The organism is Proteus penneri (assembly GCF_003144535.1).
In the GTDB taxonomy this organism is placed as follows: Bacteria; Pseudomonadota; Gammaproteobacteria; order Enterobacterales; family Enterobacteriaceae; genus Proteus; species Proteus penneri.
Genome location: NZ_PHFJ01000011.1, coordinates 115,344 through 173,014, shown reverse-complemented (window position 1 = coordinate 173,014; position 57,671 = coordinate 115,344). Strand labels below are relative to the sequence as shown.

The 57,671-nt window shown below is 39.0% G+C and carries 52 protein-coding genes and 2 pseudogenes (2 of these 54 cut by a window edge); 31 read left to right on the top strand and 23 right to left on the bottom strand.

Features of this window, described 5'->3' with window-relative positions:
- From argH to argC, 4 genes are all read right to left on the bottom strand, one after another.
- Positions 1-1,017, bottom strand: the 5' portion of a protein-coding gene (gene argH, locus CUB63_RS13765; protein ID WP_109848279.1) for an argininosuccinate lyase. 366 nt of this gene lie to the left of the window's left edge; 1,017 of the gene's 1,383 nt are visible here — the first part of the coding sequence; the start codon lies at positions 1,015-1,017; its stop codon lies beyond the left edge, outside the window.
- A 77-nt stretch (positions 1,018-1,094) separates the two neighbouring features.
- Positions 1,095-2,303, bottom strand: a complete 1,209-nt coding sequence (locus CUB63_RS13760; RefSeq protein WP_072064637.1) for an argininosuccinate synthase — start codon at positions 2,301-2,303, stop codon at positions 1,095-1,097.
- 76 nt (positions 2,304-2,379) lie between these two features.
- Positions 2,380-3,153 carry an acetylglutamate kinase gene (gene argB / locus CUB63_RS13755; RefSeq protein WP_109848278.1) on the bottom strand — a complete coding sequence of 258 codons (774 nt, stop codon included), beginning with the start codon at positions 3,151-3,153 and terminating at the stop codon, positions 2,380-2,382.
- Between the two features lie 20 nt (positions 3,154-3,173).
- Positions 3,174-4,178: an N-acetyl-gamma-glutamyl-phosphate reductase gene (gene argC / locus CUB63_RS13750; protein ID WP_109848277.1), complete on the bottom strand. Its 1,005-nt coding sequence runs from the start codon at positions 4,176-4,178 to the stop codon at positions 3,174-3,176.
- Between the two features lie 100 nt (positions 4,179-4,278).
- Between argC and argE the strand changes: the two genes are divergently transcribed.
- Positions 4,279-5,442, top strand: coding sequence for an acetylornithine deacetylase (gene argE, locus CUB63_RS13745; RefSeq protein ID WP_109848276.1), 1,164 nt, complete (start codon positions 4,279-4,281; stop codon positions 5,440-5,442).
- A gap of 72 nt (positions 5,443-5,514) precedes the next feature.
- Here the strand turns inward: argE and poxB are convergent, their stop codons facing one another.
- A complete protein-coding gene (poxB, locus tag CUB63_RS13740; RefSeq protein ID WP_109848275.1) occupies positions 5,515-7,239 on the bottom strand; it encodes a ubiquinone-dependent pyruvate dehydrogenase in 1,725 nt (574 codons plus the stop codon).
- Between the two features lie 569 nt (positions 7,240-7,808).
- On the opposite strand from poxB, the gene CUB63_RS13735 reads away from it, so the two are divergent.
- The 3 genes from CUB63_RS13735 to CUB63_RS13725 are packed head-to-tail and all read left to right on the top strand — an operon-like array spanning position 7,809 to position 10,254.
- Positions 7,809-8,630: a DUF3100 domain-containing protein gene (locus CUB63_RS13735; protein WP_006534123.1), complete on the top strand. Its 822-nt coding sequence runs from the start codon at positions 7,809-7,811 to the stop codon at positions 8,628-8,630.
- On the top strand, positions 8,627-9,076 hold the full coding sequence (locus tag CUB63_RS13730; protein WP_006534124.1) for a hypothetical protein: 450 nt from the start codon (positions 8,627-8,629) through the stop codon (positions 9,074-9,076). Before CUB63_RS13735 ends, CUB63_RS13730 begins: the two co-directional genes overlap by 4 nt.
- Positions 9,076-10,254, top strand: a complete 1,179-nt coding sequence (locus CUB63_RS13725) for a M20 metallopeptidase family protein (protein WP_006534125.1) — start codon at positions 9,076-9,078, stop codon at positions 10,252-10,254. The genes CUB63_RS13730 and CUB63_RS13725 overlap by 1 nt, the downstream gene beginning before the upstream one ends.
- A gap of 67 nt (positions 10,255-10,321) precedes the next feature.
- On the opposite strand, the gene CUB63_RS13720 is transcribed toward CUB63_RS13725, so the two are convergent.
- Complete coding sequence (locus CUB63_RS13720) at positions 10,322-11,335, bottom strand: LysR substrate-binding domain-containing protein (protein ID WP_072064642.1); 1,014 nt, start codon at positions 11,333-11,335, stop codon at positions 10,322-10,324.
- A gap of 705 nt (positions 11,336-12,040) precedes the next feature.
- On the opposite strand from CUB63_RS13720, the gene proP reads away from it, so the two are divergent.
- Both proP and phrB read left to right on the top strand, forming a co-directional pair.
- Positions 12,041-13,543: a glycine betaine/L-proline transporter ProP gene (proP, locus tag CUB63_RS13715; RefSeq protein WP_006534128.1), complete on the top strand. Its 1,503-nt coding sequence runs from the start codon at positions 12,041-12,043 to the stop codon at positions 13,541-13,543.
- 10 nt (positions 13,544-13,553) lie between these two features.
- On the top strand, positions 13,554-14,981 hold the full coding sequence (gene phrB, locus CUB63_RS13710; RefSeq protein ID WP_109848274.1) for a deoxyribodipyrimidine photo-lyase: 1,428 nt from the start codon (positions 13,554-13,556) through the stop codon (positions 14,979-14,981).
- Positions 14,982-15,057: 76 nt separating this feature from the next.
- Here phrB and ppc read toward each other — a convergent pair whose 3' ends face one another.
- Positions 15,058-17,694, bottom strand: coding sequence for a phosphoenolpyruvate carboxylase (gene ppc / locus CUB63_RS13705; protein WP_109398895.1), 2,637 nt, complete (start codon positions 17,692-17,694; stop codon positions 15,058-15,060).
- Between the two features lie 639 nt (positions 17,695-18,333).
- Between ppc and CUB63_RS13700 the strand changes: the two genes are divergently transcribed.
- A complete protein-coding gene (locus CUB63_RS13700; protein WP_109398896.1) occupies positions 18,334-19,071 on the top strand; it encodes a cyclase family protein in 738 nt (245 codons plus the stop codon).
- Positions 19,072-19,129: 58 nt separating this feature from the next.
- Here the strand turns inward: CUB63_RS13700 and CUB63_RS13695 are convergent, their stop codons facing one another.
- From CUB63_RS13695 to metB, 4 genes are all read right to left on the bottom strand, one after another.
- On the bottom strand, positions 19,130-19,291 hold the full coding sequence (locus CUB63_RS13695; RefSeq protein WP_006534135.1) for a YtxH domain-containing protein: 162 nt from the start codon (positions 19,289-19,291) through the stop codon (positions 19,130-19,132).
- A 61-nt stretch (positions 19,292-19,352) separates the two neighbouring features.
- Complete coding sequence (locus CUB63_RS13690; RefSeq protein ID WP_109398897.1) at positions 19,353-19,889, bottom strand: TIGR00645 family protein; 537 nt, start codon at positions 19,887-19,889, stop codon at positions 19,353-19,355.
- Positions 19,890-20,010: 121 nt separating this feature from the next.
- The gene (locus CUB63_RS13685) at positions 20,011-22,449 is read right to left on the bottom strand and encodes a bifunctional aspartate kinase/homoserine dehydrogenase II (protein WP_109848273.1); all 2,439 of its coding nucleotides are present in this window, start codon (positions 22,447-22,449) and stop codon (positions 20,011-20,013) included.
- A 9-nt stretch (positions 22,450-22,458) separates the two neighbouring features.
- Positions 22,459-23,619, bottom strand: coding sequence for a cystathionine gamma-synthase (gene metB / locus CUB63_RS13680; RefSeq protein WP_006534138.1), 1,161 nt, complete (start codon positions 23,617-23,619; stop codon positions 22,459-22,461).
- 282 nt (positions 23,620-23,901) lie between these two features.
- Between metB and metJ the strand changes: the two genes are divergently transcribed.
- Positions 23,902-24,219, top strand: a complete 318-nt coding sequence (gene metJ, locus CUB63_RS13675; protein WP_006534139.1) for a met regulon transcriptional regulator MetJ — start codon at positions 23,902-23,904, stop codon at positions 24,217-24,219.
- 134 nt (positions 24,220-24,353) lie between these two features.
- On the opposite strand, the gene rpmE is transcribed toward metJ, so the two are convergent.
- Positions 24,354-24,566, bottom strand: a complete 213-nt coding sequence (gene rpmE, locus CUB63_RS13670) for a 50S ribosomal protein L31 (protein ID WP_006534140.1) — start codon at positions 24,564-24,566, stop codon at positions 24,354-24,356.
- 203 nt (positions 24,567-24,769) lie between these two features.
- Between rpmE and priA the strand changes: the two genes are divergently transcribed.
- The 7 genes from priA (at position 24,770) to rraA (ending at position 32,790) form a co-directional block, all read left to right on the top strand.
- Entirely contained in the window at positions 24,770-26,971 is a 2,202-nt protein-coding gene (gene priA, locus CUB63_RS13665) for a primosomal protein N' (RefSeq protein WP_109848272.1), read from the top strand.
- A 305-nt stretch (positions 26,972-27,276) separates the two neighbouring features.
- The gene (gene cytR, locus CUB63_RS13660; RefSeq protein WP_072064648.1) at positions 27,277-28,308 is read left to right on the top strand and encodes a DNA-binding transcriptional regulator CytR; all 1,032 of its coding nucleotides are present in this window, start codon (positions 27,277-27,279) and stop codon (positions 28,306-28,308) included.
- A gap of 70 nt (positions 28,309-28,378) precedes the next feature.
- On the top strand, positions 28,379-29,170 hold the full coding sequence (locus CUB63_RS13655) for an SPOR domain-containing protein (protein WP_072064649.1): 792 nt from the start codon (positions 28,379-28,381) through the stop codon (positions 29,168-29,170).
- A gap of 114 nt (positions 29,171-29,284) precedes the next feature.
- Positions 29,285-29,815, top strand: a complete 531-nt coding sequence (gene hslV, locus CUB63_RS13650; protein WP_006534149.1) for an ATP-dependent protease subunit HslV — start codon at positions 29,285-29,287, stop codon at positions 29,813-29,815.
- A gap of 12 nt (positions 29,816-29,827) precedes the next feature.
- Complete coding sequence (gene hslU, locus CUB63_RS13645; protein ID WP_006534150.1) at positions 29,828-31,162, top strand: HslU--HslV peptidase ATPase subunit; 1,335 nt, start codon at positions 29,828-29,830, stop codon at positions 31,160-31,162.
- A gap of 97 nt (positions 31,163-31,259) precedes the next feature.
- Positions 31,260-32,177, top strand: coding sequence for a 1,4-dihydroxy-2-naphthoate polyprenyltransferase (locus tag CUB63_RS13640; RefSeq protein ID WP_072064651.1), 918 nt, complete (start codon positions 31,260-31,262; stop codon positions 32,175-32,177).
- 109 nt (positions 32,178-32,286) lie between these two features.
- A complete protein-coding gene (gene rraA, locus CUB63_RS13635; RefSeq protein WP_006534154.1) occupies positions 32,287-32,790 on the top strand; it encodes a ribonuclease E activity regulator RraA in 504 nt (167 codons plus the stop codon).
- A 93-nt stretch (positions 32,791-32,883) separates the two neighbouring features.
- Here rraA and zapB read toward each other — a convergent pair whose 3' ends face one another.
- Positions 32,884-33,126 (bottom strand): septal ring assembly protein ZapB, encoded by a 243-nt coding sequence (zapB, locus tag CUB63_RS13630; RefSeq protein ID WP_072064652.1) that lies wholly within the window; start codon positions 33,124-33,126, stop codon positions 32,884-32,886.
- Positions 33,127-33,420: 294 nt separating this feature from the next.
- Between zapB and CUB63_RS13625 the strand changes: the two genes are divergently transcribed.
- A complete protein-coding gene (locus CUB63_RS13625) occupies positions 33,421-34,236 on the top strand; it encodes an MIP/aquaporin family protein (RefSeq protein ID WP_006534156.1) in 816 nt (271 codons plus the stop codon).
- Between the two features lie 42 nt (positions 34,237-34,278).
- Positions 34,279-35,811, top strand: a complete 1,533-nt coding sequence (gene glpK, locus CUB63_RS13620; RefSeq protein WP_109398903.1) for a glycerol kinase GlpK — start codon at positions 34,279-34,281, stop codon at positions 35,809-35,811.
- A gap of 101 nt (positions 35,812-35,912) precedes the next feature.
- Here the strand turns inward: glpK and emrD are convergent, their stop codons facing one another.
- Entirely contained in the window at positions 35,913-37,097 is a 1,185-nt protein-coding gene (gene emrD / locus CUB63_RS13615) for a multidrug efflux MFS transporter EmrD (protein WP_109848271.1), read from the bottom strand.
- Between the two features lie 332 nt (positions 37,098-37,429).
- Here emrD and fpr point away from each other — a divergent pair, with 332 nt between their 5' ends.
- Positions 37,430-38,176 (top strand): ferredoxin--NADP(+) reductase, encoded by a 747-nt coding sequence (gene fpr / locus CUB63_RS13610; RefSeq protein WP_109848270.1) that lies wholly within the window; start codon positions 37,430-37,432, stop codon positions 38,174-38,176.
- A 54-nt stretch (positions 38,177-38,230) separates the two neighbouring features.
- Here fpr and CUB63_RS13605 read toward each other — a convergent pair whose 3' ends face one another.
- Positions 38,231-38,662, bottom strand: coding sequence for a DUF805 domain-containing protein (locus CUB63_RS13605; RefSeq protein WP_072064656.1), 432 nt, complete (start codon positions 38,660-38,662; stop codon positions 38,231-38,233).
- Positions 38,663-38,759: 97 nt separating this feature from the next.
- Here CUB63_RS13605 and CUB63_RS13600 point away from each other — a divergent pair, with 97 nt between their 5' ends.
- Positions 38,760-39,395, top strand: a complete 636-nt coding sequence (locus CUB63_RS13600; protein WP_006534166.1) for a DUF1454 family protein — start codon at positions 38,760-38,762, stop codon at positions 39,393-39,395.
- A 106-nt stretch (positions 39,396-39,501) separates the two neighbouring features.
- Positions 39,502-40,272, top strand: coding sequence for a triose-phosphate isomerase (tpiA, locus tag CUB63_RS13595; RefSeq protein ID WP_072064658.1), 771 nt, complete (start codon positions 39,502-39,504; stop codon positions 40,270-40,272).
- Between the two features lie 104 nt (positions 40,273-40,376).
- On the opposite strand, the gene CUB63_RS13590 is transcribed toward tpiA, so the two are convergent.
- Both CUB63_RS13590 and pfkA read right to left on the bottom strand, forming a co-directional pair.
- A complete protein-coding gene (locus CUB63_RS13590; protein ID WP_109848269.1) occupies positions 40,377-41,378 on the bottom strand; it encodes a sulfate ABC transporter substrate-binding protein in 1,002 nt (333 codons plus the stop codon).
- A gap of 262 nt (positions 41,379-41,640) precedes the next feature.
- Positions 41,641-42,618: a 6-phosphofructokinase gene (gene pfkA, locus CUB63_RS13585; RefSeq protein ID WP_109398909.1), complete on the bottom strand. Its 978-nt coding sequence runs from the start codon at positions 42,616-42,618 to the stop codon at positions 41,641-41,643.
- Positions 42,619-43,151: 533 nt separating this feature from the next.
- On the opposite strand from pfkA, the gene fabG reads away from it, so the two are divergent.
- The 4 genes from fabG to CUB63_RS13570 all read left to right on the top strand — a co-directional run bounded on the left by fabG (position 43,152) and on the right by CUB63_RS13570 (position 46,136).
- Positions 43,152-43,907 carry a 3-oxoacyl-ACP reductase FabG gene (gene fabG, locus CUB63_RS13580; RefSeq protein ID WP_109848268.1) on the top strand — a complete coding sequence of 252 codons (756 nt, stop codon included), beginning with the start codon at positions 43,152-43,154 and terminating at the stop codon, positions 43,905-43,907.
- Between the two features lie 213 nt (positions 43,908-44,120).
- Positions 44,121-44,459, top strand: a complete 339-nt coding sequence (locus CUB63_RS17635; RefSeq protein WP_197939062.1) for a hypothetical protein — start codon at positions 44,121-44,123, stop codon at positions 44,457-44,459.
- A 30-nt stretch (positions 44,460-44,489) separates the two neighbouring features.
- Entirely contained in the window at positions 44,490-45,275 is a 786-nt protein-coding gene (locus CUB63_RS13575) for a glycosyltransferase family 4 protein (protein ID WP_197939063.1), read from the top strand.
- 135 nt (positions 45,276-45,410) lie between these two features.
- Complete coding sequence (locus tag CUB63_RS13570) at positions 45,411-46,136, top strand: glycosyltransferase family 25 protein (RefSeq protein WP_109848267.1); 726 nt, start codon at positions 45,411-45,413, stop codon at positions 46,134-46,136.
- Positions 46,137-46,289: 153 nt separating this feature from the next.
- On the opposite strand, the gene cpxP is transcribed toward CUB63_RS13570, so the two are convergent.
- The gene (gene cpxP / locus CUB63_RS13565) at positions 46,290-46,829 is read right to left on the bottom strand and encodes a cell-envelope stress modulator CpxP (protein ID WP_109848266.1); all 540 of its coding nucleotides are present in this window, start codon (positions 46,827-46,829) and stop codon (positions 46,290-46,292) included.
- 197 nt (positions 46,830-47,026) lie between these two features.
- Here cpxP and cpxR point away from each other — a divergent pair, with 197 nt between their 5' ends.
- From cpxR to trmL, 6 genes and pseudogenes are all read left to right on the top strand, one after another.
- Complete coding sequence (cpxR, locus tag CUB63_RS13560) at positions 47,027-47,725, top strand: envelope stress response regulator transcription factor CpxR (RefSeq protein ID WP_006534175.1); 699 nt, start codon at positions 47,027-47,029, stop codon at positions 47,723-47,725.
- A gap of 12 nt (positions 47,726-47,737) precedes the next feature.
- Positions 47,738-49,129, top strand: coding sequence for an envelope stress sensor histidine kinase CpxA (cpxA, locus tag CUB63_RS13555; RefSeq protein WP_072064663.1), 1,392 nt, complete (start codon positions 47,738-47,740; stop codon positions 49,127-49,129).
- A gap of 452 nt (positions 49,130-49,581) precedes the next feature.
- Positions 49,582-50,235, top strand: a pseudogene (gene rfbA, locus CUB63_RS13550) (glucose-1-phosphate thymidylyltransferase RfbA); the annotation flags it as partial.
- Positions 50,235-51,031, top strand: a pseudogene (locus CUB63_RS13545) (NAD-dependent epimerase/dehydratase family protein); the annotation flags it as partial. The pseudogenes rfbA and CUB63_RS13545, both read left to right, overlap by 1 nt.
- A 231-nt stretch (positions 51,032-51,262) precedes the next feature.
- Positions 51,263-52,429, top strand: coding sequence for a nucleotide sugar dehydrogenase (locus CUB63_RS13540; protein WP_109848265.1), 1,167 nt, complete (start codon positions 51,263-51,265; stop codon positions 52,427-52,429).
- A gap of 11 nt (positions 52,430-52,440) precedes the next feature.
- Complete coding sequence (trmL, locus tag CUB63_RS13535; protein WP_006534201.1) at positions 52,441-52,944, top strand: tRNA (uridine(34)/cytosine(34)/5-carboxymethylaminomethyluridine(34)-2'-O)-methyltransferase TrmL; 504 nt, start codon at positions 52,441-52,443, stop codon at positions 52,942-52,944.
- A 70-nt stretch (positions 52,945-53,014) separates the two neighbouring features.
- Here trmL and CUB63_RS13530 read toward each other — a convergent pair whose 3' ends face one another.
- The 5 genes from CUB63_RS13530 to CUB63_RS13510 all read right to left on the bottom strand — a co-directional run bounded on the left by CUB63_RS13530 (position 53,015) and on the right by CUB63_RS13510 (position 56,477).
- Positions 53,015-53,572, bottom strand: coding sequence for a serine acetyltransferase (locus CUB63_RS13530; protein WP_006534202.1), 558 nt, complete (start codon positions 53,570-53,572; stop codon positions 53,015-53,017).
- A complete protein-coding gene (cysE, locus tag CUB63_RS13525; protein ID WP_072064676.1) occupies positions 53,572-54,393 on the bottom strand; it encodes a serine O-acetyltransferase in 822 nt (273 codons plus the stop codon). Before cysE ends, CUB63_RS13530 begins: the two co-directional genes overlap by 1 nt.
- Before the next feature lie 90 nt (positions 54,394-54,483).
- A complete protein-coding gene (gpsA, locus tag CUB63_RS13520) occupies positions 54,484-55,500 on the bottom strand; it encodes an NAD(P)H-dependent glycerol-3-phosphate dehydrogenase (protein WP_006534204.1) in 1,017 nt (338 codons plus the stop codon).
- Positions 55,500-55,970: a protein-export chaperone SecB gene (gene secB / locus CUB63_RS13515; RefSeq protein WP_006534205.1), complete on the bottom strand. Its 471-nt coding sequence runs from the start codon at positions 55,968-55,970 to the stop codon at positions 55,500-55,502. Before secB ends, gpsA begins: the two co-directional genes overlap by 1 nt.
- 69 nt (positions 55,971-56,039) lie before the next feature.
- Positions 56,040-56,477 carry a rhodanese-like domain-containing protein gene (locus CUB63_RS13510; protein WP_023583406.1) on the bottom strand — a complete coding sequence of 146 codons (438 nt, stop codon included), beginning with the start codon at positions 56,475-56,477 and terminating at the stop codon, positions 56,040-56,042.
- 359 nt (positions 56,478-56,836) lie between these two features.
- On the opposite strand from CUB63_RS13510, the gene rimO reads away from it, so the two are divergent.
- Positions 56,837-57,671: the 5' portion of a 30S ribosomal protein S12 methylthiotransferase RimO gene (gene rimO, locus CUB63_RS13500; protein WP_109848264.1), read on the top strand. The gene runs 494 nt beyond the window's last position; 835 of the gene's 1,329 nt are visible here — the first part of the coding sequence; the start codon lies at positions 56,837-56,839; its stop codon lies beyond the right edge, outside the window.

The following is a 57,671-nucleotide window of genomic DNA, read 5'->3' as shown; positions in this document are numbered from 1 at the left end:
CAAGCAATCAGACCATGTATCAATAGCATCAAATAACCCTTCTTTATCTTCTTGCATATCTTTATTGTAAGCCAAAGGCAGACCTTTTAAGGTCATCATCATGCCCGTTAATGCACCTTGAACACGTCCACATTTCCCACGAATAAGTTCAAGTGCATCTGGATTTTTCTTTTGAGGCATTAATGATGAGCCAGAGGTCACTTTGTCTGATAATTCAATAAAGCCCGCTTCACCACTATTAAAGAAAATAAGATCTTCTGCAAAACGAGATAAATGTACCATCCCAATAGATGCGCAAGATAATAGCTCCAAGACATGATCACGGTCGGATACACTGTCTAAACTATTGTTAGTTGCACTCGCAAAACCTAACCATTCCGCTAATTGTTCACGATCGATACCGTAAGCTGTACCCGCTAATGCACCGCATCCTAGTGGACTGATATCCAAACGTTTCAAAGCATCGGCTAAACGGCTTTCATCTCTAGCTAACATTTCATTGTAGGCTAAACACCAGTGTGCGAATGTTACTGGTTGAGCACGTTGTAAATGGGTATAACCCGGCATCACCGCATTTTGATTTTTTTCTGCGGTAATAACTAACGCTTTTTGTAACTCAACAATCGCTTGGCGAAGATGAATAACTTCTTCTTTACACCATAATTTTAAATCTGTTGCGACCTGATCATTACGACTACGCCCCGTATGTAATTTTTTACCTAAATCACCCACTTTGGCAATGAGCTTACTTTCAACCCAACTATGGATATCTTCTGCATCACTTTGCAAAATAGACTGCGGGTTTGCCGTTACTTCTTCTGATAATTCATTTAAAGCTTGCTCAAGTTGAGCTTGTTCATCTTGTGATAACACACCAACGGTGACTAACGCTTTAGACCAAGCTACTGAGCCAAAGATATCCTGTTGTGCCAGTCGAAAATCAAACCGCAGTGAATCATTGAATTGTTTAAACCGTTGATCAGCTTCCTGACTAAAACGTCCACCCCAGAGTGCCATAATCGCTTCCTGTATCTATTCTGTGTAATAAAAAAGAGTGAGAGTGATGCTTGTTAGCACCACTCTATTGCCTTACGTTATTTTTTGCTCAGTGCACGAATACGTGATGGCAGAGAATATAAACGGATAAAACCTTCAGCATGACTGTGATCGTAAACTTCATCTTCACCAAAGGTTGCAAATTCCTCAGAGTACAGGCTATTTTCTGACTTTTTCTGAATGGCATTCACATGGCCTTTATAAAGCTCTAAAACCACTTCGCCATTCACATCTTGTGCCAGCGATTCTGCAGCCGCTTGTAGTGAAGCACGGATTGGCGTAAACCAACGACCGTCATAAGCCACATACGACATCTCTAAACCCAGTTGTTGACGCCATTTAAACGCATCTCTATCAAGAACAAGTTGCTCAACACCACGCAGAGCTGCCATCATGATAGTGCCCCCTGGAGTTTCATAGCAGCCACGAGATTTCATTCCCACTAAACGGTTTTCAACAATATCAATACGTCCAATACCGTGCTTAACACCTAATGTATTTAATGCATCTAAACACTCAAAAGGTGATTGTGTTTTACCGTTTACCGCGACAACTTCACCCGCTTTAACTGTAACAGTGACTAATTCTGGTGTTTCTGGCGCTTTCTTAGGATCAACAGTCCATGCCCAACAATCTTCATTTGATGCATTCCATGGGCTTTCTAATACACCACCTTCCGTTGAGATATGCCATGCATTTTCATCACGGCTATAAATTTTCTCAAGTGTCGCAGTAGTAGGAATATTACGGACTTTCAGATAATCCAGCAGTGCTTCACGAGAACGTAAATCCCACTCTCTCCAAGGCGCAACCACTTTCAGCTGTGGAGCAAGTGCCGCATAAGTGCTTTCAAAACGAACCTGATCGTTACCTTTACCTGTTGCACCATGAGCAACAGCATCAGCACCTAATTTTAATGCCAACTCTACTTGAGCTTTAGCAATAACAGGACGAGCCATTGAAGTACCTAATAAGTAGCTACCTTCATATAAAGCACCTGTTTTTAATACAGGGTAAACGTAATCTTTGATAAATTCTTCACGTAAATCGACGATATGACACTCGCAAGCACCTGATGCCAATGCTTTTTGTTCTACACCCACTAAATCATCACGGCTTTGACCGACATCCGCCACAAAAGCGACAACTTCACAGTTATCGTAATGCTCTTTTAACCAAGGAATGATCGCCGAAGTATCTAATCCGCCTGAGTACGCTAGTACGATTTTCTTAATACCTTTAGTCATAGTGATAACCTTCAATTCCCAATTTGTTTAAATTCTGCCAACTATCAAATAGCAATAAGATTTCTAGAGTGATTTTTTAAGCTAAAATACGGGTTCCGACTGCAACACCATTAAACAGTGTCGTCAGTTTTTCAGCATGGCGCCAACTTGCGATTTCAACAGGTCTACCAAGTGTTTTAGCCGCTTCTAACGCTGCGTTTACTTTCACTATCATGCCGTCAGTGATGATACCTTGGTCAATTAATGTCTGTGCTTTTTCGGCTGACATCTCTGCAATTTTCTGACCTTTGCCATCTAAAATGCCACTGACATCGGAAAGTAGGACTAAATCAGCGCCTAGTGTTTCAGCAATAGCGGTTGCGGCTTGATCAGCATTCACATTCATCAGCTCACCTTTTTCAGTCATACCGATAGAACTGATAATAGGTAGATAGCCCGCACCTAATAATAAATTGAGTAAATCAGGAGAGCCGGGAGTTGCATTTCCTACATGGCCTAACTCTTCATTGATTTGAGTGACTTTTGCTAATTGCCCATCACCCAAAGAAAGTCCCACCCCATTAAGCCCAAACTGAGTTGCCCACGATAACAAGGTCTTATTAGCACTTCCGGCCAGTGCTCCTGTGATGATATCTATCTGATCTGCAGGTGTGACACGCAGGCCTTGCTTTTTCACGACAGGTAATTGCAATTTACCCATCAATTCATCCACCAAACAGCCACCACCATGTACGATGACTAAAGGACGAGAATGCGTTGAGCGATATTGTTGTAATGCGGTGAAAAACCGTGTTAACGCTTCTTCGTTATCAAGAAGCACACCACCCAGTTTGATAATTAATGGTTCCATGAAACTTCCCTACTCATTATTTAAATAAGTGATTCGGTTTCAGCGAAACCAAACCGAATATTCATACATTGCACTGCTTGTGCAGCAGCCCCTTTCAATAAGTTATCTTCAACACCGACTACAATCAGATGTTCACCTTGTTGAGCAAACCCAATATCACAAAATGCAGTTCCTACCACGGCTTTTAATGCAGGTAATCCTTTGTCATAAACACGCACTAATGGCTTGTCTTGATAAGCATCATCAAAGACTTGTCTGACATTCTCTTGTGTCACGCCAGCTTTTAACTTACAGGTGATAGTGGCTAAGATCCCTCTGGCAAAATTGCCTAAGTGAGGGGTAAAAATCACATCAATACCCAGATGTGTTGCAATTTCGGGTTGATGACGATGAGTAAACACGCCATAAGGTTGCAAACTCACCTCACAAAAACTGCTGGTTAAAGAGGCTTTTCTACCTGCACCACTTACACCGCTGGTGGCATTAATGACTGGCCATTGCGCGGTATCTAACACCCCCGCTTCCACTAAGGGTTTTAATGACAACTGAGAAACTGTTGGATAACAGCCTGGCACAGCAATTAATTGCGCCTGACTGATAATGTCAGCATTCCATTCAGCTAATCCATAAACTGCCTGTGATAACCAATCAGTATTCTTATGTTCAAATCCATAGTATTGTTGATAAAAATGCTTGTTTTGTACTCGATAGGCACCCGATAAGTCGAACACCACACAACCTTGCTCTAAAAAAATCGGGGCAATGTCATGGCTGACTTCATGGGCTGTTGCTAAAAAAACGATATCAATATTTTCAGCCGCTTTCACAACATCAACCATTGGCTCTAAAGGGAGATCCACTAAGCCACGATATTGAGGATGAAGTTCAGAAAAGCACTTTCCTGCATCTGCACTTTGAGCTGATACCATCAGTCTGCTCAAATTCACATGAGGATGCTGCTGAAGATAGGCGGCTAATTCAGCGCCAGTGTAACCACTTGCTCCTACAATCAGAGTATTTAACATGTCATTCTTACCTTGTACTATGAACACAAACCGATTAATGTATTTTTATTCAAAAAAAGTGCATGAATATTGATACTATTATGAAGAAAGGCTGTCAACAGTGAATATTAAATTACCTACATTTATTGAGATTTATCGTCAATTAATTGCAACGCCCTCTATCAGTGCTACAGATGCTAAGAACGATCAAAGCAACGAATCACTGATTAATTTGCTTGCTAATTGGTTGGAAACATTAGGTTTTTCAATTGAAATTCAACCTGTACCTGAAACTCGAGGAAAATTTAACCTTTTAGCAACATTAGGAACAGGCAAAGGCGGGTTATTACTTTGTGGTCACACTGACACAGTGCCGTTTGATGAAGGTCGTTGGACACAAGATCCTTTTACACTGACAGAGAAAGAAAATAAGTTATACGGCTTAGGCACTGCGGATATGAAAGGCTTTTTTGCCTTTATTCTTGATGCATTGCGGGATGTCGATACTAAAACGTTAACTCATCCTCTTTATATTCTTGCTACCGCAGATGAAGAAACCTCTATGGCAGGGGCACGTTATTTTGCCGCTCATACCGCAATCCGCCCTGATTTTGCCATTATTGGCGAACCAACATCCCTAAAACCTATTCGTGCTCATAAAGGGCATTTATCGAATGCGATACGCATTACGGGACAATCAGGACATTCTAGCGATCCAGAAAAAGGTGTGAACGCGATTGAGCTAATGCATGAATCCATTACTCACCTGAGTACACTGCGCGATACGCTAAAAACGCGCTATAACAACCCTGCATTTGTAATCCCTTATCCCACCATGAACTTTGGTTATATTAATGGCGGTGATGCAGCAAATCGGATTTGTGCTTGCTGTGAATTACATATGGATATTCGCCCATTACCTGGACTTACATTGCAAGATTTAGATGATTTACTACACGAAACGTTAGCGCCCGTAAAAGCACGTTGGCCGGGGCGTTTAAGTGTTGAAGCGCTACATGATCCTATTCCCGGTTATGAGTGCCCCACCGATCATAAAATGGTCGCCGTGATCGAAAAATTATTAGGTGAGAAAGCGCAAACGGTGAATTACTGTACTGAAGCGCCGTTTATTCAAGATCTCTGCCCTACCTTAGTTTTGGGCCCAGGTTCTATTGAACAAGCCCACCAGCCTGATGAATTTATTGATATGGCATTTATTGAACCAACTCGTGAATTAATGGGGCAACTAATTGAAAACTTCTGTTTAACAGAGAAAGCGCAATAATAAAAAACCCTATCGGCTTATGTTGATAGGGTTTGATCTATTTATCTACAATTTATACTTTAAATAAAACGATTAACGTAACCAATTGGTTTTGGCTAGTTGAACGATTTCATCACCACGACCATTAATAATCGCTTTCATCATATACAAACTAAAGCCTTTAGCCTGTTCAAATTTAATTTCAGGAGGCATAGAAAGCTCTTGTTTTGCGGTTACCACATCCACAATTACAGGGCCATCATGTTCAAAGGCTTCTTTAAGTGCATGATCCAGATCTTCACCGTTTTCAACGCGAATACCCTTGATACCAGATGCATTAGCAATAGCAGCAAAATCTGGGTTATGCAAATCTGTGCCATCCGTTAAATAACCACCAGCTTTCATCTCCATCGCCACAAAACCTAATACGCTGTTATTAAAAATAATTACTTTCACTGGCAAATTCATTTGCGCTAACGAGATAAAATCCCCCATTAACATGGTAAATCCACCATCACCACACATTGCCACAACTTGACGTTTTCTATCTAACGATTGTGCACCAATGGCTTGAGCCATCGCATTTGCCATAGAGCCGTGATTAAAAGAGCCCAGTAAACGACGTTTTCCATTCATCCCAACATAACGGGCGGCCCATACTGTTGGTGTTCCGACATCACAGGTAAAAATGGCATCATCATTTGCCAGTTCACTTAATCGGCGTGCCAAGTATTGTGGGTGAATAAGCTCACGCTCACTAGGTTGTGCAAGTGCATCCAGATCTTGCCGTGCTTTGGCATAATGTTTTAAGGAAGCATCAAGATGAGCTGTGTCTGTTTTTTCTTTTAAACGAGGTTGTATCGCATTCAGAGTGGCTTTAATATCGCCAACCATCGCCATATCAACATGACAATGCGAACCAATACTACTTGGATTAATGTCGATTTGGATAATGTTGGCTTTTGATGGATAAAATGCACGATAAGGGAATTGCGTACCTAATAGCACTAACGTATCAGCATTTTCCATCGCATGATAACCCGATGAAAAACCAATTAATCCTGTCATGCCCACGCTATAGGGGTTATTCCACTCAATGTATTCTTTCCCTCGCAATGCATGTACAACAGGCGCTTTTAATGTTTGAGCCAGTTTAATCACTTCATCACGAGCTTGAGCACATCCAGCACCACACATTAAGGTGATATTTTTTCCATTATTCAATGCATCAGATAATTTTTCGATTTCGAAACGATTTGGCATGATGAGTGGAGACTGCAACGGATACCAGTTTTCATGCGCATCTTCTGGAGCTGGTTTTAGTGCAACATCTCCCGGTAAAACAACAACTGAGACCCCTTTTTTTAAAATAGCGGTTCGCATTGCAATAGCAAGCACTTGAGGGATCTGCTCTGGATTTGAGACTAATTCACAATAATGGCTACATTCGCGAAAAAGTTCTTGCGGATGTGTTTCTTGAAAATAATTACTACCAATTTCAGCAGAAGGAATATGTGCAGCAATGGCTAACACAGGAACATGATTACGATGGCAATCAAAAAGCCCATTGATAAGATGTAAATTTCCCGGCCCACAAGAGCCTGCGCAAACCGCTAATTGGCCATTAACTGCCGCCTCTGCTCCTGCAGCAAAAGCAGCAACTTCTTCATGGCGAGTTCCCATCCACTCAATCGTTCCCATCTTTCGCAAACTATCACTTAATCCATTGAGAGAATCTCCTGTCACGCCCCAAATACGTTTTACACCTGCATTATGGAGTACTTTAGCAATATAGGTTGCAACTGTTTGCTTACTCATGGTGATGTTTTTCCTCAGTTTTGGGTGAATTGTGCCTCTCTGCGAGCTACATTTATTTCCTTCCCATATTCTATCTCTCTTCCTCACCAGCTTGCAGAGAAAATAATCTTACTAACTCAAATATAAAGAATAACACCAATCGTTATAATGTCACTGTGAAGATAAGATCCGCCCTTAAAAATACAAAGAATAAAATATCACTTTCAAATACATTCATTAAATTTATAATAACCGCACCAAATAAGAATATATCTCATTAATAACGTATTATTATTTACTAAAGTGTAGACAAAATTTTATTATAGGATTATTTTAATAATTAAAATAATTTTTAATTATTATTTTTCTCATTACATCTTTATTAACAATTAAGCTGACTCATTTCAGCCTTACTCACTGTCTTTATTAAAAAATTTAACTTTCCTCTATTTGTTAATAAATTTATTACCATTGCATTATTTCATGCTCCATGAAAAAGAGGTATGAAATAAACATGACATTGGTCACGCTACCTTTTGCTTTTTGTCCTCTAGAATAAAGCCTGATTATTTTTCAACGGAGATTAACGGATGGACAAAAGTAGAAGTCCGATAAAGGTTTTCTTTATTAGTATTCTGGCAGTCCTTTTCTTAATTTTTATTTCACAATATGTCATTGGTAAAAAAGAAATTAAGATTGGCATTGCGGTAATACCTATTTTACCAATGTTATTTGCTGTAATTATTGGTATGTGTATATCTGCTGGATTTACCCGTAAAAAAATTAAAGTATGGGGTAAATTATTTACAGAAAAAGAAGAAGGCTTCTGCGGTAAAATGGTAGGTTTCAGCCTACTTATTTTAGGTACACAATATGCAGGAATGATTGTTCCTAATATTAAAATGATTTTAAGTGTCGGTATTCCTTTATTTGTTCAGGAACTCGGAAACTTATTACCTGTATTAATTGCAGTTCCATTAGCGATTAAATTTGGATTTGGTCGTCGTGCAATTGGTGCTTGTTCGTCTATTAGCCGTGAACCTTCTATTGCTGTAATTCAAGGTAAATTTGGTACAGGCTCACAAGAATATATTGGCGTATTAGCCATCTATTTATGTGGTTCTGTTATCGGTACTTTGTGGTTTAGCGTATTAGGTAGTATTGCGCCATTAACCGGATTACACCCACTTGCACTTGCTGCAGGCTCTGGCGTGGGTTCTGGTTCCATGTTAAGTGCTGCATCAGGTGCGTTAATTAATGGTCTTGATGAAACATTAGCACAGCAAGTATTAAGTGTTGCCGCTGCATCTAACTTATTATCATCAGCACTTGGCGCACTGTCATTAACCTATTTAGGTTTACCTCTTTCAGAAAAAATTTATAAAATTTTCACCAGAGGCAAAACTGCATGAAAAATATAATTATTGATATGAAATTTGTATTCGTTGCTATTTTACTGGCAATGTTTACTCAGACGTTAACATCAGGGATCGCTCTTTATGCAATGTGGGATAGCTTTATTGCTATGTCATTAGTGGTATTTATTTCACTCGTTGCAAAACATTATTTACCTTCATCTTTACCAACATTTGCTTATGCAACAATTATTGGGATACTTATTTGTTTACCCGAAACACCAGTAAGAGATTTCTTTATTAGTTCTATTGGTAAAGTCTCTTTCTTATCTTGTTGTGTGCCTTTATTAGCATTTGCTGGTTTATCTGTTGGTGGTCAATTAGAAGAACTTAAGAAAATGTCATGGAAAGTTATTCTTATTTTCATGATTGTTTCAACTTGTTGTTTCTTTGGAGCATCAATCGTCGCGCAAATTGGATTTACGATCCAGGGAGTTATCTAATGAATAATATTTATAATGTCAGTGAAAAACTCTTTCAATTAAATGACTTTAGTAAAAAAACACGACAAGACTTGCACAAAATACCTGAGTTATCAGGTGAAGAATATAAGACATCAAAGTATTGCCGTGAATTAATGGAAAGTTTTGGTTATCAAATTAAAACTTTTGATGGGTATACTGGTTTCACAGCAGACTTAATTGTTAATGCTGAATTTCCATTAATTGCTATCCGTGCTGATATGGACGGATTAGAAATGCCAGACTTAACGAATAATGAACATAGTTCAGTTCACCAAGGTTGTGCACATAACTGTGGTCACGATACTCATATGACCATGGCATTAACCAGTGCCAAGTATCTTGCCGAAAATAAAGAAGAGATGAGCGCGAACGTTCGCTTTATTTTCCAAATGGCTGAAGAAGATATGCGTGTACCTGGCGCTGAAAAAATGGTTGAACTCGGTTGCATGGAAGGCGTTGATGAAACTTATGCACTCCATAACGATGCCGCCATTGAAACGGGTTGTGTTCGCTTTAATGATGGTGTGATGTCATCTTATGGCTCTGCATGGACATTAGATGTTTATGGCGTTTCTGCACATGGTTCAACACCACACAAAGGCTTAGATGCCATTCGTGAAGCCACTCGCTTAATTGATTATATGGATTATGTTGTTGCGAAAAAGACAGATCCATTTAGCCCAGCAGTCTTTGGTTGTGGCATGATCAATGGGGGAACAATCCCTAATGCATTAGCTGATCACGTACAAGCTCGCGGTACGATCCGTTCTATGGATGAAAATACCGACCAAGTACTAAAAGCGAGTTTTGATGAAATTGTGGCTCGTAGTACAGCGGGTGGATTTAAAACCACATTAAGCTATAGCGGATACCCTGCAGTTGTCAATCATCCAACTGCACATCAGCATTTATTAGATGCAATGCGTAAATTCTTACCTGAAGAGAATATTGAATCAAACGGTAAGCCAATGACAGGCAGTGAAGACTTTAGCTATATGGTTAATGCCACAAAAGGTAAAGTCGGTGCCATGTTCTTCTTAGGAAGTGGTAATCAAGCGAAAGGTATTAATAATTACCTTCACGCAAATCCTTATTTTGTCGATGATGATTGTTTACTAGTCGGTGCTCAGATTTTTGTTAATATTCTGACTCGTTAAACGCTTATTATTCTGCCTTAAGCCCGTTATTGCCCCCGCAAAAAACGGGCTTTTTTTATTCTGACTTCTATTCTGCAACACTATTATTCACATTGACTGAACGTAAATCAGGTAATCCTTGGTAGACCTCTTTACTGTGCCATTGTGTTCCCCACTGTTCTGGCATCTGAATAATATTTTTATCAATGTGAGGAGCATAAAGAGAAATAAACTCATGCATATAATCTTTCATATGGGTATGTTTACTGACACAAATATGGGTGTAACTCGGTTGCACTAAATGATCGATATTAATACATTTTAATGCGTCACCATCTTCAGTCTCATCATAAGAGGCGGTGGCAATAACACCGATACCTAAATGTCGCTTAACATAGTATTTAATAATCTCTGTATCCGTCGCTGTTAATGCTACTTTGGGCTTAAGATTATTTTTATAAAATACCTTGTCTAATTTAGATCCTCTTGTAAAACCAAAAACATAGGTAATCAATGGATACTCTGCCATTTGTTCGATGGTAACCTGCTCATCATCTTTCAATAAGGCAAGAGGATGATCATAAGGAACTAATAAACTACGAGTCCAGCGGTAACAAGGCAGTGTAATCAGATCTTCATAAAGGTGCATAGACTCTGTTGCGATAGCAAAATCCACATCGCCGTTTTTAACCATTTCTGCTAATTGAGCTGGTGCGCCTTGATGAAAATGTAGTGAAATATTAGGGTAATAGTGACGAAAATGATCAATCACATTCGGCAATGAATAACGTATTTGAGTGTGTGTTGTCGCAATATGTAAATCGACTTTTTTATTACGATCTTCTTCAGCCACAATGCTTTTGATTCGATCAACTTGCCCAAGAATATCACAAGCAATTTTATGGACTTCTTTACCCATCGGACTTAATGCTAATAAATTATTATTTTTACGCACAAACAGTGACACACTGAGCTCATCTTCTAATATTTTTAGTTGCTTACTGATTGTCGGTTGAGAGGTGTATAGTTTTTCAGCCGCATTAGTAATGTTGAAATTATTTTTTACGACTTCAACAAAGCTTTTCAGTTGATTAATATTCATAGAGGCACCCGGGTTAATTTGCACAAATGCGCGGTTAATTATTAATTTTTATTCTAAATATGAGCACTAGATAAACTATCTTTGATATTTCTGTCGTGATATCTCGTCATACTATCTTGATTTAATCTTATAATAAGAATAGCGAGATCTATTCTATTATCCACACATTCACTTTAACTATTCGAAAGAATAATAAAGCAAAATAAGGTGTTATTATTTTCTACTTATCTATCAATCTTTGTATTATGCACAATGCTCATATAAATGCGTTAGCCTGAATCAAAAAAACAGAAAAAGGATATAACACACTGTTATTAAAACAAAAAACAAATTTGTTTTTTCATTTATTTTTGCGAAGCTTTCAATTGCCTTAACGCAAATAACCCGTCAATAACGCCATAAATTTTACAGAAAAGCAGAATTACGTTATGATATTGATCACGTTTTAATACTTAGAGGCTCTGTTTTGTTATATCAAAACAACAAAGAAAACATTCTAATATCTTATTCAATCTCATCTATACTTAATAAATATTCTCTTATCTATTAGCTTAATACCACTATTTAAATTTAAACTTAGTAGAAGTAAGCTGTTTTTTAGTGAATTTTTATTACTCATTCTTCTCGCTAACAAATAGTCACTTCATTTCTTTTAATTAATTGAACAACAAGAAATTACGAATACCTTAATAAAGGTCACTTAATATGAAAATGAAGAAAAAAAGAAACAAACCGCTAAGAATCAATGATATAACTATTATTGATGATAGTAAGCTTAAAAAAGCGATTACGGCGGCAGCATTAGGTAATGCCATGGAATGGTTTGACTTTGGTGTCTATGGCTTCCTTGCATATGTCTTAGGTCAAGTATTCTTCCCTGGCGCATCACCCGGTGTACAGATGATTGCTGCCCTTGCCACATTCTCAGTACCATTCCTTGTAAGACCGTTAGGGGGTGTCGTATTTGGGATGCTTGGGGATAAATTTGGTCGTCAGAAAGTGTTATCTGTTACCATCATCATTATGGCACTCAGTACATTTGCCATCGGTCTTATTCCTGCTTATGAAACTATCGGTATTTGGGCACCAGTCTTATTATTACTCGCTAAATTAGCACAAGGTTTCTCTATTGGTGGTGAATATTCAGGCGCTGCGATTTTCGTTGCTGAATACTCACCCGACCGTAAACGTGGATTTATGGGAAGCTGGTTAGACTTTGGTTCTATTGCTGGTTTTGTTATGGGTGCGGGTGTTGTTGTACTTATCTCGACTATCCTTGGAGAAACAGCATTCCATGAGTGGGGATGGCGTATCCCATTCTTCTTAGCATTACCATTAGGTCTTATTGGTCTATATTTACGCCATGCTTTAGAAGAAACCCCAGCATTCCAACAACACGTCGATGAAATGAATAGCGACGATCGTAAATCTATCCAAGATCCACCTCGTGTTTCATTACGTGAAATTGCATCAAAATATTGGAAAAGCTTAACCGTCTGTGTAGGTTTGGTGATTGCCACTAATGTTACCTACTATATGTTATTAACTTATATGCCGAGTTATTTATCTCATAACTTAAATTATTCGGCAGACCATGGTGTGCTGATCATCATCGCGATTATGATAGGTATGTTGTTTGTACAACCTGTCATTGGGTTATTGAGTGATAAAATTGGCCGTAAACCGTTTGTTATTGGTGGCAGTATTGGTTTGTTTGTCCTTGCTTACCCTGCGTTTATGATGATTAACAGTGATGAAATCGGTTTAATTTTCTTAGGATTATTAATTCTTGCAGTTTTACTCAACTGTTTTACTGGGGTTATGGCATCAATCTTACCGGCTATTTTCCCAACCCATATTCGTTATAGTGCATTAGCAATTGCTTTTAATATTTCAGTATTAATTGCAGGGGCCACACCAACAGCAGCAGCTTGGTTAGTTGAAGCAACCGGTGATTTATATATGCCAGCTTATTATCTGATGATTGTCGCTGTTGTCGGTTTGATAACCGGTATCAAGATGATCGAAACTGCAAATAAACCTTTACGAGGTGCAACACCTGCGGCATCAGATAAATCAGAGGCAAAAGAAATTCTCTCTGAACATTATGATAATATCGAACAACGTGTTGAAGATATTGAAGCAGAAATCGAAGCATTACAGAAAAAACGCCAATCCCTTATCGATCAACATCCTAAGTTAGATTAAGAGAGGTTACATGCACCCGTCCCCTGTTCATTTAGTTTGGTTTCGTCATGATTTAAGAGTGACAGATAACAAGGCACTCTTTCACGCTTGCCAAGATAAACAAGCACAGGTGCATGCTATTTTCACCGTAACGCCTGAACAATGGAAAGCCCATAATATGGCTTTGTCATGTCAGGCGTTTATTCATAATGCGTTGCTGGATCTTTCAACTTCACTAGCAAAACTCAATATTCCACTGACAATAGTAATTAGCGATACTTATTCAAATGCAGCCGATAAAGTGGCTGAGTATTGCCAACAACATCACGTCACTGCGCTTTTTTTCAATCACCAATATGCCCTTAATGAACAACGCCGTGATAAAAAAGTCACTGAGTTACTAAAGAATAAGACAACCGTTTATACTTATCATGACAATGTGTTTATTCCACCAGGTAATGTAGTTACCCAACAAGGAGAGATGTTCAAGGTTTTTACTCCCTTTAGAAATGCATTTTTGCGGCTCTTTGTTTCACAAGATAACGCTTCGTTACCTATCCCAGAGATAAGAACACATCAAAAAGCGGTATCGCCTTTAAAAGCACCACTATTTTCACTTGAAAATACAAGCTCGCTCTCTTTTATCTCTACTGAAGAAGAGGCACTTAAACGCTTAAAACAATTCTGTTACGAAAGCGTGCCACATTATGCAAAATGGCGAGACATCCCTGCTGTTGATGGTACAAGTCGATTATCCCCTTATCTTTCAATTGGATTATTGTCTATTCGCCAATGTTTTAATCGCCTTTACCAAACTGAACCTAATTTCTTAGAAAACAATACATCGGGTGCATTTGTTTGGTTTAATGAACTTATTTGGCGAGAATTTTACCAACACTTAATTGTGGCAAATCCTAATTTATGTAAACACATTGCCTTTCAGCTTTGGACAGAAAAAATCAATTGGCGTAACAACCAAGATGAATTTAATGCTTGGACTCAAGGCTCAACAGGTTTTCCTATTATTGATGCTGCAATGCGACAGCTTAACCAAACAGGTTGGATGCATAACCGCTTACGTATGCTCACAGCAAGTTTTCTTATCAAAGATTTGTTGATTGATTGGCGTTGGGGTGAACGTTATTTTATGTCACAACTCATTGATGGTGATTTTGCATCAAATAATGGGGGTTGGCAGTGGGCTGCATCAACAGGAACGGATGCCGTACCTTATTTTCGAATTTTCAATCCCACAACCCAAGGCCGTAAGTTCGATCCCGATGGCGAATTTATCCGTCATTGGCTTCCTGAGCTAGCCAGTGTGCCGAGCCGATATATTCACACACCTCACGAATGGGCGGCAAAAACCAATAATCCTCTTGATTATCCATTACCGATAGTTGATCACGCCAAAGCACGAATAAGAGCGATTGAGTCTTATGAAAAAGCAAAAAAATAAAATCAATAGTAGTAATAAGAGATAAAAAAACAGCGCTGTTATTCAGCGCTGTTTTTCTTTTTAAATACTGATGACTCTAGCCTGTATTACGCATACCAGCAGCAATACCTGCAATAGTAACCATTAGTGCTTGTTCAATACGCGGATCAGACTCGCTATGAGTACGAGAGCGCTGTAATAATTCAGCCTGAAGCACATTCAATGGATCAGTATATACATTACGCAGTGCAATAGATTCAGCAACCCATGGCAAATCTGCCATTAAGTGTTCATCTTTTGAAATTGCCAAGACACTCTTAATATCATCAGAAAGTTGCTGACGCAATTTTGCGCCTAATGGCCATAAACGTTCATCTACTAAGCGTTGATCATAGTATTCCGCTAACCATAAATCTGCTTTCGCATACACCATTTCTAACATCGCAATACGTGTATTAAAGAACGGCCAGTTCTCACACATATCGTCTAATACCGCTTGTTTTCCGCTATCAATTTCATGTTGTAATGCGGCTCCAGCCCCCAACCAAGCAGGTAACATTAGGCGGTTTTGAGTCCATGCGAAGATCCACGGAATAGCGCGCAACGTTTCAACACCACCGGTAGGACGGCGTTTTGCAGGACGTGAACCTAATGGTAGTTTGCCCAACTCACCTTCTGGGGTTGCTGCTCTAAAATAAGGCACAAAGTCTTCTTCCCCTCGTACATAGTCACGATACATCGCACAAGAAACGTCAGACAAAGAATCCATCACTTCAATCCAAGGGGCTTTGGGCTCTGGTGGTGGCAATAAATTCGCTTCTAAGATTGCACCTGCATAGTGAGCAAGGCTACTGATGGTGACTTGTGGTAACCCAAACTTAAAGCGGATCATTTCGCCTTGTTCCGTCACACGCAGGCCACCTTTCAGGCTTCCCGGTGGTTGAGAAAGTAATGCCGCATGAGCGGGTGCACCGCCACGACCAATCGTACCACCACGTCCATGAAATAGTGTTAATGTCACACCTGATTTTTCACAAAGTTTGATTAATGCATCTTGAGCACGATATTGCGCCCATGATGCCGCCATCACACCCGCATCTTTTGCTGAGTCTGAATAACCAATCATCACCATTTGTTTATCATCGATTAAATCGCGATACCAAGGAATATCAAACAAACGAGTCATCACGCTTTCAGCGTTATTTAAGTCTTCAAGTGTTTCAAATAACGGGGCAACAGGTAATCGGATATCCGCACCCGCTTCTTTCAATAATAGCTTTACAGCTAATACATCAGAAGGCACTTTTGCCATTGAGATGACATAAGAAGCGATAGAGTCTTTAGGTGATTGCGCAATAACACGACAAGTCTCAAAGACTTCTTGTGTTGGGGCACTAGGTTGCCAATTCGTCGGAATAAGAGGACGCTTAGAGTTTAATTCTTCCAATAAGAATGTTTGTTTTTGCTCTTCAGACCAATTCGCGTAATCACCAAGTTCTAAATATTGTGTTAATTCAGAGAGCGCTTCTGTGTGATTAGTACTTTCTTGGCGAATATCAAGCTTAACTAGCTGTAAGCCAAAACAACGGATTCGACGTAATGTATCTAACAGCTGCCCATTAGCGATAATACGCATACCACACTGAGTCAGTGACTGATAACACGCATACAGTGGTTCCCAAAGCTCTGCGTTATCAATTAATAATCCTTCCGGTGGCAAAGATTGTTGGCCTTTAATGCGTTGTTCTAAATAATCACGGGTCACTTGTAAGCGAGTACGCAATTGTTTAGCTATTTCACGATAAGGCTCTGCAACATCAGCACCACCCGCCAATTCACGCAGTTCCGGTGTACTTTCTGTCATCGAAAGTTCCGAAACAAGAACTTGGATATCATTTAAGAATAAATCAGCGGCTTTCCAACGGCTTAATAGCAAAGCGTGGCGTGTGATCTCAGCTGTAACGTTTGGGTTACCATCACGGTCTCCGCCCATCCATGAGGTAAAACGAATAGGAGAAGCTTCTACGGGTAAGTTGTAATCAATGGATTCTTTAAGCTGCTCATTAAATTCACGTAAAAAAGCAGGGACACCTTCCCATAAACTATTTTCAACAACCGCAAAACCCCATTTTGCTTCATCAATTGGTGTTGGGCGAATTTTTCTAATTTCATCAGTATGCCATGATTGGGCCACTAACTGGCGCAGACGGCGCATAATATTAGTACGCTCGTAATCCGCTAAATCATCGTGATCGAGTTGAGATAAACAGGTATTCACTTCAACCAACTTATGAATAAGTGTACGACGTGCAATTTCGGTTGGGTGTGCCGTTAATACCAGCTCAATAGAGATTTGCTCTACGGCTTCTTTTAATTGCTCGTCGGTAAAATTCTTATCTTTTAGTCGAGAGATTAATTTCGCCAATGCCACCGGATTACTCGCAGCTTCACCATGAGGTGAAATGCTATGGTATTGTTCGGCTACATTCGTCAGGTTCAAGAATTGATTGAATGCTCTAGCAACGGGTAATAATTCATCATTAGAGAGATTCTGTAACGTGAGTAACAGCTTTTGTCGCTGCACTTCATTACCTGCTCGTGATGATTTAGATAGTTTTCGAATAGATTCAACCTTATCTAAAATTTCTTCACCAAGTGCTTCTTTTATCGTATCTCCAAGTAGCTTGCCAAGCATACTGACATTGCTACGCATAGCAGAATATTGTTGATTCATGAGACTCCTGACCTTGTCTTTGTGGCGGTAACAACATGCATCTTCCTATCAGAAAAGTCATGTCCTCCCAGTTGTGTAATTAACTTTCATTTCTGATGTGACTTTATTTTGATTTTTGTGATAAGCCACACTGCTTTTTTTACTTAGCCTACTATTCATATCAGAAAATAATCGTTTTGGGGGATTTTTCTGAAATTTAATTACGGCTTTAGTGTTATAAGAATGACTAATATTCACGCTGTTCTAACTCAATTTTATCAAGAATAAGGACATTTTTTCGTTTCTTATCTACTACGAAGAGTTTTTTACTAGAAAGAGGGAGATACGTGAAAATTTATCTGGTGAGAAATTTAGATGATTTTTTTTAATATTGATAAATTGTCTGGTAGATTTTACCATTTTTTAATTTTTCACCCCCATGTGTTATAACGAATTACTCTATCTCATACCTTATTTTTCCTATCTTTTTTTACTCACTCTGTCAGATTAAGACTTTTATTACCAAATAGGTCGATGCTTTATTTCGTTTTCTCTTTATGATCATTGTCAATAAAGCAAACCATCGTTGTTCAAAATAAAATCAATGTAAATATCTAGAACACTTAGATCACTATTTCCGTTATCAGACAGGGGAAGCCGATGACAAATGAATTAATTAATGCTTTTTCTATCATAAAATCTAAAAAATGGGTCGATTTAACACATAGTTTTGATAAAGATTCACCCCATTTTTTTATGTTCGATCCCGCTAACTTCAAAACTCTTTTTGACTATCAAGATGGTTTTTTCGCGCAACAATTTACCTTTCCGGGTCAATACGGTACACATATTGATGCCCCTTGCCACTTTGTGCCTAATACTCGTTATTTGCATGAACTAGAACTTAAAGAGTTAGTGTTGCCTTTGATAGTTATTGACCAATCTGAACGTGCAAATATTGATGCGAATTTTTCATTTTCTAAAGATGATATTCTTGAGTTTGAAGAAAAATACGGTGAAATTGAAGCAGGTACTTTTGTTGCTTTACGCACAGATTGGAGCAAACGTTGGCCATCACAAGAAGCGATGGATAATAAAAATGAGGAAGGCCAGAATCAAATTCCTGGCTGGGGTCTTGATGCATTAAAATTCTTATTTGAAGAGCGAAAAGTTAAAGCCATCGGCCATGAAACCTTTGATACAGATCCAGCAAAAGAATTTCATAAAAATAATGCGTTATTAGGTGAATATTATATTTTGGAGCAAGACACTTATCAGATTGAGCTAATGACTAATTTAGATCAATTACCAACACGTGGAGCCGTTATTTTTAATATCGTAGCTAAACCTAATAATGCCAGTGGCTTTCCTGTGCGGTCTTTTGCTATTTTACCTTAAGATTTTACGATAAAAATAAAGCGCTGGTATTCAGCGCTTTACGTTAATTAAAACATATTCATTTTTTCAATGAATCGACTTTCTTTTCAACATCTTCTTTTAGCTCAGACGTCTTATGTTTCACATCATGAGCGGTTTCTGATATTTTCTCTTCTGCTCGATGTTTTACCTCCGTCGCTTTGTCTTTTAATTGATCTATCTGTTTTTCGATCTTTGACATTTATGACTCCTTTGTGACTAGAGATAGCTTAAGTATAGCCCAATTTTAAAATAAGCAAGTGTCATAGCTCACTCTTTTCATCTACTCGGCTAAGTTTATCTTTGCTTTTACTTCGCTTTGAAATTTTTTCTAAATAACCCATGACAAATGCAGATAAAACGAAGGTTAGGTGCAACACGACATACCATAATAATTTATTATCAGGGATATTCTTTAAATCCATAAAAACCCCCAATAAATGAATAGATGAAATTGCAACAATAGAGGCTGCTACTTTATTTTTTAGGGACTCAGCATCCATTTTCCCTAGCCAAGAAAGCTCCTTTTGATCCCTTTCAATTTCCATATTAGAAATAAAATTCTCATACCCTGAGAAAATGACCATAATCAATAATCCACCCACTAGCGCTAAATCAATTAAAGATAATAAATGTAAAACAAGCGTAGCCTCGGATAAGGAAAGAATATTAGGCAAGATTTCATACATTGACTGAAAAAATTTAATCGTTAGTGCCAATAGCCCTAATGACAAACCAATATAGACAGGTGCAAATAGCCAACGAGAGCGATACATCCATTTTTCTACAACTTTGTTCATAATTCCTCTCTATCTACGCAAGAATAAAAACTTCCTTGAGTATAGAGGAGAAAAAAATACACAGAAAACTATCAGCAATAAAAATTACTGATAGTTTCTTATTAATAATGAAAATATCGTTTTACAATAACTGAGAAAGGCGATTTAAATCTGACTGAATTGCGCCAGCGGTCACATCTCTTCCTGCTCCCGGTCCTCTTATGACCAGTGGGTTATCACGATACCAACGACTTTCAATCGCAAACAAATTATCTCCGGGTAACAATGATGCCAGTGGATGATCTTTTCTTACTGCTTCCACACCCACTTTGGCTTTTCCATTGGCATCAAAACGCGCGATATACCGCAATACCATATCCATTTCATTTGCAGCAGCTAATCGCTGTGCCATCTGCTCATTGATCAACGCGCTGTTATCAAAGAACGCTTCTAGCGAACCCGTTTCAGCTTGTACAGGCACTAAAGATTCAACTCGTACTTGTTCAGGCTCGATGTCATAACCCGCTTCACGAGCAAGAATAACCAGCTTACGCATGACATCTTGTCCTGATAAATCAATTCGCGGATCAGGCTCTGTTAACCCTTGTTGCCATGCTTGTTCTACCAATTCACTAAACGGTACAGAGCCATCAAATTGTAAGAATAACCACGATAATGTACCTGAGAAAATACCACTAATTGATAAAATGGAATCACCACTTTCACGTAAATCGCGCACAGTATGGTTAATCGGTAAACCGGCGCCTACAGTGGCATTATATAACCAGTGACGACCAGTTTTAGAGAAAGCGTCTCGTGTGGTGCGATAGCGTAAACTTGATGCAGATCCTGCAATTTTATTAGCGCTAATAACATGAAAACCATAGCTGGCAAAATCTTCATAAGATGTAGCAAGGGACTCATTGGCTGTAATATCAACAACCACTAAATCATCATAAGGGTGTGCTCTCATCCAAAGATAAAGTGATTCTTCAGTATGTTCTGTTGCTTCATCATCAAAGAAAGCCAAAGCACGACTAGGATCAATCCCTTGATAATCAAGTAAACTACGGCGACTATCAACGACACCTGCAAGAATAAACTCGAAATCACTACGTGCGGATAACGGCTCTTGTTCACGAGCAAACAATTCTAACCAACGAGAGCCAATATTCCCTTTACCAAACAGCACTAAGCCAATTTGTTTTTCAGCTCTAAATAATGTTTGATGCAAACCTTGTAATAGATGCTCAGTATAATTGCGCAATACAGCGACTAAGCTGATGTTATCTTCAGCATGCCAAATAAATTCAACCGGTTGATCTTTAAGTTGCTGATAAAAACGATGGCAATGCAACGGATTTTTACACACACCTGCACCCACTAACGCCACTAAAGAGAACCCTTCTCGTAAATGTAATTTCCCCGGCAAAACGGCATCTTGTAATACATCTAAAGCACTGTTAGCCACTTCACTGGTATAACAAAGTTGTAAAAGTTGGCTATCTTTATCCACGCCAGTTGCTAAAGGACGGATTTGCGCACGCTTAAGTAATTCATCAACTTCTTTTGCTACTTGCTCAAAGTTTTGATGGGATGAGAGTTGTAGTTCAATTAAACAAACATCGTCATGGCTTGTGACTATCTTCGCACCCGTTCCTGATGCTAAGACACGTTCTATGCGAGTAGACCCCTGCTCTGGTTGATAACTACAACGAAGTTGCAAATCAATGTTACTACCTGATACGGGTTGCAATGTACGTGTATGTAACACGGGGGCGGCTAAACGCGCCAATTCACTGGCTTCATCTAAGCGTAATAGAGGCAATAAGCAGGCATCTTTAACTTTACGTGGGTCAGCACTGTATACCCCCGCAACATCACTCCAAATTGTGACTTTACCGACATCAGCTAAAGCACCCACTTGTGTAGCAGAGTAGTCACTACCGTTACGACCCAATAAAACCGTTTCACCTTGTTGGTTACGACTAATAAAACCAGTGACGACAAAACGGCTTTCAGGATATTTAGCTAATAGTGATTGTAATAATGGCCGAGATAACGCTTCGTTCACTTGAGGTTGTGCGGCTCTTTCAGCACACAAAAATTCACGCGCATCTAACCACACACTAGATAATCCTTGCTCTGTAAGCAAACTTGCCATTAATCTTGCAGACCAGATTTCGCCGTGACCGACAACTTCTGCATAAGTTGCATCTGTAATAGGTTTATCAAGCAAATAACTCAAACGTTCGAGATCAGCAATAAAGGCTTGAGAGAGAAGTTCTGCATTCTCTTTTGAAAGAAGTCCTTCAATTAATGATAATTGGTAACGTCGTAATGTTTGCTGAACTTGATGCGCTGAGATACGATCATTCTGACTCAGCTTGAGCCAGCTAATTAGCTGATTAGTTGTTGATCCTGCAGCTGAAACCACCATAAGATCATTAGGTTGGCTATAGTTCGTCATGATATTCACGACACGTTGATAACATTTTATGTCCGCAAGACTGCTACCACCGAATTTATGTAACTGACGGCAAATCGGCTCCGCCTGTTGTGTAATCACCACTACGCTCATGATCCATGGTTACCTTTTAGTTGCTGCATCAAACGCACTTTGCAAATCGTTGATTAAATCCTGACTATCTTCAATACCCACCGAGATACGAAGTAATGAGGGACTTATCCCTGCCGTGTTTTTCGCTTCTTCTGACATACCTGCATGTGTCATGGTGGCTGGGTGACAAATTAAGGTCTCTACCCCACCTAAAGATTCTGCCAGTGTAAAGAGTGTTAATTGAGATAAAAAGTGTTTAATCACATCCAATCCCCCTTTTAACTCAAAACTTAACATCGCACCGAAACCTTGCTGCTGTTTTTTTGCTATTTGATGACCTGCATGATTTTCCAGTGCGGGGTAATATATTTTCTCGACTAAAGGTTGTGTCTGTAAAAATGCCACTAATGCCTGTGCATTTTCTTGTTGAAGTCGAATTCGAGGCACTAATGTTCTTATGCCACGTAATAATAAATAGCTATCAAATGCGCCAGAAGTGACACCAATATTATTCGCCCACCAGCTTAGCTCCTCAAGTTGTTTCTGACACTGACAGATAACAACACCTGCCACAATATCAGAATGCCCGTTAAGGTATTTTGTACAGGAATGCACAACGATATCTGCACCTAATGTTAACGGTTTTTGCAAAACAGGGCTCATAAAGGTGTTATCCGCCACCACTAAAGCCCCTTGTTGATGAGCCAATTCACTGATCTTTTGAATATCCGTTATTCTCAGTAATGGGTTGCTAGGTGTCTCAATAAAAACAATTTTAGGCTTGTGAGCTAAAGCTTGTTGTAATGCAACATCATCATTTTGGTCAACAAAAATGACACGATAAGCGCCACGTTCTTGTTGGCTGTTAAAAAGGCGATAACTTCCCCCATAACAATCATGAGGCGCAACAATGACGTCGCCAGGTTTTAGAAAAACCGTACAAATTAAATGAATAGCTGACATTCCACTGCTAGTGACAACTGCACCCACTCCACCTTCTAGTTCGGCTAATGTCTTTTGCACCATATCTCGAGTTGGATTACCTCGGCGAGAATAATCATGTTCGCGAGGCTGATTAAACTCTAAAAAATTATAGGTACTAGAAAGATAGATAGGCGGTACGACACAACCAAATTGAGTGTCTTCATTTAGCCCATTATGGATAGCAATTGTTGCTGTTTTCTTCGTCATACAGGCACCTTGTCACAGCGATAAGTGGGAAAGTCGACAACAGCATATCTAATTAGACACCAAGACGTCAACACATCTAGACATCTAAACTCCTTTACGGATAGATTAAGTAATGAAATAATAGCCAAATTAAGGATATCACCAGTGACTATCACTTTTTCTTTCACCTTCAGTCAGAAGAGTCGGTGGTTTTAGAAAAGTCATGATAAACTGGTATCGCCCATCAGAATAAGGGTTAACCCTGTTCTGACTTCAACTAAATGATATTAATAAAGGTAATCCATGGCTGAATGGAACGGTGAATATATCAGCCCTTACGCTGAGCATGGCAAAAAGAGTGAGCAAGTTAAGAAAATCACAGTTTCAATTCCGTTGAAAGTGTTGAAAATTTTGACCGATGAACGCACTCGCCGTCAGGTTAATAACCTAAAACATGCAACCAATAGTGAATTATTGTGTGAAGCATTTTTGCACGCATTTACCGGACAGCCTCTGCCAAATGATGAAGACTTACGTAAAGAACGTAACGATGAAATCCCTGAAGAGGCAAAAGAAATAATGCGCCAGCGCGGGGTTGATCCCGATACTTGGGAGTATTAATCAGCGCCAGTTTTTGATTTATTGCTTGATTAACACGAACAAAAAAGCCCAAAGCAAAAACTTTGGGCTTTTTTTCAATTCCGAACTGTCTGCAAGATGCCAGACTAGGCTGACATCTTGTGACAACAAATATCTTATTTGCTGCCTGGAATTTTGAAGCGTTTGTTGAACAGATCAACACGACCACCAGTTGCAACATCACGTTGTTTACCAGTATAGAATGGGTGGCATTTGTCACAAACGTCCAGATTCAGGTTATGACCCGCAGTGGAGTTGATTTTCATAACGTTACCGCAAGAACAAGATGCAGTAATTTCTTCGTATTTAGGATGGATATCTTTTTGCATGGAAAACCTCTACTAAGGCCGTGTCGCCATTCAGCCCACAGCCGAACACCACACGTCGTGTTGATTGAAATTAAGTGTTTGGTAATTTATCTACCAAAGGGGGCGGATCATACAGAATATCGACTAAACGCGCAATGAAATCTGCACACTTTTTGTGATATTCTTAAAGACACCTTTTCGCTAAAACTCTCGGAAACCCTGATATGACCATAGTTCAGGTGATTTTACCTGTACCACTATTTTCCTCTTTTGATTATCTGTTACCAGAAGGGATGGATGCACCTGTTATCGGTAGTCGGGTGATCGTGCCTTTTGGTAATAAACGCCGCTCTCTTGGTATTGTCAAAGGACTCAGCACACACAGTGAGTTTCCTATCGAAAAGCTAAAGCCTATTGATGAGCTCCTTGATAGCGAAACGCTCTTTCCTGGTGTTTTGTGGGATATGTTAAATTGGGCATCGGCGTATTACCACTATCCGTTAGGGGAAGTGTTATTTCACGCCATGCCAATTTTGTTACGACAAGGAAAACCCGCAGAATTCACACCACTATGGCAATGGTACGCCACTGAAGAGGGACTTAATCTTGACCTCAATAGTTTAAAAGGTGCAAAAAAACAGCAACAAGCATTAGCGGCGCTTCGCCGTACACCATTATATCGCCATCAACTTGATGAATTTGAGATCACCACAGCAACACTCAACAACTTAAAAAAGAAAGCCTTTGCAGATCTCCGTCCTATTCAACCTGCTCCTATACACTGGCACAATGATCTTACTGTTCAAGGCGAACGGTTTAAATTAAATACTGAACAAGCTATTGCCGTAGGTGCGATCACTGCACAGGCCAATCAATTCTCACCTTGGTTATTATTGGGCATTACAGGTTCAGGTAAAACAGAAGTTTATTTAAGTGTATTAGAAAAAATTCTCGCGGAAGGTAAACAAGCATTGATTCTCGTGCCTGAGATTGGCTTAACACCTCAAACAATTCGTCGTTTTAAGGCGCGCTTTAATGCGCCTGTTGATGTGCTTCATTCAGGATTAAATGATACTGAACGCTTAGCCGTTTGGTTACGAGCAAAACGCGGTGATAATGCCATTATTATTGGTACACGATCAGCGCTCCTCACCCCTTTCCAGCATCTTGGTATTATCATTATCGATGAAGAGCATGATGGATCTTATAAACAACAAGATGGTTGGCGTTACCATGCACGTGACCTCGCTGTTTTCCGTGCAAAACAAGAAAATATTCCTATCGTGATGGGAACCGCAACGCCATCAATTGAAACCAGTTTTAATGTTGAGCAAAAAAAATATCAACAACTCACTCTAACTCAACGTGCAGGCAATGCAAAACCTGCAACCGAGCATTTAATTGATTTAAAAGGCCAACCACTCACAACAGGGTTGTCTCCAATTCTTATTAAAGCAATCAAAGAGCACCTTAATGCGGGTAACCAAGTTATGCTCTTCTTAAATCGCCGAGGATTTTCGCCCGCATTGTTATGTCATGAATGTGGTTGGATAGCAGAATGCCCCCGCTGTGATCACTATTATACGATCCATCAAAAACATGGCATGTTACGTTGCCATCAATGTGATAGTCAGCGACGAATTCCAGCACAATGCCCACAATGTGGCTCAACAAATTTAATACCCGTAGGATTAGGAACAGAGCAACTTGAGCAAGGGATTGGTGAATTATTTCCTGATACACCAATAACGCGAATTGATAAAGATACAACAAGCCGCAAAGGCGCTTTAGAACAACAACTGGAAGATATTTATCAAGGTGGCTCACGTATTCTTATTGGTACACAGATGTTAGCCAAAGGGCATCACTTCCCTGATGTCACCTTAGTGGCTTTACTGGATGTTGATGGCGCGCTGTTCTCCAGTGATTTCCGTGCGGCCGAACGCTTTGCCCAGCTTTATACACAAGTATCAGGCCGTGCAGGCCGAGCAGGTAAGCAAGGCGCGGTATATTTACAAACTCACCAGCCAGATCACCCTCTGCTGCTGACACTATTAGAAAAAGGTTATGACGCTTTCACGAAAGAAGCTTTACAGGAGCGACAAGCCACTTTTTTACCGCCTTATTCTAGTCATATTATGATCCGCTCTGAAGATCACAATAATCAACGTGCCCCCCAGTTCTTGCGACAGCTTAAGCAGTTTTTTGAACAACACCCAATGCGAGATACTAATTTATGGGTAATGGGGCCTGTTCCGGCAATTCAAGCTAAACGAGGTGGAAATTATCGTTGGCAATTATTGCTCCAACATCCTTCGCGGAGTTATTTACAAAAATTAATGTCTGTCACTTACCCTCAGATTGTCGCCTTACCTGAGAGTAAAAAAGTGAAATGGAATATTGATGTTGACCCAACAGATTGTTAAAGATCTTCTCTACCTAACTTGACTATATTTTAGCCAGCGTTATGTTAAGGATACAATTCCGCTTGAATACTCGTTACAATCAAAGACTATTTATCAATTTTGCGAACTACCTCATAAAAACGATTGGTATCACACTTTTTATGCAAACTAGGTAACAGTATCTATTTAAAAAGTGGGTAGAATAACAATTTAGAATATTTCTTGAATTAAAAACCGTCGATAAAATCCTTTTTTAAATATTGGCGGTTTTTTTGCAATAAAAAAGCAATCGTTTAACTAAACCATCCAAAAGGGAGGTATGGGGTTTGCAACAAAATAATAAAGATAATACGCAAGCAACAATGAAAGATGTTGCCCTTGCAGCCGGCGTGTCCACAGCAACTGTGTCACGTACATTAATGAATCCGGAAAAAGTATCCTCACAAACCCGTCAGAAAGTTGAACAGGCTGTTCTTGATGTCGGCTATTATCCACATAACCTGTCAAAAAACCTTAAACGTAACGAGTCAAAAACGATCCTAGTGATCGTCCCTAACATCAGCGATCCCTTTTTTACTGATGTTGTGTGTGGCATTGAAGAAACCGCTGCACAACATGGTTATCTCGTGTTAATTGGTGATTGTAAACATCAGCAAAAACATGAAAATGCCTTTATTAATCTTATTATCACCAAACAAATTGACGGCATGTTACTTCTTGGCTCACACATCCCTTTTGATGTTTCCAAAGAAGAACAGAAAAATTTACCGCCGATGATCATGGCAAATGAGTTTGCACCTGAACTTGAATTACCGACTGTTCATATCGATAATCTGACAGCCTCTTTTAGAGCAACACACTATTTACAGCAAATGGGGCATAAGCGTATTGCTTGTATTACAGGCCCTGAAGATATGCCTTTATGTCGTTATCGCTTGCAAGGCTATATTCAAGCCATGCGTAGAACAGGCGTACCCTTACGTGAAGATTATATTATTCGTGGTGATTTTACCCATGAAAGCGGTGCAGAAAGTCTGAAAAAGTTAATTTCATTGCCTGAGCCACCCACTGCTGTGTTCTGTCATAGTGATATAATGGCAATTGGCGTTATGTGGCAGGCAAAAAAATTAGGATTAGAGCTTCCTAAAGATCTCTCTGTTATTGGTTTTGATAATCTGGATATCACACGTTATAGCGAACCTGCTCTGACAACAATGGAACAACCTCGTTATCAAATAGGACGTGAATCGATGTTGTTATTACTCGACCAACTACAAGGTAGACCTGTTGCACCTGGCTCTCGCTTATTAGATTGTGAGCTAATTATAAGAGACAGTGTCTGTCGGCTTAAAAGCTAGGCAAAACACACTATGTTAAGTAACATATCGTTTGTGATACCTATTCCTTTAATTATCAGCGAATCGAACTGTGGCACAACGAGACTATGTGGGACGAGGGCAGACATCTGCTCGTCGTAAAAAAACAACGAAAAGTAAGAGCAAAAAGGCTGCTAAAGGGCTGCCTTTAACAACGCTTATCGCGGCAATCGCTATTGTGGCGCTGTTTATCGGCGGCCTCTATTTTATTACACATAATAAAAAAGAAGCCGTAGAAACAACGCCAACTATCACTGGGCAACATCCAGCGAATAGCCTACCGCCAAAACCGCAAGAGCGTTGGCAATATATTAAAGAATTGGAAAATCGTCAGGTGGGTACACCTTTACAGCCTGAATTTCCTTCATCAGGTAGCCAGATTAATCCGAAAGCAACACTTTCGCCTGAACAATTGCGTTTTTTACAACAAATTGAAGCGGATAAACGCCAACCCGCCCTTCAACTGCCAGAAGTGCCTTATAATGGTGAAGTCCCGCGCTCACAAGTGGTTGTAACACCACCAGCAACAACAACGCCTTCTGTTTCACAACAGCCAGCACAAACTCAACAACCGCAAGCACCTGCGATTGTTACAACGCCTAAACCTACGGTGACTGAAACAAAATTTTTAGTGCAATGTGGCTCATTTAAAAATACCGAACAAGCTGAATCTGTGAGAGCAACGCTAGCTTTTTCTGGTGTTGAAAGCCGAGTAACGAAAGGCAATGATGGCTGGATCCGCGTATTATCAGGCCCTTACAGTAAAGAACAAGCCAACTCCGTGAGTAAACAAGCGGCTGGAGCGGGTGTATCAGGTTGTATTCTTCGCTCTTCTGGGGGTTGAAAAATAAATTATCTCCCCCACCTATAATTCTAATTCACACAACGGGTCGTACTTTATCTTAGATAAAAGCACTTCCCGTCCCATTTTTTTATTGATTAAACCAGGGGCTGACTCATGACTACAATCGTAAGTGTTCGCCGTAAGGGCCAAGTTGTAATCGGTGGTGATGGACAGGCGACGATGGGTAATACCGTCATGAAAGGCAATGTTCGCAAAGTACGCCGTCTTTATAACGACAAAGTCATTGCGGGATTTGCTGGCGGCACTGCTGATGCTTTTACTCTTTTTGAACTGTTTGAACGCAAATTAGAACTTCACCAAGGGCATTTAACTAAAGCTGCGGTAGAACTTGCTAAAGATTGGCGTACAGACAGAATGCTACGCAAATTAGAAGCGTTGCTTGCTGTTGCAGATGAAAATACATCGCTTATCATCACGGGTAATGGTGATGTGGTTCAACCAGAAAACGATTTAATTGCTATCGGTTCTGGTGGCCCTTATGCACAAGCAGCGGCTAGAGCTATGCTAGAAAATACCGAACTTTCTGCACGCGAAATCGCTGAAAAAGCGCTGAGCATCGCTGGAGATATCTGTATTTATACTAACCACAATGTTAACTTTGAAGAACTCTCTTCAAAAGAGTAAGGATTTGAGAGCATGTCTGAAATGACTCCTCGCGAAATTGCCAGCGAACTCGATAGATTTATTATTGGTCAAGATAAAGCGAAACGTGCGGTGGCAATTGCCCTACGTAACCGCTGGCGTCGTATGCAACTTGATGAAGCGTTGCGTCACGAAGTAACACCTAAAAATATTCTGATGATTGGACCTACTGGTGTAGGTAAAACTGAAATTGCACGCCGTTTAGCAAAATTGGCCAATGCGCCTTTCATCAAAGTTGAAGCAACCAAATTCACCGAAGTGGGTTATGTGGGTAAAGAAGTTGATTCAATTATCCGTGATTTAACCGACTCTGCAGTCAAAATGGTGCGTAGCCAAGCTATCGATAAAAATCGTTTCCGTGCTGAGGAAATGGCTGAAGAACGTATCCTCGATGTACTTATTCCACCAGCAAAAAATAACTGGGGCGTAGCAGAACAAGCATCAGAACCTTCAGCAGCACGTCAATCTTTCCGTAAAAAATTACGCGAAGGCCAATTAGACGATAAAGAAATTGAAATTGAATTATCTGCAACACCAATGGGTGTTGAAATCATGGCTCCTCCAGGAATGGAAGAGATGACTAATCAATTACAATCTATGTTCCAAAATTTAGCAGGTCAGAAACAAAAAGCACGCAAGATGAAAATCAAAGATGCGTTTAAGCTGATTGTTGAAGAAGAAGCAGCTAAATTAGTTAACCCTGAAGAGCTTAAACAACAAGCGATTGATGCGGTAGAACAACACGGTATTGTCTTTATTGATGAAGTAGACAAAATCTGTAAACGTGGTGGACAAAGTTCTGGCCCTGACGTTTCTCGTGAAGGCGTACAACGTGACCTCTTACCATTGGTTGAAGGTTGTACAGTTTCAACAAAACACGGTATGGTAAAAACAGACCATATTCTGTTTATTGCATCAGGTGCTTTCCAAGTTTCCAGTCCTTCTGATTTAATTCCTGAGTTGCAAGGACGTCTGCCAATTCGTGTCGAACTTCAAGCGCTGACAGCAGAAGATTTTGAGCGTATTCTAACTGAACCTAATGCATCGTTAACAAAACAGTATGAAGCATTAATGGCAACCGAAGGGGTGTCTATTAGCTTCACCGAAGACGGTATTCGCAAAATTGCTGAATCAGCATGGCGTGTAAACGAAACCACTGAAAATATCGGTGCTCGTCGTTTACATACTGTTTTAGAGCGTTTGATGGAAGAAATTTCCTACGATGCGAGTGAACGTCAAGGTCAATCAATATTGATTGATGCAGAATATGTAAAACAGCATCTGGATGAGCTTGTCGCAGATGAAGATCTGAGTCGATTTATTTTATAATCAACTTGTGCGATCCTTATCAGCAATATTTACGTGGGAGGCTTGCCTCCCATTCTTATTTTTATAATAACAACGAACATGAGTATCGAATTTCAGCATGAGCTCTCTAAATTCCACTAGCCGGACTCAAGCCTGGCTTGAAAGTTTACGACCCAAAACACTGCCTTTAGGGTTAATTGCCATTGTGACTGGCTCCGCATTAGCGTATTGGATGGGGCATTTTGAGCTACCTATTGCACTGCTTGCTATTTTGACAGCAGGAACGTTACAGATCCTATCAAACCTTGCTAATGACTACGGTGATGCCGTAAAAGGAACGGATACTGAAGAGCGTTTAGGGCCACTTCGTGGAATGCAAAAAGGCATAATAACAGCCGCTCAAATGAAAAAAGCGCTGATTTTAAATGTTATTATTTCCTGTATCTGTGGTATTGCACTGATTATTGTCGCCTGTAAAAAGCCTGAAGACGCTATTGGCTTCTTAGTGATGGGTTTACTCGCTATTGTTGCTGCAATTACTTATACCGTGGGTAAGCGCCCTTATGGTTATATGGGGCTAGGTGATATCTCTGTTTTAATTTTCTTTGGCTGGTTGAGTGTCATCGGAACTTATTACTTACAATCTAACACCTTTGATATTGTTACCCTACTTCCTGCTACGGCCTGTGGTTTACTTTCTGTCGCTGTTCTAAACATTAATAATATGCGCGATTTAGAAAGTGATATTCAGGCAGGTAAAAATACATTAGCGGTTCGCTTAGGCCCTGCTGGCTCTCGGACTTACCATACCTGTGTTATTTTTCTCTCTATTGCCTGCTTAATTATCTTTACTCTACTCTATATGCATCGCTGGACCGCGTGGTTATTTTTACTCGCCACCCCGATGCTTTTACTGCATATCAAACGTGTAAACGCTGATCACTCCGGCGAAGGGATGCGTCCTCTACTCGAACACATGGTAAAAGCAGCACTGCTAACTAACGTTCTTTTCTCTTTAGGTTTAGTTTTAGAATAATTTCACTCGATTGTTGATTTGACTCACTGAAATTTCAGTGAGTCTTTTGCCAACCACCCCTGTTAAGGGATATACTGGCCTTTCCTGTGGCAACCTGACGTAATCTCCTATGAAATATGATACTTCTGAACTCTGTGATATCTATCAAGAAGATATCAATGTCGTAGAACCGCTTTTCTCAAACTTTGGTGGTCAAAGTGCCTTTAACGGGCAAATCATCACCGTTAAATGCTTTGAAGATAATGGCCTGCTTTATGATTTACTCGAAGAAAATGGTAAAGGCCGCATTCTTTTGGTCGATGGCGGTGGCTCTGTACGTAAAGCCTTAGTTGATGCTGAACTCGCGCAACTTGCTGTTTCTAATGAATGGGAAGGCATTGTTGTTTACGGTGCAGTACGTCAAGTTGATGCATTATCAGAGCTTGATTTAGGTATTCAAGCAATGGCAGCTATCCCTGCGGGTTGCCAAAGTGAAGGCATTGGTGAAAGTGATATCCGTGTTAACTTCGGTGGTGTTACCTTCTTCTCTGGTGATTATCTTTATGCCGATAACACTGGGATCATCTTATCAGAAGAACCATTAGGCTTAGATGAAGATTTGATTGAAGAGTAATTGTTACTTTTTAATTGCATTCTTACGATTTCAATACTCAAAAGCCACCTAACGGTGGCTTTTGTTTTTTAGGTTTTAAGCAAACAAAGACAATTACTGCACGTCTTCCATTTTGCCTAACAGCGCGCGTAAGCGCTCTTGCCAGCTTGATTGCTCTTGTTTCAATTCTTCATTTTCACGAACAAGGGCTTCGCGTGATCCTTTTGCTTCTTGAACTTCTTGGCTCAGCGCATCATTTTTTTCTTTTAGCTCTTCGATTTCCATCTGTAATAACGTGATGGTATCAATTGCTTGTTGTACTTTTGATTCTAACTTTTCGAAAACTTCAAATGACATACTGTAATCCCCCATATAATCGATACTTCCGATTGTAAGTAGCCTATCAACAACTGTCTAGCATCTTCCGAGGAATTACATTCTTTTTTCAATTTTTCAAAAACACTGGTCAGATCACATTACAAATGTCGATCAAGTCACTAATTAAGAGCGTTTTCACTCATTTTCTTGATGAGACACACAAATTTCAATTTCGCTTATTCTCGTTTACGCTCATTAACGATAAATTCACAGTTATCTTTTCAATTCGAAAAGAATACTAACAATAAATAACCCTCTTTCAGGATAGAATATATGAGCCAGACGAAAACCTCTCTTATGGGTCAATGCATTTCTGAATTTATCGGAACTGCGTTGCTAGTCTTCTTTGGTCTTGGTTGTGTTGCTGCAGTACGTATTGCAGGTGCAGAGCTAGGACTGTGGGAGATAAGTATTATCTGGGGGCTGGGTGTTGCCTTAGCCGTTTATCTTACCGCTGGCACTTCTGGTGCTCACTTGAACCCAGCAGTAACTGTTGCGTTTTGGTTATTTGCTTGCTTTGAACGCAGAAAAGTTATCCCTTATATTATTGCACAAATGTTAGGTGGCTTCTTTGCCGCAGCTATTGTGTACTTTATGTATTACAGTGTTTTCCTCGACTACGAACAAGTTAATGGCATTGTCAGAGGCTCACAAGAAAGTCTCTTCACCGCTGGTGTATTTTCAACTTATCCTGCAGCTCAAATTTCCGTTATACATGCCTTTTTTGTTGAAGTTATCATTGCCGTTATATTAGTTGGCTTAATTTTAGCCTTAACTGATGATGGCAACGGTGTACCTAAAGGCCCATTAGCACCTTTATTAATTGGTATCTTAATTGCCGTAATCGGTGGTGCATTTGGCCCATTAACCGGATTCGCCTTAAACCCAGCTCGTGACTTTGGTCCAAAATTGGTTGCGTACTTTGCTGGCTGGGGTGATATTGCGCTGACTGGTGGACGCGATATCCCTTATTTCTTAGTTCCAATAATTGCTCCATTTATCGGTGGTATCTTAGGTGCATTGGCTTACCGTAAATTAATTGGCCGTCATTTACCTTGCGATACCTGCAAAATTGAAGACGATAAATAAAATTAAGAGCAATATTGTTGATTATCAGAACAGGTTACTAATATGACAACAGAAACAAATACATCGAATACCGAGAAAAAATACATTGTTGCACTGGATCAGGGTACAACAAGCTCACGTGCCGTAGTTATTGATCATGATGCCAATATCGTCAGTATTTCACAACGCGAATTCACCCAAATCTATCCTAAGCCAGGCTGGGTTGAACACGATCCAATGGAAATTTGGGCAACACAAAGTGCAACCCTAGTTGAAGTATTAGCAAAAGCAGATATTCCATCCGACCACGTTGCCGGTATTGGTATTACAAACCAACGTGAAACCACGATTGTATGGGATAAAGAAACGGGTAAACCTGTTTATAACGCCATTGTATGGCAATGCCGTCGTACTGCGGATTTCTGTACGCGTTTAAAAGATAAAGAAGGTGTTGAAGAATATATTCGTCAAAACACCGGGTTAATGGTTGACCCTTATTTCTCTGGTACAAAATTAAAATGGATCCTCGACAACGTCGAAGGTGCGCGTGAAAAAGCAGAAAAAGGCGAATTGCTATTCGGTACTGTTGATACTTGGCTAGTTTGGAAAATGACACAAGGTCGCGTTCACGTTACAGATTACACTAACGCCTCACGCACCATGTTATTCAATATCCACTCTTTAGATTGGGATCAAAAAATTCTCGATCTGCTGGATATTCCTCGCAATATGTTACCAAAAGTGGTGCCATCTTCAGAAGTCTATGGCCAAACAAACATTGGTGGTAAAGGGGGTACACGTATTCCTATCGCGGGTATGGCGGGCGACCAACAAGCTGCACTTTATGGTCAACTTTGCGTACAAAGTGGGATGGCGAAAAATACCTATGGTACAGGCTGCTTCTTACTGATGAATACAGGTACAGAAGCCGTTCGCTCTAATCATGGTTTGTTAACAACTATCTGCTGTGGCCCTCGCGGTGAAGTAAACTATGCCTTAGAAGGTGCCGTATTCGTTGGTGGCGCGTCCATTCAATGGCTACGTGATGAGCTAAAACTCATTGATGAAGCCACCGACTCTGAATATTTCGCAACTAAGGTAAACGATACTAATGGTGTCTATGTTGTTCCTGCATTTACAGGCTTAGGTGCACCATATTGGGATCCGTATGCTCGTGGTGCTATTTTTGGTTTAACCCGTGGTGCTAACCGTAATCACATCATTCGTGCAACCTTAGAATCTATCGCTTATCAGACACGCGATGTACTTGATGCAATGCAAGCCGATTCAGGTGCGCGTTTACAATCACTGCGTGTTGATGGTGGTGCTGTTGCCAACAACTTCTTAATGCAGTTCCAATCCGATATTTTAGGTACTCGTGTAGAACGCCCTGTTGTTCGTGAAAGTACCGCATTAGGTGCAGCATTCCTTGCAGGTCTTGCTATTGGTTTCTGGAGTGATTTAGAAGAAGTGAAAAACAAAGCTGCTATTGATAAAGAATTCCGCCCTGGTATCGAAACCACTGAGCGCAACTATCGCTATAACGGCTGGAAAAAAGCCGTCGCTCGTGCACAAGAGTGGGAAGATCGCGCTTAATTAATACAACGAGTTGAGAGAGAAGTAGCCTAGGCTACAAAACCAAAATGCCGAGAAAATTCTATTCTCGGCATTTTTATTTAATTGATGACACCAATAGCCTAAATAGTATGTTCTTCATGGCTAAAACGATGAGCCAAAGGAAGCCAACAAAGCATAATAGCCACTGACATCGCAAACATAATCATACCTAAGCTAAATTGATTATGTTGTGGTAATAAGGCTGAAAACCATGTTGCAACACCTGAACCCACATTTTGTAGTCCACCCACCAATGCACCCGCGGAGCCTGCTAAATAAGGGAATGGTTCCATTGCACCCGTTGTTGCCAATGGAAATAGCATACCAGCACCAAAGAAAAATAGTGCGGCAGGTACTAGAAGCGTCCAAATATTCATGATATTTAGCCAACCGGGGAGCCACATTAAGATACCGGCTGATAAACAACAAAAAACAGAATGCCACATCAATTGCACAAAGGTTTTACCTTCACGACCAGCATACCAAGCGCCAAAAAATGCCGCAGGGATCGGTAAAATAAATAATATACTGATAGTAATACTATTTAATCCTAATACTCCTCCCATTAACACACCGCTTGATGCTTCAAAAACAGCAATACCAGATAATGCACAAATCAACATAATCAAAAATGCACTGAAAGTACTATTTGAAAGTAGTAAGTAAAATGATGACAACATTTTACGTTTTTCAACTTGCACTGGGCGCGTTTCTGGCATCCAACGATACATACAAAACAGGACACTGGTTCCTAATAATAATAAGAAGATATAACACGCATGCCAGCCAAAGAAGTGAGCGACAACACCACCAATCATCGGTGCTAATAATGGACTAACTAAAACCCCCATATTTAACAAACTATTGGCGTAACGTAATGCAGTGCCTGTATATAAATCACGAGGTTGAGTACGTGTCATGACACCCGCAACACCTGTTCCCATACCTTGTAAGGTACTGGCAATAACCAGTGTGATTAAATTTTGCGAGAAAATCGCCACCAGCGTAGATAAACAAAAGATAGTCATTCCGACTAAAATAACAGGACGGCGCCCTACTTTGTCGGATATAGGTCCATAAATTAACTGTGAAAAACCATAAGAAAAAAGATAGGCCCCCATAACTTGCTGTACCGCCCCTGTGGGTTCACCAAAGTAAACGGCCATATCAGCAATAACAGGAACATAAATAGTTTGAGTCATTTGACCCACAGCAACCAATGCAATTATCAATAATAATAGATTTGCATGCTCTAACTTTCTCATTTCTTTTCTCAAGAATTTTAGATAAATAAATTAACGGACAGACGCATACCACAGAGAATTTATAAAAATAAACTCTGCAAAATGCGTACCTTCTCAGAATGAGACTAAGTTAACAAATTTGGAGAAATTTGCGAGATAGTCAGCAATTTTTGTATAAAGATTAATGTCAGAGAAATACACCATAGATGTCAATATAAATGTACATTTTGTGTCATTTATTGACAAAATCTTAGATTAATCACATCACCACACCATATTGATAAATAAAAAGCCACTTCCTATTTAGAATAAATAAGCAACATAAGCGTGTTTATCAAAAGGAGATTATCTCTATGGCTAATTGGGTGAATGGAAAAGTTATTCAAGTTCATCACTGGACTGATGCGTTAATAAGTCTCGTCGTCAATGCTCCTATTGATAAGTTTACAGCCGGACAATTTGCAAAATTAGCGCTAGATATTGATGGAGAGCGAGTACAACGAGCCTACTCTTATGTAAACGCACCAGATGATCCCAATTTAGAATTCTATCTGGTCACTGTGCCTAATGGAAAATTAAGCCCTAAATTAAGCGCACTTAACGTCGGTGATGAACTTCTGATCACTAAGCAAGCCAGTGGTTTTTTTGTATTAGAAGAAATTCCCACAACAAATACACTTTGGATGCTTTCGACAGGAACCGCCATTGGGCCTTTTTTATCTATTTTGCAATTAGGTCACGATCTTGAGCGATTTGAAAATATCGTTCTTGTTCATGCTGTTCGATATGCTAATGACTTAAGTTATTTACCTTTAATGGAAAAACTCGTTGAACGTTATCAAGGCAAATTACGTATTCAAACCATTGTCAGCCGTGAAAATCACATTGGCTCATTAACCGGACGTATTCCTGCATTAATTGAAAGTGGCGCTTTAGAAAAAACGGTTGGCCTAACCATCAGCCCAGAAGAGAGCCATATTATGTTGTGTGGTAATCCTCAAATGGTCAGAGATACTCAACAACTCTTAAAAGAACAACGGGAAATGCGTAAGCACTTACGACGCAAACCCGGACATATCACCAGTGAGCAATATTGGTAATAAAAAATAAGGGTGAGCTTATTTCTCTCACCCTCATTGATTTAATCATATAGATTAACGCCAGCGACGATAATCTACTTGTTCAGTCTGTTTACCAAAATAGTTTTCACCGTCATTACCAACAAAGACACCGCAATCAAGCAACATAATCATTCCGATAAAAGAAGGAAGAAAACGTCCTATCGCCCATTGCCAAAATGGTTCTAAACTACTTGTATCTGCCAGCCCCAACATCACAGCAAGTAAAAGTAATAAAAGCCATATTCCTCTTTTATTTCTATCATGGAGTCTTTTAGTAAAAATTGCACATAGCGGATAAAGAATAAAAAGGAACACTATCCATATTACAATGGCAGGTAATGGATAAATCATATCATTGATAATAAAAAGGCCTAAAAAAAGAGCGAAACAACCCCCTAAACCAGCCCAAAAGTCACGACGTCCAATTCGCCCTTTGAATGAAAATACCCAATGTTGTAAGGTCATAAATTCTCAATAATTTACTTAATTTGTGAATTACACTGTCCATTTAGTATCAAATAATACAGACTAGCCAATAACAGCACAGACAAGCGGAGGACAGATGATAAAAGCAAATACACTTTCTACGTTATACCTGATAATCATAAGCATTGCTCTTTGTTTGCCAACTTCTGTTTTTGCAACAGAGATGTCTGTCGCACAAAAACAGCCCAGTAAAGATGATATTGCCTATCTTAAGCAAGATGCACCTGTTTTTGAAATGACAATTCCGGAGCTAAGAGCTAAGTTCAATCAACAAAATCCGTTGTTATCGCTTAATGAATATAAAATTATCACTAATCACGATATTGCCATTCCGCTTGTCAGAGCCGCAACGCGTATTACACCTTATCTCTATTCATCTGCAATATTAGAGCGCGGTAGCGAAAAAATAAAAAGCTTACAACTCACGCTGATCCATACCCCTGATTCACCTGAATTAGAAAAGAGAAATCGCGAGATCACCACACAATATATTATTACTTTGGTGGCTCAATTTGACTCATCAATAACCCCAGAGCAAATTCAAGAGGCTCTCAATTTATTCGCCTTTAAAAATCAAACTTCTGATTATATTAGCCATGATGTGGGTGCTATTCGCTATATTGTTGCCCATGAAGGTGAACAATTAACAACCTTTGCTATTGAACCGATTAAGCTTTCTTTAAACAGCAAGATCGTTTCAGCTATTCCGTGATAAAAAACAAAGCTATTCTATTCATTGTTCTCTATACTGTTGTGCATCAACAGAATTCGTGTTTATTAGCAAACTAAATTTAAACCACTCGGTTGGAGGAAAAGTTATGCGCCATCCATTAGTCATGGGTAACTGGAAACTCAACGGCAGCATTCATATGGTTCATGAATTAATTGCTGCATTACGTAAAGAAGTTAGCGGTGTTGCAGGTTGTGATGTTGCTATCGCACCACCCGCAGTTTATCTATGCCAAGCACGCCATGAAATTGGTGGAAGCCGTATCGCATTAGGTGCTCAAGATACCGGTGTTCACTTATCAGGTGCTTTCACTGGTGAAACTTCAGCAGAAATGCTGAAAAACGTTGATGTTAAATACGTTATCATTGGTCACTCTGAGCGTCGTACTTATCATAAAGAATCTGACGAGTTTATCGCTCAAAAATTCGGCGTGTTAAAAGAGTTAGGTTTAACACCAGTATTATGTATTGGTGAAACTGAAGCAGAAAATGAAGCTGGCAAAACGCAAGAAGTGTGTGCTCGCCAAATCGATGCCGTGTTAAATGCACATGGTGCTGCAGCATTTAAAGATGCCGTTATTGCTTATGAACCAATCTGGGCTATCGGTACTGGTAAATCTGCAACTCCAGCACAAGCACAAGCTGTCCATAAATTTATTCGTGATCATATTGCGAAGAAAGATGCCGCTATCGCTGAACAAGTAATCATCCAATACGGTGGTTCTGTTAACGATAAAAATGCCGCTGAACTGTTTGGTCAACCAGACATCGACGGTGCATTAGTCGGTGGCGCATCACTGAAAGCTGATGCATTTGCCGTTATCGTTAAAGCAGCCGCCGCTGCAAAAGCGAAAAAATAATTTTATCTTTTTGGCTTCTGCCATTAAGAGATAAAAAATAGAGAAAATCACCTTGCTGGATATAAAACCAGAAGGTGATTTTTTTGTTTTTGCTTTATGACACATCAACGACGACTTATTTCATCAAACACACCGCCTGTCGCAAAATGTATTTTCTGTGCTGATTGCCAATTACCAAAAACCTCATCAATCGTAAATAGTTCGAGTTTTGGGAAACGACTTTGGTATTTCTCTGCTATTGCTTTGTCTCTAGGGCGATAATAGTTTTTTGCTGCAATCTCTTGTCCCTGTGATGAGTAAAGATAATCTAAGTACGCTGTGGCAATTTCTCGAGTTCCTCGTTTATCGACAACCTTATCAACTACAGATACTGTAGGCTCTGCAAGAATAGATACTGATGGTGTGACTATCTCAAATTTATCAGCGCCTAGTTCATTAATCGCTAATAACGCTTCGTTTTCCCATGCAATTAATACATCACCGATGCCTCGCTCAACAAAGGTATTGGTTGCGCCTCGTGCTCCTGAATCTAATACTTCAACTTGCTGATAAAGTGCTTTAACGAAGGCTTTCGCTTTTTCACTATCTTGATGATTAGCTTTTAATCCATAACCCCATGCCGCAAGATAGTTCCATCTTGCACCTCCTGAGGTTTTAGGATTAGGTGTAATAATGGAAACACCCGGTTTTATCAGCGAATCCCAATCTGTTATCTGCTTAGGATTTCCTTTTCTCACCAGAAAAACAATCGTTGAAGTATAAGGAGCAGAGTTATCGGGTAATCGTGTTATCCATTGCTTGTCGATACTTCCTCTTTGTGCAATCGCATCGATATCATAAGCGAGTGCCAATGTGACAACATCCGCTTCAATACCATTGATAACTGATGTCGCTTGCTTTCCTGAACCACCATGTGATTGGCGAATAGTGACACTATCTCCCGTTTTCTGCTTCCAATACTGACTAAATGCTTGGTTATACTGCTGATAAAGCTCTCTCGTTGGATCATAAGAGACATTTAATAACTGAATATCTTTAGCCCATAAACTATTAGAAAAAAGTAATACGACTAAAGTCGTTGATAATAAACCCCATTGTTTAAACATAACTATCCACCCTTTATCGTTAAGTATTTAACTAGGCTGACAGAAAGTGTTATCACGATGAAATAACAAAAAACCGATGGATATACACAACGGGAATATGACTATCAATATAAGGGGATAAAAAGAAATAATGGAGGATAGAAATAGTTAAATGAAATATTTTCACTCGAGAAGCTACTCTGACACAAAGAAAATGTATCAGAGCAGTTCACGAATAAGGATAGAACTCAGAAAGGCTCAGGTATTACGATAACACTATTGATTAATAGAGTTTTTTCGCTGTTTCATACCAATCAGCTTTAAAGACACGTTTCATATTCATGACCGCATCAATAATATCATGGTGAACCAGTTTTTCATTTTGAATACCAACACAACGACCACCGTAACCTTCTAATAGCAGTTGTACAGAATAAGCTCCCATACGAGAAGCAAGAATACGGTCGTAAGCAACTGGAGAACCACCACGTTGGATATGACCTAATACCGTTGCACGCGTTTCATGTTTAGTTTCGGCTTCAATAAAACGAGCTAATTCATGCACATCACAAACATGTTCGGTGATTGCGACGATTGCGTGGCGTTTACCACGTTCAATACCCGCTTTGATTTCTGCCAGCAATTCATCACGATCAAAAGGTAATTCAGATTCAGGCAGAACAACAAATTCACAGCCCCCTGCGATTGCCGCAGACAGTGTTAAGTCACCACAGTAACGCCCCATCACTTCCACGATAGAGATACGTTTGTGAGAAGTTGATGTATCACGTAAGCGGTCAATTGCTTCAACAGCCGTTTCTAATGCAGTAAAATACCCGATAGTATAATCAGTGCCAGCAACGTCATTATCAATTGTGCCCGGTAAACCGATACATGGAAAACCTGCTTCCGTCAGTTTTTTCGCACCAAGATAAGAACCATCACCGCCAATAACGACTAGGGCATCAAGCTCATTTTGTTTCATGTTCTCGATGGCAACAGCGCGAACGTTGTCTTCACGGAATTCAGGGAAACGAGCAGAACCAAGGAACGTACCACCACGGTTGATCATGTCTGACACACTAAAACGGTCGAGTTTTTTCATGCGATTTTCGTATAGCCCCATATAGCCATCCATAATCCCATAAACCTCTAAACCTTCACTTAGTGCGGCACGAACAACACCACGGATCGCGGCATTCATACCTGGTGCATCACCACCACTTGTTAAAACCCCAATTCTTTTGATCCTATTGACCATGATTACCTCTGATTCTTATTCGATGTAATTATTGCAAAATTGTTGGAATAACTTTTTATCTCAATATCGGCTTGTCTGGTATTATATACCGATATCGTAAATGCTGAATTGATTCAACAATACCATTGTACGCATATTTTTTACCAGTTCATCATTATCGTATATTTTTTTTCATAAACTTGATGCGCATTAAACTAATCAAATGGGCTATATAAAGATTATACTAGTCTATCTCAAATATGTTTCTCTAATAAGTTAACACTTTTTATACAGACACTTTACTGCCTTTTTGCATTCATCTCAAAAAAACACTATTTATGCTAAAAAATAGCATCGGCATATTTTGATAAATATTCAGTTTTTCTCTGGTGTGATGTTCTATCTGCCGTTTATCTCTCTATTTTGTGATGTCATCCTTTTAAAGAAAAAAATGATCTAAGGTACATTTGTGACCGACAACAAAGTTCTCTGGTTGATTTACCGCTTTTCAACCGAGACTGATACAGTGGAACTTTCACTTAATAGGAGGTTTTATGTTTGATTTAACGGGTAAAATCGCTTTAGTTTCAGGTGGCGCAAAAGGCATTGGTAAAGGTATTGTCATCGCCCTAAAAAATAGTGGTGCTAAGGTGATTATTGCCGATATTGATGATGTTGCTGGCAATAAAACAAAACAAGAATTAAATGTTGAGTTTATGCACCTTGATGTCACTCATCAATCCGCCTGTGAAAAAGTGGTTGATGATGTCGTAAAAGAGTATGGCAAACTTGATATTCTTTGTTCCAATACAGGCATTTTCCCTCAAGCCACGATTAAAGAGATGACCGAAGCTGATTGGGATAAAATGCATACAGTTAACCTTAAAGGTATGTTCTTTTTAGTGAAAGCTGCACTTCGTGTCATGGAGAAACAAAAACAAGGTCGTGTGATTATCACGTCATCCATTACGGGTGCAATCACAGGCTATCCAGGTTGGAGCCACTACGGGGCAAGCAAAGCAGGACAACTTGGCTTTATGCGCAGCGCAGCACTTGAATATGCACGTCATGGTATAACCATTAATGCTGTGATGCCGGGTAATATCCTCACCGAAGGCTTACAGGCGCAAGGTGAAGCGTATTTAAATCAAATGAAGGCATCAATCCCAACACATACTTTAGGTGAACCTGAAGATATCGGTTACGCCGCTACCTTCTTTGCGTCGAATGAAGCAAAATATATTACAGGGCAGACAATTATTGTCGATGGTGGACAGATTTTACCTGAATCTCCAGAGGCGTTGTTGTAGGTCAAGATAAAAATCATGTAAACTGGTGCGGCACCAACCGCACCGTAAACGTAAAATATAAGAATATAATTTATTGTTTATGGGTAATTTCAGCTAGCTCTATTACTACAAATTGCTCATTCACCTCAGTGAAATAAAAAATCTTAAAAATCCACCAAATTATATTGTTATGTTAAATAATTATTTCACACTCTATTGCGAGTTCTACATGTTATGAATAAAGAAAATAAACGCAAAATTAAAGTAGCTCTTATTGTTGATGAATTCTTTGGGGCTGCAAATACTCGATTTGGTGGGTATGGGTACTTAGCAAGATATTACATTGCTAAATATTTAAAAAATGAAGAGTTTGAATTCGATGTCTTATTAGGTAAAGGAAAAAGTCATTTTTTTGCTGAAAAAACAATAGTCGATGATGTAGCGCTTTATAAACTCCCTCGCAGAAAATGGTTTACACAAAGATTCTTAAAAAAGAAAGACTATGATATCTATTTCAGTGTTGAGCTTACACACGATAATGTATTAAAAAATGAACTAGATCCATCAAAATGACTAATTCTTTGGATACAAGATCCCAGACCTATGTATGAATGGGATGAAATTTTCACAGTAAAATTAATTCCTGAAACATCTTACTATAATCAAAAAATCTACGATCTTGTTCATTCTTGGTACAAAGAAGGAAGAGTACGATTTATTACTCAGGCACAGTGCCTTAATCAAAAAGCCATTGATTTATATAATTTAGATAAAAACGTTTCTATTGATTTTGCTCCAAATCCAATCGATATTGACTATAATTTTGATGTTTTAACTCACCCTAAACAAAATAATGTTGTTTTTTTAGGCCGTATTGCATCTGTTAAACGAGGTTGGATTTTCTGTGAAATTGCAAAAAAAATGCCTGAATACAATTTCTATGTTTTAGGTAAGATATTTAGAGCTGATGACAAAAATCACGATATCATGTCAGAATATGAAAAGATTCCGAATCTTCACTTTGTGGGTCATGTTGAAGGTGAGGAAAAAAATAAATATTTACGCGATGCAAAAGTGCTAGTTAATAGCTCTATTCATGAGGCATTACCTGTTTCATTCCTTGAAGCCTTATCTTTTGGAACATTACTTGTTAGTAACAGAAATCCGGACGACTTAACTTCTAAATTTGGTATCCATGTTGGAGAAGTTCTTGGTAATGGTTTTGATAAAGTAGACTTATTTGTAGAAGCAGTTAGAGAACTCATTGAGAATGACGAAAAGAGAAAAACACTATCAATAGAAGCCATTGATTATATTAAAAAAATTCATAATGTGGATGATTTTATAAAAAATACACATGCAATCATCAAAGATGAGCTAACAAAATAAAAACAAATCTATTAAGGGAAATAACACTCTTATATTTCCCTTAAAATATTACTTAGATAAAGAATATTACATGAATAATTTCATAATTAGCTTAAAAGATAATAATGAAGATAGGCGTACACATATATCTAATCAATTCAATTCAATTCAAAAAATATTCCATTCTTATTTTTTGATGCTATAAATAAGAATAACTTAGATGTCTCAGAACATTTAAATATATGCTTTAATAATCCTAATTTAACAGCTGGAGAAAAAGGATGTTTTTTAAGTCATATATTTTTATGGAAAAAGATTATTGATGAAAATATTGATGTAGCTGGAATTTTTGAAGATGATATTTACCTAGGAAAAAATTCTGAAGAATTGCTAAGAAATTATTCATGGGTGAACAAAAATATTGATATTATAAAAATTGAAAAATCTAATGATAAAATAAAAACATCCATTAGACCAATAAAGAAAATCAATGATTTTCAAATTGTTAGGTTAAAAAGTCGGCATTTAGGTACTGCAGGATATATTATCACAAATAAAGGTGCTCATTTTTTATTTGATAAAATATCTCAAAAACCTATTAACAATCCAATAGATCATGAAATATTCAATGATTTATTAATAAACAATAAATATATTGTTGGACAAACTATGCCTTGCTTATGTATACAAGATTTTGTTTTAAATAAAAATGATAATAATTTCCCTAGTATTTTAGAAGATAATAGAATTCATCGCGTTATACATAACAAGACAGGAAGTAATAATAAAATTATACGAGAGCTCTCTAGGCTAAAACAACAAATTTTAGATTTCACACTAAAAAATACAATAGAAAGAAAAGTATACTTTTATCTAAAATAAAACTGATATAACTAAAAATATAACAAACAAAAAAAAAGCCCCTCTCCAGAGGGGCTGCAAAAGACAGGGATGGTGTCTATGGCAAGGAAAAAACTTCGTTGTTGCTACTTACTCTCTAACTAGGTACTACTTTACTACACTCTTACTTCATTACTAATTCTGTTGACTTTGTTGGTCAAAATACGACATTCGCTGTTGGTAATTCTTTTCCAATTGCGCTTTCTGTTCTGGGGTTAACAACTGATACATTTGGTTATGGACTTTTGCCATTTCTACATGGCGCTCTATTGCTTGTTTATCCATATCTTGCATCTGTGCTTTGACTGCTGCTTCATCAAACTTTTCAGCAGTAACTAATTTATGCATATTCTCATGATACTGACGGAAATTTCCGTTATATCTATCTTGGTGATGCTGGCGCATTAAATCGCGCATTTGAGTACGTTGTTGCTCAGTTAATGTGATACCGTTAAACATACGTGACTCGCCATAATTGCGATCCATCATATGTCCTCGTTGTCCGCGGTGACCTCTATAATCACGGTCGCCATGCATTCCATAGCCATAACCGCAGTGGTAGTTACCATTATACTGTTGCTCAGTAGGCGGATTAGTATTTGCGGTTTCAGCTAATACCATCGTCGGAGCTGCCAAAAACATTGATGCTAGTGCAACTACTGCTACTTTACGCATTGCTTCACTCCTAATTCGGTAAATTAATACCGACCTAATTAATACGACTCAATGTGTATAATTCATATGTGTAATTCTTTGCTATGTGGATTACTATACCGTTACGGCTGCAAACTAGCGTCAGAGCGTGTAAAAGAACGTAAAGTCATAGATTCGCGCTATTTATTATCGTATTTTTCTCTTGGAGGAATTGACGAATGCATAAAATCTTATTAGTGGATGACGATCGCGAATTAACATCGCTATTGAAAGAACTGCTTGAAATGGAAGGCTTTAATGTTGTAATCGCCTCTGATGGCGAACAAGCACTTAAACTTTTGGATGCGTCTGTCGACTTGTTATTACTGGATATCATGATGCCACGTAAAAACGGGATTGAGACACTCAAAGAGTTACGCCAAAATTTCCAGACCCCAGTCATTATGTTAACGGCAAGAGGCAGTGATCTTGACCGAGTTCTTGGCTTAGAGCTAGGTGCTGATGATTATTTACCAAAACCTTTTAATGATAGAGAGCTAGTTGCGCGTATCAGAGCTATTTTGCGTCGTTCAAACTGGAGCGAACAAAAACAGACTGATAGCACGACATCTCCAACATTACAGGTTGATAAATTACAACTTAACCCTGGCCGACAAGAAGCAAGTTTTGATAATGAACCGCTAGAGTTAACAGGAACTGAGTTTACTTTGCTTTATTTACTTGCTCAGCATTTAGGACAAGTGGTATCACGCGAACATCTAAGCCAAGAAGTCCTTGGCAAGCGCTTAACACCGTTTGATAGAGCGATTGATATGCATATTTCTAATTTACGTCGTAAATTACCAGAAAGAACAGATGGACAACCTTGGTTTAAAACGTTACGTGGCCGTGGTTATCTGATGGTTTCAATAACTTGATAAATATTCTTTATGATAAATAGTCTGTCAGCGCGCATTTTCGCAATATTCTGGCTGACGCTAGCATTAGTTCTCGTGCTAGTTATGATGGTTCCAAAGCTGGACTCGCGCCAGCTTACCCCTCTTTTAGAGAGTGAATACCGTCAAGGCGTTATGCTAGAACAACATATCGAAGCTGAATTAGCTCAAGATCCGGCTAACGATCTCCTTTGGTGGCGTCGATTAATTCGAGCCATTGATAAATGGGCTCCCCCTGGCCAACGTTTAATTATTGTCACGAGTGAAGGCCGGATTATCGGTGCTCAACGTAATGAGATGCAAGTTGTCAGAAACTTTATTGGTCAATCTGATAACGCCGATCACCCCAAAAAGAAAAAATATGGTCGCTCTGAGATGCTAGGGCCTTTTTCTGTAAGGGATGGTGAAGATCATTACCAACTTTATCTCGTACGCCCTTCAAGTAGCCCTCAATCTGACTTTATCAACTTATTATTTGATAAACCATTGTTGTTACTCATATTCACCATGCTTATCAGCACACCATTATTAGTATGGCTTTCTTGGAGCTTAGCAAAACCCGCAAGACAGCTTAAAAATGCGGCTGACGATGTGGCTAAAGGTAACCTACGCCCTCACCCTGAACTAGAAACTGGCCCTCAAGAGTTTTTAGCCGCAGGCACAAGTTTTAATCAGATGATAAGTGCTCTTGAACGTATGGTAGAGGCGCAACAACGTCTGATCTCTGATATTTCTCATGAACTACGTACCCCATTAACACGCTTACAATTAGCCAGCGCATTGTTGCGTCGTCGTAGTGGAGAGAGCAAGGAGCTAGAGCGTATTGAAACTGAGACTCAACGCCTTGATGGTATGATTAATGACTTACTGGTGCTTTCCCGTAATCAGTATAAAAACGAGTTATTACGCGAAACAGTAAAAGCCAACGAATTGTGGGATGACATTTTAGATAACGCTAAATTTGAGGCCGAACAAAGTAATAAGACACTGCAAGTCACAACACCTCCAGGAGCCTGGCCTATTTACTGCAATCCATATTCTCTGGCGAGTGCATTTGAGAATATAGTCCGTAATGCTCTGCGTTATTCAAATTCTCGCATTGAAGTCGCGTTTACTGAACAGAACCAAGGTATCACCATTATTGTTGATGATGATGGCCCAGGCGTTAGCCCTGAAGATAGAGAGCATATCTTCCGACCATTCTATCGCACTGACGAAGCTAGAGATCGTGAATCCGGTGGTACGGGCTTAGGATTAGCGATTGTTGAAACTGCCGTCAGCCAACACAGAGGCCATGTTAAAGCCGATGACAGCCCATTAGGTGGGTTGAGGGTTGAGATTTGGTTGCCGAGAGCGGGTGCAAGTAACAAATCGCCAACGGCTTAATAGAGTAATTAAACTGTTGTATCAAAATATCCTGCCATCTATTGAAGAATAGGTGGCATATTCTTTTTGTTCGCATTTATTGATGCAATTCAGAATGATCTGGCTGAATCGATCGCTATTCCGATATTTATATATCTACAATCAATGCTAAAATACCCAGCTATTACTTGACCGTCTGGTTTGAAGAGTCTACTCTCAGTGCGGATTTTCGCATATTGTTAAAGTATGCTTATATAATAAAATTCTTATATTACATATAGATAAGGGTTTTTCGAGATAAATTTTGGCGCTCTGGGGGCCGTAAACCCAGTGTGGTAGCTATGTAGAAAAAGCTATATAAAATTTATAGTATCTTTAATATAAAATATTTAAATTATACGAATTTAGTAAATATTTTATGTATATTTATTTTTTATATAAAATAAATATACATACCTTCTTAGGGTTTAAAAATGAAAGGCATTATTTTAGCTGGTGGCTCAGGGACAAGACTTTACCCAATTACAATGGGTGTATCTAAACAATTACTACCTATCTATGATAAACCAATGATCTACTATCCTTTATCTGTATTGATGCTTGCAGGTATTAGAGAAATACTCATTATTACAACACCAGAAGATCAAAATGGTTTTCAGCGCCTATTAAACGATGGTTCACAATTTGGTGTTTCTATTCAATATGCTGTACAACCAAAACCTGAAGGATTAGCCCAAGCATTTATTATTGGTGAAAAATTTATTGGTAATGATAGTGTCTGCTTAGTTTTGGGCGATAATATTTTTTATGGTCAAGCTTTTTCCCCAAAACTAAAAGAAGCAGCGTCAAAAACTAACGGTGCAACGATCTTTGGTTACCAAGTAAAGGATCCAAAGAGATTTGGTGTTGTTGAATTTGATGAAAATAAAAAAGTTATTTCGATAGAAGAAAAACCCTCACAACCTAAATCTAATTATGCTGTTACTGGTTTATATTTTTATGATAACGATGTCATTAAACTAGCGAAAGAAATCAAACCATCAAAACGCGGTGAATTAGAAATAACAACACTAAATGAAATATATTTACATAAAAATAAATTAAATGTTGAAATGCTAGGAAGAGGACATTACTTGAACCATTAAAAGGCTCTGATGTTATTATCAACTTAGCGACACAACATAAAGATAATGTACATCCTATTAGTTTATATTATGAAGTTAATGTAGATGGAGCTAAAAATGTTTGTGAGGTTGCTGAACAACTAAATATTAAACATATCGTATTTACTTCATCTGTTGCTGTATATGGATTTGTTGAAAAAGAAACGGGTGAAGATGGTGAGTTTCATCCATTTAATGATTATGGAAAATCAAAACTTGAAGCTGAACATAAGTATGAAGCTTGGTATAAAAAAGATAATACAAATACATTAATCGTTATCAGGCCAACCGTTGTATTTGGTGAGGGCAATAGAGGGAACGTATATAACCTATTCCGCCAAATAGCATCGGGTAAATTTTTAATGGTGGGTTCAGGTAATAATAAAAAATCTATGGCTTATGTAGAAAACATCGCTGCTTTCTTAAAATTTGCTACTAAAATAGAATCTGGTCATCATATATTAATTATATTGATAAACCTGATTTTACTATGAATGAATTGACAGATATCATTTATACAGCTCTAGATAAACGACATACCCACATTAAAGTTCCTTATGCTATTGGATTACTTGGTGGATATTGTTTTGATGTTCTTTCTAAAGTTACAGGTAAAGAATTCCCTGTAAGCAGTATTCGAATCAAAAAATTCTGTGCCCGCACTCAATTTAAATCAAATAGTATTACTAATACTGATTTTAAAGCGCCAGTTACTCTTCAACAAGGTATTGCTAACACAGTTAAAAATGAATTTTTATAATAGATTAATTTTAAATAGTCTTTGTATTAACAAATAATTAAAATACACCCTACACTTCTCTACTTATTTTCTAATAAAAAATTAATTTTACATTAATTTAATAAGTATATGATCCTTATGATTGCTAAATATACTATACCTTTACTAAAGAGTGAGAATTAACACTAAAATATCTATTTTTATTCTAGTATAGTGAAATTATAAATACATATACTTTAGATAAGAGAAACCATGAAAATCACCATCTCCGGTACCGGCTATGTCGGTCTATCTAACGGGATACTGCTTTCCCAATACAACAAAGTTGTTGCGTTAGATATCAATAAAGAAAAAGTTGAATTACTTAACAAAAAAATCTCGCCAATTACAGACAAAGAAATTGAAGAGTTTTTAGCAACCAAAGAGCTCGACTTTACAGCAACATTAGATAAAGAATTCGCTTATAAAGATGCTGAATTCGTTATCATTGCCACACCAACCGATTATGATCCTAAAACGAACTATTTCAACACCTCTTCTGTAGAGTCTGTTATTCGTGATGTTTTAGAATATAATCCAAACACGACAATGATTATAAAATCAACCATTCCTGTTGGTTTTACCAAAGAGATGAGAGAGAAATATAATACCAATAATATTATTTTCTCCCCTGAGTTCTTACGTGAAGGTCGTGCGCTTTACGATAACTTATATCCATCTCGTATTGTGATTGGTGAACAATCAGAAAGAGCACAAAAGTTTGCTGACCTTTTACAACAAGGCGCACTGAAAAAAGATATTGATGTTCTGTTCACTGACTCCACAGAAGCCGAAGCGATTAAATTATTTGCTAATACTTATCTAGCACTCCGTGTTGCTTACTTTAATGAGCTAGATAGCTATGCCGAATCTTATGGACTGAACTCAAGACAAATCATTGAAGGTGTCTGCTTAGATCCGCGTATTGGCAATCACTATAACAATCCATCATTCGGTTACGGCGGTTACTGCTTACCAAAAGATACTAAACAGCTGTTAGCCAACTACGACTCTGTCCCTAATAATATTATTAGTGCAATAGTGGAAGCTAACCGCACACGTAAAGATTTTATTGCAGACTCTATTATTGCAAAATCACCCAAAATCGTCGGCGTATATCGTTTAATTATGAAATCTGGCTCGGATAATTTCCGTTCTTCTTCTATCCAAGGCATTATGAAACGCATTAAAGCCAAAGGGATTGAAGTGGTGATTTATGAACCAGAGATGAAAGAAGAGACCTTCTTTAATTCAAAATTAATTCGTGATTTAAATGAGTTTAAAGCAATGTCTGATGTCATTATTACCAATAGAATGTCATCAGCACTAAACGATGTTGAAGAAAAAGTTTATACTCGTGACCTCTTTGGTAACGATTAAATCGATTTTATATGCTCAATATCGTCTTATTTGAACCCGAAATTCCACCGAATACGGGTAATATTATCCGCCTGTGTGCTAACACAGGCTTTCATCTTCATTTGATCCAACCATTGGGTTTTACTTGGGATGATAAACGTCTACGTCGTGCAGGGCTTGATTATCGTGAATTTGCTGATATTAAACAGCACCACGATTATTATGCTTTTTTAGAAAGTGAAGGTTTAAACCCTGATAATGCACAATCACCATCAGGTGCGCGTGTATTTGCCTTAACCACAAAAGGCACGCCAGCACATAGCAATGTCAGTTATCAAGATGGAGATTATCTCCTGTTTGGCCCTGAAACCCGTGGTTTGCCACCTTATGTATTAGATAATATGCCAACACAGCAGAAAATCAGAGTCCCAATGCTTGCTGATAGCCGCAGTATGAATCTGTCAAATACGGTTGCGGTTGTGGTTTTTGAGGCATGGCGCCAACTTGGTTATCCTGGTGCATTACTAAGAGACTGAAATGCAAAAAGCGCTGATCATAAATAATGACTAGCGCTTTTTAACTTCAAATAACTAACATGTTAATTTATTACATTGAGGATTGTTTTATTTCAGCAACAACCTTCGTGATATATCGACACCCTTCCCCTACATCCTTCAGTACTAATGCATGAGCTCCAATCACCGCATTATCACCAATCTCTATCTCACCGCCGATAATCGATGAGTTACAACCAATATAAACGTTATTACCAACCCGAATATCCGCTTTGCCATTCTTTTCTTTTACACCGATTGTCACACCTTGCATTAACGTCACATTCTCGCCTAGCTGACAGTAATTAGTTAGTACGATCCCTATGGGATGTGGTAATGAAAGGCCTTTACCTATGCGCGTTCTTAGTGAGATATCGTTGCAATATATACGATTGTTTTTAGCACCAATACGAATGCCTAATTTTTTGATAAAACGATTTTTAGAAAAATAAAAGAATTGGGCGACACGCCACCAAAATAGATAACGTGAACGTTGGCAGAAAAAAACACGGTGATAAAGTCTTATCCAACTAAAAGGCTTGTTATCACCTATATACTCAGCGTGTAAACAAGCCTTTAGTTCAGAAAGGGTGACTTCAGTTAATGCCATTAAATGCCATCACCACATTCAAAACCGGGTACGACACCATTAAAGTGTTGATCCATATCGAGTGAAGGCTTGTCACTGGTCGGCTTACCAACAATGCGAGCAGGAACACCAGCAACGGTAGTGTGCGCAGGAACTTCATGTAAAACGACTGATCCCGCACCAATTTTGGCACCGCGACCAATCTCGATATTGCCGAGTATTTTTGCACCCGCACCAATCATTACACCTTCACGCACTTTAGGATGACGGTCACCACAAGTTTTACCTGTTCCACCTAACGTCACAGATTGTAAAATAGAAACATCGTTCTCTACGATAGCGGTTTCACCAATTACAATGCCTGTTGCGTGATCAAGCATAATACCGTGGCCAATACGGGCAGCTGGATGAATATCAACACCAAAGGTCACAGAAATCTGGTTTTGCAGATACACCGCTAACGCTTTGCGATCTTGATTCCATAACCAATGCGCGATGCGATAAGCTTGTAAGGCATGGAAACCTTTTAAATAAAGCAGTGGTGTAGAGTATTTATCAACGGCAGGATCGCGTAAACGCACAGCCGAAATATCATAAGCTGCCGATTCAATCATAGAATTATCACTACGATATGCTTCTTCAACAATCTCCCGAACAGCAATCGCGGGCATTGTTTGAGTTGCTAGCTTATTTGCCAACATATAACTTAAGGCACTACCTAAGTTTTCATGTTTGAGTAATGTCGCATGGAAAAAACTCGCCAAAATTGGCTCGCAATCTGCCAAGCATCTTGCTTCATTTTTAATATGATCCCAGACTCTTTTTAGCTCTTCTAGCGACATACTCACTCTCATTCTTTTTACATTGAAGCCTAAGTAAATACTTAGGCTTCTTATGTTTAAAACAGAAATAAATAACTATCTAAAATAGACTTAGAACAGATTGCTGTCTATCTCATCTTTAGTAGCTCGGCCTAATAAAGATAATGCCGCTTCTTTCGCGTCTTTATGCTGATATAAAATTTGGTAGATCTGCTCAGTAATAGGCATTTCAACACCAACTTGTTCGGCTAATGCGCGAACTTCTTTAGTATTACGATAGCCTTCAACTACTTGTCCAATTTTTTCTTGGGCAGTCTCCACATCAAGGCCTTGACCTAACATCATACCAAAGCGACGATTACGAGATTGGTTATCGGTACAGGTTAAAACTAAATCACCCAACCCCGCCATGCCCATAAAGGTTGCAGCATCTGCACCTAACGCTTTACCTAAACGGCTCATTTCAGCAAGGCCACGAGTAATCAATGCTGTACGCGCATTAGCACCAAACCCCATACCATCAGACATACCTGCGCCAATAGCAATCACGTTTTTTACCGCACCACCTAATTGGACACCGATAAAGTCAGGATTTTTATATACTCGGAAACTTTTGCCACAATGGAACAACTGTTGTAACTCTTCAGAGAAGGTATTGTCCGTTGAAGCCACAGAAATCGCAGTAGGCAGACCTGCTGCAAGCTCTTTGGCAAAAGTAGGGCCAGATAAAACTGCAAGCGGGATTTCATTACCTAATACTTCACGCGCTACATCTTGCAATAAGCGACCAGTATGAGCCTCAAGTCCTTTTGTCGCCCAAACAACACGTGCATCCTGACGTAAAAAGGGTTTGATCTGCTGTAATACATCACCAAAAACATGGCTTGGGATCACAACCAGAATATTACGGCTAGCTTCAATGGCTTTTTGCAAAGAAGCTTCCATGTATAAACTATCAGGAAAGGAAACATCGGGCAGAAAGGCCTGATTACAGCGAGCTTGCTCTAACGCAGCAACATGTTCAGGATCATGGCCCCAAAGTACAACATCATGGCCATTGCGCGCTAAGGTAATCGCTAAAGCGGTGCCGTATGAACCGGCACCGATAACTGTCATAGAAGCGTTCATTAAGCTTCTTCAGCCCCTTCATTAGCGGCATCAGTTTGTTGCTGTTGTAAATAGTTCATAAACAACGCATCAAAGTTAACTGGTGCTAAGTTCAGTTGTGGGAAAGTACCACGGCTGACTAAGTTAGTGATACATTCACGAGCATAAGGGAACAGAACGTTAGGGCAATATGCACCTAAGCAATGTGCTAATTGAGTGCCTTCAATACCTTCAACGGTGAAGATACCTGCTTGTTGCACTTCACACAGGAATGCAGTTTCGTTATCCATAGTTGCAGTTACAGTAACGCGCAGAATAACTTCATAGACGTTTTCAGCTAAAGTGTTAGAAGAAGTATCTAAATCTAATTTAACTTCTGGTTGCCACTCTTTTTGGAAAACTTGTGGGGCATTAGGCGCTTCAAAAGAGATATCTTTTGTATAGATACGTTGAATTTGAAAAGTCATCTCTTGGTTTTGCTGTTCTGACATAATAATCTTACCTTTTTATATCCTTATTAATTGAATAGCAGTAAGTATAGAACTCAATCTGCCCGCTCGTTATTTTTTACCTTTAGCCAGTGGTAAATTTTCACCACTCCAGCCTGAAAGACCATCTTTTAAGATAAAGACTTTTTCAAAACCGAGTTTAATTAAGCTTTCTGCCGGTTTTGCACCTTCAATGCCTGACGGTGATACAACAATAACTGGCTGTGATTTATATTTCTCCAGCTCAGCAATATTATTATTTTTGATTTCAGAAGGCGTTAAATTGATAGAATCAATGATGTGTCCTTTACGGAATTCATCACGGCTACGGATATCAACACACACCGCATTCTCTTTATTTATCAAAGAAATCGCTTCTGTACGGGAAATATTTTTCGTCTTAGAAAAAAGCCCTTTAAAGGTCAATACGATGACCGCCACCAGCAGCGCAACCCAAACAAAACTTAACAGGGTGTGCCGGTTGAAAAATTGCATTACTTCTTGCAGCATAGGATGCAATCACTCTCGTTAGTTAAAAATAGTATCAAAGAGCCAAAGTATACCTTTGTCATGGCGCAATTACAGCCTATTCCTGCGTTTCTCTTTCAGTTTTTGCGGAAAGTTTCTCAACAATCATTTTTTTTATTGACGGATTTATGTACCATTAGTGTCGGTTCCGTGAAAAATGATGAATTGAAAAGGCCTTACCTTTTTACTCTACAGGATCCCTCTTCAGGCAAGCTATTAATAAATCAACATCCCTAATAGTGGCTACTTACGTATAAAATCGCCCATATTACGTAAGATTTATACCTGTCTGAGATACAACAACTATCTGTTATTTATTTAAAAGTATTGAGAACACGAGCATGTCGCAAACAAATCAAGTGCCTAAAATTGGATTCGTTTCATTAGGTTGCCCTAAAAATTTAGTGGACTCTGAACGTATCCTAACCGAACTGCGTACAGAAGGTTATCAAGTCGTCCCTACCTATAATGATGCTGATTTAGTCATCGTCAACACCTGTGGGTTTATTGACAGCGCAGTACAAGAATCGCTAGAAGCGATTGGTGAAGCACTCGATGAAAACGGTAAAGTCATTGTTACTGGCTGTTTAGGTGCCAAAGAAAATCAAATCCGTGAAGTGCATCCTAAAGTACTCGAAATCACAGGGCCTCATAGTTATGAACAAGTTTTATCTCATATTCACCACTATGTCCCCAAACCTGATCACAACCCTTTTCTCAGCCTTGTTCCTGAACAGGGTGTAAAATTAACGCCTCGTCATTACGCGTACTTAAAAATTTCTGAAGGCTGTAATCATCGTTGTACTTTCTGCATCATCCCATCAATGCGAGGTGATTTAGATAGCCGTCCAATTGGTGAAGTATTAAGTGAAGCAAAAAGATTAGTTAATGCGGGCGTAAAAGAGTTACTGGTTATTTCTCAAGACACTTCTGCTTACGGTGTGGATACTAAACATCAAACAGGCTTTTGGGATGGAATGCCTGTCAAAACCAGTATGGTCAGTTTATGTGAACAACTGGCAAAATTAGGTATTTGGGTTCGCTTACATTATGTTTATCCATACCCACATGTCGATGATGTCATTCCTTTAATGGCTGAAGGTAAAATTTTGCCTTATTTGGATATTCCATTACAGCATGCTAGCCCTAAGATTTTAAAACTAATGAAACGCCCAG

What these genes read in the sequence shown, in the direction of transcription:
- CUB63_RS13760 (WP_072064637.1), bottom strand. Translation starts at nt 2,303, where the DNA reads ATGACTAAAGGTATTAAGAAAATCGTACTAGCGTACTCAGGCGGATTA.
- argB (WP_109848278.1), bottom strand. Translation starts at nt 3,153, where the DNA reads ATGGAACCATTAATTATCAAACTGGGTGGTGTGCTTCTTGATAACGAA.
- argC (WP_109848277.1), bottom strand. Translation starts at nt 4,178, where the DNA reads ATGTTAAATACTCTGATTGTAGGAGCAAGTGGTTACACTGGCGCTGAA.
- poxB (WP_109848275.1), bottom strand. Translation starts at nt 7,239, where the DNA reads ATGAGTAAGCAAACAGTTGCAACCTATATTGCTAAAGTACTCCATAAT.
- CUB63_RS13735 (WP_006534123.1), top strand. Translation starts at nt 7,809, where the DNA reads ATGGACAAAAGTAGAAGTCCGATAAAGGTTTTCTTTATTAGTATTCTG.
- CUB63_RS13730 (WP_006534124.1), top strand. Translation starts at nt 8,627, where the DNA reads ATGAAAAATATAATTATTGATATGAAATTTGTATTCGTTGCTATTTTA.
- CUB63_RS13725 (WP_006534125.1), top strand. Translation starts at nt 9,076, where the DNA reads ATGAATAATATTTATAATGTCAGTGAAAAACTCTTTCAATTAAATGAC.
- CUB63_RS13720 (WP_072064642.1), bottom strand. Translation starts at nt 11,335, where the DNA reads ATGAATATTAATCAACTGAAAAGCTTTGTTGAAGTCGTAAAAAATAAT.
- proP (WP_006534128.1), top strand. Translation starts at nt 12,041, where the DNA reads ATGAAAATGAAGAAAAAAAGAAACAAACCGCTAAGAATCAATGATATA.
- phrB (WP_109848274.1), top strand. Translation starts at nt 13,554, where the DNA reads ATGCACCCGTCCCCTGTTCATTTAGTTTGGTTTCGTCATGATTTAAGA.
- ppc (WP_109398895.1), bottom strand. Translation starts at nt 17,694, where the DNA reads ATGAATCAACAATATTCTGCTATGCGTAGCAATGTCAGTATGCTTGGC.
- CUB63_RS13700 (WP_109398896.1), top strand. Translation starts at nt 18,334, where the DNA reads ATGACAAATGAATTAATTAATGCTTTTTCTATCATAAAATCTAAAAAA.
- CUB63_RS13695 (WP_006534135.1), bottom strand. Translation starts at nt 19,291, where the DNA reads ATGTCAAAGATCGAAAAACAGATAGATCAATTAAAAGACAAAGCGACG.
- CUB63_RS13690 (WP_109398897.1), bottom strand. Translation starts at nt 19,889, where the DNA reads ATGAACAAAGTTGTAGAAAAATGGATGTATCGCTCTCGTTGGCTATTT.
- CUB63_RS13685 (WP_109848273.1), bottom strand. Translation starts at nt 22,449, where the DNA reads ATGAGCGTAGTGGTGATTACACAACAGGCGGAGCCGATTTGCCGTCAG.
- metB (WP_006534138.1), bottom strand. Translation starts at nt 23,619, where the DNA reads ATGACGAAGAAAACAGCAACAATTGCTATCCATAATGGGCTAAATGAA.
- metJ (WP_006534139.1), top strand. Translation starts at nt 23,902, where the DNA reads ATGGCTGAATGGAACGGTGAATATATCAGCCCTTACGCTGAGCATGGC.
- rpmE (WP_006534140.1), bottom strand. Translation starts at nt 24,566, where the DNA reads ATGCAAAAAGATATCCATCCTAAATACGAAGAAATTACTGCATCTTGT.
- priA (WP_109848272.1), top strand. Translation starts at nt 24,770, where the DNA reads ATGACCATAGTTCAGGTGATTTTACCTGTACCACTATTTTCCTCTTTT.
- hslV (WP_006534149.1), top strand. Translation starts at nt 29,285, where the DNA reads ATGACTACAATCGTAAGTGTTCGCCGTAAGGGCCAAGTTGTAATCGGT.
- hslU (WP_006534150.1), top strand. Translation starts at nt 29,828, where the DNA reads ATGTCTGAAATGACTCCTCGCGAAATTGCCAGCGAACTCGATAGATTT.
- CUB63_RS13640 (WP_072064651.1), top strand. Translation starts at nt 31,260, where the DNA reads ATGAGCTCTCTAAATTCCACTAGCCGGACTCAAGCCTGGCTTGAAAGT.
- rraA (WP_006534154.1), top strand. Translation starts at nt 32,287, where the DNA reads ATGAAATATGATACTTCTGAACTCTGTGATATCTATCAAGAAGATATC.
- zapB (WP_072064652.1), bottom strand. Translation starts at nt 33,126, where the DNA reads ATGTCATTTGAAGTTTTCGAAAAGTTAGAATCAAAAGTACAACAAGCA.
- CUB63_RS13625 (WP_006534156.1), top strand. Translation starts at nt 33,421, where the DNA reads ATGAGCCAGACGAAAACCTCTCTTATGGGTCAATGCATTTCTGAATTT.
- glpK (WP_109398903.1), top strand. Translation starts at nt 34,279, where the DNA reads ATGACAACAGAAACAAATACATCGAATACCGAGAAAAAATACATTGTT.
- emrD (WP_109848271.1), bottom strand. Translation starts at nt 37,097, where the DNA reads ATGAGAAAGTTAGAGCATGCAAATCTATTATTATTGATAATTGCATTG.
- fpr (WP_109848270.1), top strand. Translation starts at nt 37,430, where the DNA reads ATGGCTAATTGGGTGAATGGAAAAGTTATTCAAGTTCATCACTGGACT.
- CUB63_RS13605 (WP_072064656.1), bottom strand. Translation starts at nt 38,662, where the DNA reads ATGACCTTACAACATTGGGTATTTTCATTCAAAGGGCGAATTGGACGT.
- CUB63_RS13600 (WP_006534166.1), top strand. Translation starts at nt 38,760, where the DNA reads ATGATAAAAGCAAATACACTTTCTACGTTATACCTGATAATCATAAGC.
- tpiA (WP_072064658.1), top strand. Translation starts at nt 39,502, where the DNA reads ATGCGCCATCCATTAGTCATGGGTAACTGGAAACTCAACGGCAGCATT.
- CUB63_RS13590 (WP_109848269.1), bottom strand. Translation starts at nt 41,378, where the DNA reads ATGTTTAAACAATGGGGTTTATTATCAACGACTTTAGTCGTATTACTT.
- pfkA (WP_109398909.1), bottom strand. Translation starts at nt 42,618, where the DNA reads ATGGTCAATAGGATCAAAAGAATTGGGGTTTTAACAAGTGGTGGTGAT.
- fabG (WP_109848268.1), top strand. Translation starts at nt 43,152, where the DNA reads ATGTTTGATTTAACGGGTAAAATCGCTTTAGTTTCAGGTGGCGCAAAA.
- CUB63_RS17635 (WP_197939062.1), top strand. Translation starts at nt 44,121, where the DNA reads ATGAATAAAGAAAATAAACGCAAAATTAAAGTAGCTCTTATTGTTGAT.
- CUB63_RS13575 (WP_197939063.1), top strand. Translation starts at nt 44,490, where the DNA reads ATGTATGAATGGGATGAAATTTTCACAGTAAAATTAATTCCTGAAACA.
- cpxP (WP_109848266.1), bottom strand. Translation starts at nt 46,829, where the DNA reads ATGCGTAAAGTAGCAGTAGTTGCACTAGCATCAATGTTTTTGGCAGCT.
- cpxR (WP_006534175.1), top strand. Translation starts at nt 47,027, where the DNA reads ATGCATAAAATCTTATTAGTGGATGACGATCGCGAATTAACATCGCTA.
- cpxA (WP_072064663.1), top strand. Translation starts at nt 47,738, where the DNA reads ATGATAAATAGTCTGTCAGCGCGCATTTTCGCAATATTCTGGCTGACG.
- CUB63_RS13540 (WP_109848265.1), top strand. Translation starts at nt 51,263, where the DNA reads ATGAAAATCACCATCTCCGGTACCGGCTATGTCGGTCTATCTAACGGG.
- trmL (WP_006534201.1), top strand. Translation starts at nt 52,441, where the DNA reads ATGCTCAATATCGTCTTATTTGAACCCGAAATTCCACCGAATACGGGT.
- CUB63_RS13530 (WP_006534202.1), bottom strand. Translation starts at nt 53,572, where the DNA reads ATGGCATTAACTGAAGTCACCCTTTCTGAACTAAAGGCTTGTTTACAC.
- cysE (WP_072064676.1), bottom strand. Translation starts at nt 54,393, where the DNA reads ATGTCGCTAGAAGAGCTAAAAAGAGTCTGGGATCATATTAAAAATGAA.
- gpsA (WP_006534204.1), bottom strand. Translation starts at nt 55,500, where the DNA reads ATGAACGCTTCTATGACAGTTATCGGTGCCGGTTCATACGGCACCGCT.
- secB (WP_006534205.1), bottom strand. Translation starts at nt 55,970, where the DNA reads ATGTCAGAACAGCAAAACCAAGAGATGACTTTTCAAATTCAACGTATC.
- CUB63_RS13510 (WP_023583406.1), bottom strand. Translation starts at nt 56,477, where the DNA reads ATGCTGCAAGAAGTAATGCAATTTTTCAACCGGCACACCCTGTTAAGT.